Source organism: Curtobacterium herbarum, assembly GCF_016907335.1.
GTDB lineage: Bacteria > Actinomycetota > Actinomycetes > Actinomycetales > Microbacteriaceae > Curtobacterium > Curtobacterium herbarum.
The window spans coordinates 1414313-1471983 of record NZ_JAFBBT010000001.1 but is presented as its reverse complement, the minus strand read 5'-3'; the positions used below and the strand labels follow the sequence as shown (position 1 = coordinate 1471983).

At 71.8% G+C, this 57671-nt stretch carries 48 protein-coding genes and 1 other RNA gene (2 of these 49 running past the window's edge); 20 read left to right on the top strand and 29 right to left on the bottom strand.

What is annotated here, in order from left to right:
- Nucleotides 1–865: the end of a multifunctional oxoglutarate decarboxylase/oxoglutarate dehydrogenase thiamine pyrophosphate-binding subunit/dihydrolipoyllysine-residue succinyltransferase subunit gene (locus JOD51_RS07095; protein ID WP_204607633.1), read on the top strand. The gene continues 2930 nt to the left of window position 1, outside the view; 865 of the gene's 3795 nt are visible here — the last part of the coding sequence; its start codon lies beyond the left edge, outside the window; it ends in the stop codon at nt 863–865.
- A gap of 87 nt (nt 866–952) precedes the next feature.
- Here JOD51_RS07095 and JOD51_RS07090 read toward each other — a convergent pair whose 3' ends face one another.
- The 3 genes from JOD51_RS07090 to JOD51_RS07080 all read right to left on the bottom strand — a co-directional run bounded on the left by JOD51_RS07090 (nt 953) and on the right by JOD51_RS07080 (nt 2509).
- On the bottom strand, nt 953–1390 hold the full coding sequence (locus JOD51_RS07090) for a GNAT family N-acetyltransferase (RefSeq protein ID WP_204607632.1): 438 nt from the start codon (nt 1388–1390) through the stop codon (nt 953–955).
- 79 nt (nt 1391–1469) lie between these two features.
- The gene (locus JOD51_RS07085; protein WP_204607631.1) at nt 1470–1712 is read right to left on the bottom strand and encodes a zf-HC2 domain-containing protein; all 243 of its coding nucleotides are present in this window, start codon (nt 1710–1712) and stop codon (nt 1470–1472) included.
- Nucleotides 1709–2509 (bottom strand): sigma-70 family RNA polymerase sigma factor, encoded by an 801-nt coding sequence (locus JOD51_RS07080; protein WP_204607630.1) that lies wholly within the window; start codon nt 2507–2509, stop codon nt 1709–1711. Before JOD51_RS07080 ends, JOD51_RS07085 begins: the two co-directional genes overlap by 4 nt.
- 152 nt (nt 2510–2661) lie before the next feature.
- Here JOD51_RS07080 and aroA point away from each other — a divergent pair, with 152 nt between their 5' ends.
- From aroA to JOD51_RS17330, 5 genes are all read left to right on the top strand, one after another.
- Entirely contained in the window at nt 2662–4032 is a 1371-nt protein-coding gene (gene aroA / locus JOD51_RS07075) for a 3-phosphoshikimate 1-carboxyvinyltransferase (protein ID WP_204607629.1), read from the top strand.
- Nucleotides 4029–5081, top strand: coding sequence for a ribosome small subunit-dependent GTPase A (gene rsgA, locus JOD51_RS07070; RefSeq protein WP_204607628.1), 1053 nt, complete (start codon nt 4029–4031; stop codon nt 5079–5081). The genes aroA and rsgA overlap by 4 nt, the downstream gene beginning before the upstream one ends.
- 84 nt (nt 5082–5165) lie before the next feature.
- Complete coding sequence (locus JOD51_RS07065; RefSeq protein WP_204607627.1) at nt 5166–6326, top strand: ABC-2 transporter permease; 1161 nt, start codon at nt 5166–5168, stop codon at nt 6324–6326.
- A gap of 62 nt (nt 6327–6388) precedes the next feature.
- Complete coding sequence (locus JOD51_RS07060; RefSeq protein ID WP_204607626.1) at nt 6389–7174, top strand: inositol monophosphatase family protein; 786 nt, start codon at nt 6389–6391, stop codon at nt 7172–7174.
- 623 nt (nt 7175–7797) lie between these two features.
- Nucleotides 7798–10497: a helix-turn-helix transcriptional regulator gene (locus JOD51_RS17330; protein ID WP_204607625.1), complete on the top strand. Its 2700-nt coding sequence runs from the start codon at nt 7798–7800 to the stop codon at nt 10495–10497.
- Nucleotides 10498–10575: 78 nt separating this feature from the next.
- Here the strand turns inward: JOD51_RS17330 and JOD51_RS07050 are convergent, their stop codons facing one another.
- Complete coding sequence (locus JOD51_RS07050) at nt 10576–11880, bottom strand: glycosyltransferase family 2 protein (protein ID WP_204607624.1); 1305 nt, start codon at nt 11878–11880, stop codon at nt 10576–10578.
- A gap of 384 nt (nt 11881–12264) precedes the next feature.
- Here JOD51_RS07050 and JOD51_RS07045 point away from each other — a divergent pair, with 384 nt between their 5' ends.
- The 9 genes from JOD51_RS07045 to JOD51_RS07005 all read left to right on the top strand — a co-directional run bounded on the left by JOD51_RS07045 (nt 12265) and on the right by JOD51_RS07005 (nt 24723).
- On the top strand, nt 12265–13731 hold the full coding sequence (locus tag JOD51_RS07045) for a nucleotide sugar dehydrogenase (RefSeq protein WP_204607623.1): 1467 nt from the start codon (nt 12265–12267) through the stop codon (nt 13729–13731).
- A gap of 11 nt (nt 13732–13742) precedes the next feature.
- Complete coding sequence (locus JOD51_RS07040) at nt 13743–14747, top strand: NAD-dependent epimerase/dehydratase family protein (protein WP_204607622.1); 1005 nt, start codon at nt 13743–13745, stop codon at nt 14745–14747.
- A 2-nt stretch (nt 14748–14749) separates the two neighbouring features.
- The gene (gene glmS, locus JOD51_RS07035) at nt 14750–16579 is read left to right on the top strand and encodes a glutamine--fructose-6-phosphate transaminase (isomerizing) (protein WP_204607621.1); all 1830 of its coding nucleotides are present in this window, start codon (nt 14750–14752) and stop codon (nt 16577–16579) included.
- Nucleotides 16576–18213: a polysaccharide deacetylase family protein gene (locus JOD51_RS07030; RefSeq protein ID WP_204607620.1), complete on the top strand. Its 1638-nt coding sequence runs from the start codon at nt 16576–16578 to the stop codon at nt 18211–18213. Before glmS ends, JOD51_RS07030 begins: the two co-directional genes overlap by 4 nt.
- 1 nt (nt 18214) lies before the next feature.
- Entirely contained in the window at nt 18215–19027 is an 813-nt protein-coding gene (locus JOD51_RS07025; protein WP_204607619.1) for a hypothetical protein, read from the top strand.
- Between the two features lie 31 nt (nt 19028–19058).
- Nucleotides 19059–19778, top strand: coding sequence for a M50 family metallopeptidase (locus JOD51_RS07020; RefSeq protein ID WP_204607618.1), 720 nt, complete (start codon nt 19059–19061; stop codon nt 19776–19778).
- A gap of 172 nt (nt 19779–19950) precedes the next feature.
- Complete coding sequence (locus tag JOD51_RS07015) at nt 19951–21369, top strand: O-acetylhomoserine aminocarboxypropyltransferase/cysteine synthase family protein (RefSeq protein ID WP_239539800.1); 1419 nt, start codon at nt 19951–19953, stop codon at nt 21367–21369.
- Between the two features lie 2 nt (nt 21370–21371).
- On the top strand, nt 21372–22679 hold the full coding sequence (locus JOD51_RS07010) for an LLM class flavin-dependent oxidoreductase (protein WP_204607617.1): 1308 nt from the start codon (nt 21372–21374) through the stop codon (nt 22677–22679).
- A gap of 43 nt (nt 22680–22722) precedes the next feature.
- Nucleotides 22723–24723, top strand: coding sequence for an acyltransferase family protein (locus tag JOD51_RS07005; protein ID WP_204607616.1), 2001 nt, complete (start codon nt 22723–22725; stop codon nt 24721–24723).
- An 81-nt stretch (nt 24724–24804) separates the two neighbouring features.
- Here JOD51_RS07005 and JOD51_RS07000 read toward each other — a convergent pair whose 3' ends face one another.
- The 7 genes from JOD51_RS07000 to JOD51_RS06970 form a co-directional block, all read right to left on the bottom strand.
- Nucleotides 24805–25563 (bottom strand): hypothetical protein, encoded by a 759-nt coding sequence (locus JOD51_RS07000; RefSeq protein WP_204607615.1) that lies wholly within the window; start codon nt 25561–25563, stop codon nt 24805–24807.
- Nucleotides 25564–25765: 202 nt separating this feature from the next.
- Nucleotides 25766–26142: a transfer-messenger RNA gene (gene ssrA / locus JOD51_RS06995) on the bottom strand.
- 125 nt (nt 26143–26267) lie between these two features.
- A complete protein-coding gene (gene smpB / locus JOD51_RS06990; protein ID WP_204607614.1) occupies nt 26268–26744 on the bottom strand; it encodes an SsrA-binding protein SmpB in 477 nt (158 codons plus the stop codon).
- A gap of 153 nt (nt 26745–26897) precedes the next feature.
- Complete coding sequence (gene ftsX, locus JOD51_RS06985) at nt 26898–27812, bottom strand: permease-like cell division protein FtsX (RefSeq protein ID WP_204607613.1); 915 nt, start codon at nt 27810–27812, stop codon at nt 26898–26900.
- The gene (gene ftsE, locus JOD51_RS06980; RefSeq protein WP_204607612.1) at nt 27809–28564 is read right to left on the bottom strand and encodes a cell division ATP-binding protein FtsE; all 756 of its coding nucleotides are present in this window, start codon (nt 28562–28564) and stop codon (nt 27809–27811) included. The genes ftsX and ftsE overlap by 4 nt, the downstream gene beginning before the upstream one ends.
- Before the next feature lie 95 nt (nt 28565–28659).
- Nucleotides 28660–29769, bottom strand: a complete 1110-nt coding sequence (prfB, locus tag JOD51_RS06975; protein ID WP_204607611.1) for a peptide chain release factor 2 — start codon at nt 29767–29769, stop codon at nt 28660–28662.
- Nucleotides 29770–29800: 31 nt separating this feature from the next.
- Complete coding sequence (locus JOD51_RS06970) at nt 29801–30964, bottom strand: cysteine desulfurase family protein (protein WP_204607610.1); 1164 nt, start codon at nt 30962–30964, stop codon at nt 29801–29803.
- A gap of 58 nt (nt 30965–31022) precedes the next feature.
- Between JOD51_RS06970 and JOD51_RS06965 the strand changes: the two genes are divergently transcribed.
- From JOD51_RS06965 to glgB, 3 genes are all read left to right on the top strand, one after another.
- Nucleotides 31023–33074, top strand: a complete 2052-nt coding sequence (locus JOD51_RS06965) for a glycogen debranching protein (protein WP_204607609.1) — start codon at nt 31023–31025, stop codon at nt 33072–33074.
- Between the two features lie 85 nt (nt 33075–33159).
- Nucleotides 33160–35217: a maltotransferase domain-containing protein gene (locus JOD51_RS06960; RefSeq protein WP_204607608.1), complete on the top strand. Its 2058-nt coding sequence runs from the start codon at nt 33160–33162 to the stop codon at nt 35215–35217.
- The gene (gene glgB, locus JOD51_RS06955) at nt 35214–37703 is read left to right on the top strand and encodes a 1,4-alpha-glucan branching protein GlgB (protein ID WP_239539799.1); all 2490 of its coding nucleotides are present in this window, start codon (nt 35214–35216) and stop codon (nt 37701–37703) included. The genes JOD51_RS06960 and glgB overlap by 4 nt, the downstream gene beginning before the upstream one ends.
- Before the next feature lie 181 nt (nt 37704–37884).
- Here glgB and JOD51_RS06950 read toward each other — a convergent pair whose 3' ends face one another.
- The gene (locus tag JOD51_RS06950) at nt 37885–38916 is read right to left on the bottom strand and encodes a tetratricopeptide repeat protein (RefSeq protein WP_204607607.1); all 1032 of its coding nucleotides are present in this window, start codon (nt 38914–38916) and stop codon (nt 37885–37887) included.
- Nucleotides 38913–40655, bottom strand: a complete 1743-nt coding sequence (locus JOD51_RS06945; protein WP_204607606.1) for a DUF8094 domain-containing protein — start codon at nt 40653–40655, stop codon at nt 38913–38915. The genes JOD51_RS06950 and JOD51_RS06945 overlap by 4 nt, the downstream gene beginning before the upstream one ends.
- A gap of 184 nt (nt 40656–40839) precedes the next feature.
- On the opposite strand from JOD51_RS06945, the gene JOD51_RS06940 reads away from it, so the two are divergent.
- Nucleotides 40840–42681, top strand: a complete 1842-nt coding sequence (locus JOD51_RS06940; RefSeq protein ID WP_204607605.1) for a coiled-coil domain-containing protein — start codon at nt 40840–40842, stop codon at nt 42679–42681.
- Between the two features lie 57 nt (nt 42682–42738).
- Here JOD51_RS06940 and JOD51_RS06935 read toward each other — a convergent pair whose 3' ends face one another.
- The 10 genes from JOD51_RS06935 to JOD51_RS06890 all read right to left on the bottom strand — a co-directional run bounded on the left by JOD51_RS06935 (nt 42739) and on the right by JOD51_RS06890 (nt 51500).
- Complete coding sequence (locus tag JOD51_RS06935; protein ID WP_204607604.1) at nt 42739–43509, bottom strand: alpha/beta hydrolase; 771 nt, start codon at nt 43507–43509, stop codon at nt 42739–42741.
- Nucleotides 43506–43811 carry an Rv1322 family protein gene (locus JOD51_RS06930; RefSeq protein ID WP_372377793.1) on the bottom strand — a complete coding sequence of 102 codons (306 nt, stop codon included), beginning with the start codon at nt 43809–43811 and terminating at the stop codon, nt 43506–43508. Before JOD51_RS06930 ends, JOD51_RS06935 begins: the two co-directional genes overlap by 4 nt.
- Before the next feature lie 12 nt (nt 43812–43823).
- Nucleotides 43824–44663, bottom strand: a complete 840-nt coding sequence (locus JOD51_RS06925) for an aggregation-promoting factor C-terminal-like domain-containing protein (RefSeq protein ID WP_239539797.1) — start codon at nt 44661–44663, stop codon at nt 43824–43826.
- Nucleotides 44664–44896: 233 nt separating this feature from the next.
- Nucleotides 44897–45445 (bottom strand): DivIVA domain-containing protein, encoded by a 549-nt coding sequence (locus tag JOD51_RS06920; protein WP_204607603.1) that lies wholly within the window; start codon nt 45443–45445, stop codon nt 44897–44899.
- 70 nt (nt 45446–45515) lie between these two features.
- Nucleotides 45516–46457, bottom strand: a complete 942-nt coding sequence (locus JOD51_RS06915; protein ID WP_204607602.1) for a phosphatidate cytidylyltransferase — start codon at nt 46455–46457, stop codon at nt 45516–45518.
- A 50-nt stretch (nt 46458–46507) separates the two neighbouring features.
- Entirely contained in the window at nt 46508–47062 is a 555-nt protein-coding gene (gene frr / locus JOD51_RS06910; protein ID WP_204607601.1) for a ribosome recycling factor, read from the bottom strand.
- A 54-nt stretch (nt 47063–47116) separates the two neighbouring features.
- Complete coding sequence (gene pyrH, locus JOD51_RS06905; RefSeq protein ID WP_204607600.1) at nt 47117–47836, bottom strand: UMP kinase; 720 nt, start codon at nt 47834–47836, stop codon at nt 47117–47119.
- A 105-nt stretch (nt 47837–47941) separates the two neighbouring features.
- Entirely contained in the window at nt 47942–48769 is an 828-nt protein-coding gene (gene tsf / locus JOD51_RS06900; RefSeq protein ID WP_204607599.1) for a translation elongation factor Ts, read from the bottom strand.
- A 90-nt stretch (nt 48770–48859) separates the two neighbouring features.
- Nucleotides 48860–49786 carry a 30S ribosomal protein S2 gene (gene rpsB / locus JOD51_RS06895; RefSeq protein WP_204607598.1) on the bottom strand — a complete coding sequence of 309 codons (927 nt, stop codon included), beginning with the start codon at nt 49784–49786 and terminating at the stop codon, nt 48860–48862.
- Nucleotides 49787–50057: 271 nt separating this feature from the next.
- Nucleotides 50058–51500 carry a sugar porter family MFS transporter gene (locus tag JOD51_RS06890; RefSeq protein WP_307839415.1) on the bottom strand — a complete coding sequence of 481 codons (1443 nt, stop codon included), beginning with the start codon at nt 51498–51500 and terminating at the stop codon, nt 50058–50060.
- Between the two features lie 522 nt (nt 51501–52022).
- On the opposite strand from JOD51_RS06890, the gene JOD51_RS17540 reads away from it, so the two are divergent.
- Nucleotides 52023–52634, top strand: coding sequence for a murein hydrolase activator EnvC family protein (locus tag JOD51_RS17540; protein ID WP_204607596.1), 612 nt, complete (start codon nt 52023–52025; stop codon nt 52632–52634).
- Here JOD51_RS17540 and JOD51_RS06880 read toward each other — a convergent pair.
- From JOD51_RS06880 to JOD51_RS06855, 6 genes are all read right to left on the bottom strand, one after another.
- Nucleotides 52619–53662 (bottom strand): tyrosine recombinase XerC, encoded by a 1044-nt coding sequence (locus JOD51_RS06880; protein WP_204607595.1) that lies wholly within the window; start codon nt 53660–53662, stop codon nt 52619–52621. The genes JOD51_RS17540 and JOD51_RS06880 overlap by 16 nt on opposite strands.
- Nucleotides 53663–53678: 16 nt before the next feature.
- On the bottom strand, nt 53679–55016 hold the full coding sequence (gene dprA / locus JOD51_RS06875) for a DNA-processing protein DprA (RefSeq protein WP_307839413.1): 1338 nt from the start codon (nt 55014–55016) through the stop codon (nt 53679–53681).
- Complete coding sequence (locus JOD51_RS06870) at nt 55013–56536, bottom strand: YifB family Mg chelatase-like AAA ATPase (RefSeq protein ID WP_204607594.1); 1524 nt, start codon at nt 56534–56536, stop codon at nt 55013–55015. The genes dprA and JOD51_RS06870 overlap by 4 nt, the downstream gene beginning before the upstream one ends.
- The gene (locus JOD51_RS06865) at nt 56533–56937 is read right to left on the bottom strand and encodes a YraN family protein (protein WP_204607593.1); all 405 of its coding nucleotides are present in this window, start codon (nt 56935–56937) and stop codon (nt 56533–56535) included. Before JOD51_RS06865 ends, JOD51_RS06870 begins: the two co-directional genes overlap by 4 nt.
- Before the next feature lie 188 nt (nt 56938–57125).
- A complete protein-coding gene (locus JOD51_RS06860; protein WP_204607592.1) occupies nt 57126–57476 on the bottom strand; it encodes a histone-like nucleoid-structuring protein Lsr2 in 351 nt (116 codons plus the stop codon).
- Between the two features lie 78 nt (nt 57477–57554).
- On the bottom strand, nt 57555–57671 hold the end of the coding sequence (locus JOD51_RS06855) for a DUF2469 family protein (RefSeq protein WP_110826150.1). Its footprint extends 207 nt past the window's final position; the window shows 117 of its 324 coding nt (coding positions 208–324); its start codon lies off the right edge, out of view — the gene reads right to left on this strand; it ends in the stop codon at nt 57555–57557.

Genomic DNA, 57671 nt, shown 5'->3' with positions numbered 1-57671 from the left:
CGAGGACCAGGCCCGGTTCTTCATCTACGACTCCCTGCTCAGCGAGTACGCGGCGATGGCGTTCGAGTACGGGTACTCGGTCGAGCGACCGGAAGCCCTGGTGCTCTGGGAGGCGCAGTTCGGCGACTTCGCCAACGGCGCCCAGACCGTCATCGACGAGTTCATCTCGGCCGCCGAGCAGAAGTGGGGCCAGCGCTCCGGCCTGGTGCTCCTGCTCCCCCACGGCTACGAGGGTCAGGGACCGGACCACTCCTCGGGCCGCATCGAGCGGTACCTGCAGCTCTGCGCGCAGGACAACATGGTCGTCGCCCGACCCTCGACCCCGGCGTCGTACTTCCACCTGCTCCGTCGGCAGGCGTGGGCGAAGCCGCAGAAGCCGCTCATCGTGTTCTCCCCGAAGGCGATGCTCCGCCTGCGCCAGGCGACGAGCGCGGTCGACGACTTCACGACCGGCACCTTCCAGGAGGTCCTGGACGACGACCGTCTGGCAGCTCAGGGCGTCGACAAGGGCGCGGTGCGTCGCGTCGTCCTGCACTCGGGCAAGATCCACCACGACCTGCGGACCGAGGCGGAGAAGCGCGGCATCACCGACGTCGCCCTCGTCCGGCTCGAACAGCTCGCCCCGCTGCCGCTCGACCGGATCCTCGAGGTCCTGGCGAGCTACCCGGAGGCCGAGGTCGTGTTCGCGCAGGAGGAACCGGAGAACCAGGGTGCCTGGCCGTTCGTCTGCATGAACCTCTCGCCGCACCTCGACGGCCGACCGCTGTCCGTCGCGTCCCGCTCGGCGAGCGCGGCCCCGGCGACCGGTTCCTCGAAGCGCAGTGCGCAGGAAGCCGCCGGCGTCATCGACCGGGCGTTGAGCTAGCAGCAAAACACCGGTGTTCGTCGGCCACACCGCACCCTGCGTGTGTGTTTCCGACGAACACCGGTGTTTTTCGTTCCGGGGATGGTCCTAGACCAACCTTGTGTACCGCACGCCGGCCTCGTGGTAGCCGCGGCGCTGGTAGAAGCGGTGGGCGTTGTCGGTCGCCGCGGCACTGACGGCGGACAGCCGGCGCGCGCCCTGCTCGGCCGCCCACGTCTCGAAGGTGCCGAGGAGCGCGGAACCGGTGCCGTGCCTCCTGGCCGTCGGGTCGACGACGAGCAGCAGCAGCTGCGCGGTCGGCTCGTCGCTGGCGTAGGTCCAGGTGACCTGCGCGCCGGCGACGGCGATCGGACGACCGTCGTCGCCGCGGACCACCCAGGTGCGGTGTCCGGCCTCCGGGGTGAGCCGATCGAGTCGGGCCTGCATCGCGGCGGGTTCCACCTGGTGGCCGAGGAGGCGCACCAGGTCGGTCACCGCGGCGACGTCGGGTTCGGTCCAGGTGCTGATCGGCTCGGCGTCGGTCATGTCCGCACCCTACCCGTTCGTGGGGCCGTCACCACTGGTGTGACGACCCGGTCCAGAGCGGTCCGCGGGTGGACTGCGGTCAGTGCGTGGACTGTTCCGCGCGGAGTCGGGCGAGGACCTCGTCCCGGAGCTGCTCCGGGGCGGTCTCGCGGCAGGCGCGCTTGACGGTCTCCATGAGCACCATGCCGACGCGGTGCTCGGTCAGGCAGTCCTCGCAGCCCGCCATGTGCTCGCGGATGTCCGCGGCGTCCTCGTGACGCAGTTCGTCGTGGAGGAACTCCTCGAGTTCCGCCTTCGCCTTCGAGCAGTCGCACCCGCTCATCGTGCGTCCTTCCGGGTCGTGCGGGTGCCGGCCGTCGTGGCCGCCCGCGTGCCTGCACCTCGGCCTCGTCCGCGCATCGTCGCCGTCGACGCTGCGTCCGGGACGACACCGGTCTCGCGTGCGTGGTCGGCCAGCAGTCCACGGAGGAGCCGGCGTCCACGGTGGAGGCGGCTCATGACCGTCCCCACGGGGGTCTTCATGATGTCGGCGATCTCCTGGTAGGAGAACCCTTCGACATCGGCGAAGTAGACGGCCATCCGGAAGTCCTCCGGGATGGCCTGCAGCGCGTCCTTCACGGCGGAGGAAGGCAGGTGGTCGATGGCGTCGGCCTCGGCGGAGCGCGCCGAGATCGACTGGGTCACGCTCTCCGCGCCGCCCAGCTGCCAGTCCTCGAGCTCGTCGATCGTGCCCTGGTAGGGGTTCCGCTGGTTCTTGCGGTACGTGTTGATGAACGTGTTCGTGAGGATCCGGTAGAGCCACGCCTTGAGGTTCGTGCCCTGGCGGAACTGTCGGAAGGCGGCGAACGCCTTCACGAAGGTCTCCTGCACCAGGTCGGAGGCGTCGGCCGGGTTCCGGGTCATCCGCATCGCGGCGCCGTACAGCTGGTCCATGAACGGCAGCGCCTGGTCCTCGAACAGCCGGCGCAGCTCGTGCTCGGACACGGTCTTCGCGTCGACGGGCTCCGGCTCCGGCTCGGCGTCGAGGCCGGCGAGGTCGTCGTCCTCGACGGCGTCGAGCTGCGCCTCGGTCTCGTCGACCAGGTCGTCCGGTGCGTGCTGCGGTTCGTCGGTCGTCATCGCCCGCCAGTCTAGGCGGACGGTGGTGTCCGGGCCCTGTGGCTCGGCGAGCGTCGTGACGGCCCGAGGCAGCAGTGCTGTGTCGGCCGTGCGTGACGGTGCGAGTGCGATCACCGTGCTCCTCCCGATGGGTTCAGTAGTGTGGTGAACCGATGGCAGCCACGACGCATTCCCACCCCTGGACCGCCCCGGTCGCGCGCGGCCCGCTGCAGGGCGACGTCGCCCTGCCGGGCTCGAAGTCGCTGACGAACCGGGAGCTCGTGCTCGCCGCCCTGGCCGACGGCCCGTCGACGATCCACCTGCCGCTGCACTCGCGTGACTCCGCGCTGATGACGGCCGGGCTCCGGCAGCTCGGTGTCGGGGTCGACGAGGTCGAGCCGACGGCCGGGCAGCCGGTGAACCCGTACGGCCCGGACCTCCGCGTGACGCCCGGGCCGATGCGCGGCGGCGTCCGGGTGGACTGCGGTCTCGCCGGCACCGTGATGCGCTTCCTGCCGCCGCTCGCCGCCCTGGCCGAGGGGCCGGTGACGATCGACGGCGACCCGTACGCCCGGAAGCGCCCGATGGCCGCGATCATCCAGGCGCTCGTCGACCTCGGGGTGCAGGTCACGGACGACGGCGGTGGCGCGATGCCGTTCACCGTCGTCGGCACCGGCTCGGTCCGCGGCGGCTCGCTCGACATCGACGCGTCGGCGTCGTCCCAGTTCGTCTCCGGCCTGCTGCTCTCCGCGCCGCGCTTCACCGAGGGGCTGCACCTGCGGCACACCGGGGAACGGCTGCCGAGCCTGCCGCACATCGCGATGACCGTCGAGGTCCTGCGTGCGCGCGGTGTGCAGGTGGACGAGCCGTCGGTCGGCGAGTGGGTCGTGCACCCCGGTCCGATCCGCGCGCGTGACGTGACGATCGAACCGGACCTCTCGAACGCGGCCCCGTTCGCGGTGGCCGCCCTCGTGGCCGGTGGGACGGTCCGGATCCGGACCTGGCCCACCGAGACGACGCAGGTCGGTGCCGACCTCGAGACGCTCCTGCCGCTGTGGGGCGCGACCGTGACCCGCGACGGTGCCGACCTGGTGTTCGACGGCGGCGTCGGGATCCGGGGTGGGGCCTCCGTCCCGGGTGTGGACCTGGACCTGACGCGCGGCGGCGAACTCGCCCCGGCGCTCGTCGCGCTGGCGGCCCTGGCCGACGGCCCGAGCGAGGTGTCCGGCATCGGCCACCTGCGCGGCCACGAGACGGACCGTCTGGCCGCGCTGGCGGCGGACGTCAACGGTCTCGGAGGCGCGGTGACGGAACGCCCCGAGGGGCTCCGGATCGAGCCGGCGCGGCTCCACGGCGGCGACTGGGCCGCGTACGAGGACCACCGGATGGCCACCGCCGGGGCCGTCGTCGGCCTGGTGACGGACGGCGTGGCGGTCGACGACATCGGTTCGACCGCGAAGACGCTGCCGCAGTTCCCGGAGCTGTGGGCGGACCTGCTGGCGACGAGCACGGACGCCGAGACCACCGAGGGAGACCCGGCATGAGCTGGTGGGACGACACCGACGGCGGCGACGAGGACGAGCCGTACGGCCAGTACGACGAGTCCAGCATCCGCGTGCGCCCGAACCCGAAGGGCAACCGGCCGCGCACCAAGACCCGTCCCTCGTACGACGACGCGCCGACCGGCTGGGTGACGAACGTCGACCGCGGTCGGTTCGGCGTCCTCGTGACGGACGAGGACGGCGAGCACGTCGTCACGGCCACGAAGGCTCGGGAGCTCGGCCGGAAGTCCGTCGTCACCGGGGACCACGTGTCGCTCGCGGGGGACGTGTCCGGCGACGAGGGGTCCCTCGCCCGCATCGTCCGGGTGGCCGAGCGCACCTCGCTGCTGCGCCGCAGCGCCGACGACTCCGACGAGGTCGAGCGCGTCATCGTCGCCAACGCCGACCAGATGCTCGTCGTCGTCGCCGCGGCCGACCCGGAACCGCGCACCCGCCTGATCGACCGCTACCTGGTGGCGGCGTTCGACGCGGGTCTCGACCCGATCCTCTGCATCACGAAGACGGACCTCGCCGACCCGGCCCCGTTCCTGGCGCACTTCGCCTGCCTGGACCTGCGCATCGTGACGAGCCGGGCGGACGACGTGCCGTTCGCCGCGCTGCACGAGCTGCTGGACGGCAAGGTCACGGTCACGGTGGGGCACTCCGGCGTCGGCAAGTCGACACTCGTGAACGCCCTGACCGGCTCGACACGGGCGATCGGCGTCGTGAACTCGGTGACCGGGCGGGGGCGGCACACGTCGTCGTCCTCGATCGCCCTGCGGGTGCGGGACGGCGGCTGGGTCATCGACACGCCGGGCGTCCGGTCGTTCGGCCTGGGGCACGTCCAGCCGGAGAACGTGTTCCGCGCGTTCGCCTCGCACGCGGTCACGGTGCAGGACTCCCCCGACGGCATCCCGCTCGACCAGGCGCACGACTGGGAGATCGTGGACCGGGTGCAGAACGGCGAGCTCGGGGCGACCGGCGTCGAGCGGCTGGACTCGTTCCGGGCGCTGCTCACCGGCATGGGCGCCGAGGACCCCGGCACGGCGTAGGCCGCCGCCGGCGCCGACCGGGTCGGGCGGGCCGGGCCGGCGCCCGCTCGACTTCGTGCCCGGGCGGGCGTACGCTGTCCCCTCGTGTCCGAAGTTGCAAAGTACAACTATTCGCCGAGCGCGTCGTCCTCCACAGCCCCCGGCCCCGCCGCCACCCCGGGTGCCACCGTCCACGGCCACGCCGCCCCGCGCCCGCCCCACCGTGCCCCCGGCGTGCTGCGCCCGCAGGGCCTCGCCGGCGTGCTCCGCTCGTTCGGCTCGCACATCCTGGTCCCGCTCTTCCTGGCGGTCGGCATGACGCTCGCCTACCTCGGCGCCTTCCACGCACCGACCCCGCACGACCTGCCGGTCGGCATCGTCGGCACGACCCCGGCGACCCAGGTGTTCGCGCAGACCGTGACCGACCAGTCCGACGGCGCCCTCGTCGCGCACGTCGTCGCCAGCACCCGGCGCGCCGAGCAGCAGGTCCGCGACCGCGAGCTGGCTGCCGTGTACGCCCCGAGCGACTCCGCCGCGACCCTCTACGTCTCGACGGCCGCCAGCGAGACCACCGCCTCGGCCGCGCAGAAGGTCTTCGTGCCGATCGCGTTCGGCCAGCACCTGCCGTTCCACGTCGTCGACGTCGTCCCGACCGGTGACCAGGACACCACCGGCCAGGGGCTCTTCTTCCTGCTGGTCGGCCTGAGCGTCGGCGGGTACTCGTCCGCGATCGCCGTCGCCGCGTTCGCCACGCGCCTCCGCCCGGTGTGGACCGCCGTCGTCGGGCTCGTGACCGCGGCCGTCGTCGCCGGCATCGGCACGGTCGTCGCCGGCCCCGTGTACGGCGTGCTGACCACCCACCAGTGGCAGGTGTTCCTGTTCGCCTGGCTGTACGACGCGGTGATCATCGCGCTCGGCGTCGGCCTGCACCCGCTCATCGGCCGGTGGACGACCCCGGTGCTGACGATGCTGTTCGTGATGCTCAACTTCACGTCGTCGGGCGGGATCTTCCAGCCGGCGTTCCAGCCCGGCTTCTTCGCCGGCCTCAACACGTTCTGGAGCGGTGCCGCCTGGCTGCAGGCAGCGCAGGACCTGCAGTACTTCCCCGGCGCCTCGCTCGGCCGGAGCGGTCTGGTCCTGGCCCTCTGGCTCGTCGCCGCCGTGCTGCTCTGCGTCGTCGTGCACGGGCTCGTCGCCCGCCGCACCCGGATCGCCCGTGAGCGCGCCGTCACCCTGCTCGAGGAGGAAGAGGTCGTGGCGGCCTGACGTCCGCAGCCGGACAGCCGCCACCCCGCGCCAGCGCCCGCGCCCCCGCTACGCTGGCCCCCGTGGACCTCAGCGCCGACCTGGACTTCGCCCGTTCCCTCGCCGACACCGCCGACGCGATCAGCCTCGACCGCTTCCGCGCCGGCGACCTGCACGTGTCGGAGAAGGCCGACCACACCGCGGTCACCGACGCCGACCAGGCCGTCGAGCGGGCGCTCCGCGAGCGACTCACGGCCGAACGACCGGACGACGCGTTCCTCGGCGAGGAGACCACCGCGGACACCGGTGCCGACGCGCTGAGCGAGGGGCACCGCCAGTGGGTCGTCGACCCGATCGACGGCACGGCGAACTACCTCCGCGGCGTGCCGGTGTGGGCGACCCTCATCGCACTGGCGGTCGACGGCCGTCCGGTCCTCGGCGTGGTGAGCGCCCCGGCGCTGGGCAAGCGCTGGTGGGCCGCCGCGGGCCTCGGTGCGCACTCCCTCGAGGGACCGCTGCACGTCTCCGGCGTCAGCACGCTCGAGGACGCCAGCCTCAGCTACAACTCGCTGCAGCAGTGGGACGACGACGACCGGCTCGACACCCTCGTCGCGCTGTCCCGGACGGTCTGGCGCACCCGCGCCTACGGCGACATGTGGTCGTACATGATGGTCGCCGAGGGGGTCCTCGACGTCGCCGGCGAACCGGACCTGAAGCCGTGGGACATCGCCGCCCTCGTGCCGATCGTCGAGGAGGCCGGCGGACGGTTCACCTCGCTCGACGGCGACCCGGGTCCGTGGCACGGCAGCGCCCTCGCGACGAACGGCCTGGTCCACGACGCGGTCGTCGAGGTCGTCCGCCGCGGATGACGGACAGCTCCGCGCGACGGGCAGGAGGCACGCCCGCCACCCCCACGCCGGTCCGGCTCCGCCCTGTCCCCCGAGCCCGCGGAGCCGCTTGTACCCCTGTCCTCGCCACGCCGATGCCCGGGTGACGCGTCACATCCCACTGACCGGAGCAGTGCCCGCCGAGGCAGACCAACGGTTCTGTACCCCGGCGCCTACCACACCGTCCTGGAGGGCGACCCCGTGTCCCCCCGGACTGGGGGCACGCGGATCGCGACCTTTCCCTGACGGACGGCCTGGACCGGTCGAAGAGGGGTTAGCGTTCTCATGACGGAAGGTCATGTGAACGCACCGGGATCCCTAGTCCCAGCGAGCACGGATCCGCCGTCATTCGTCCGAAGACCCTAACCCGAGGGGTGATCAAGACGATGACATCATCGTTCCCGAGCGGAACCGAGCCCACCCAGGCTCGTCGTCCGCGATCTGTCCACACATCGACCCAGCCAGCGAACCGGGCCACCCACCCGTCGTCCGCCGGCACGACCCACCGCGGAGCCACCCACTCCACTGCGGGCTCCCACGTCGTCGGCTTCCCCGCCGGCGCGTCTCGCTCCCCCGTCCCTGGCGCCGGAGGCCGGTGAGTCCTGATGGATCTCACCGGTCGACGCACTGAGGTCGACCGGATCACGACCCTCGCCGTACTCCCTCGGGAGTCCGCGCTGGTCGTCGTCGGCGACCCCGGCTCCGGACGCACGAGCGTCCTCGACGCGGCCAGCAGCCGCGTCTCCCTCCCCGTCGTCCGCATCGGCGTGAACGGCAGCGAGTCCCGCTGGCCGCTCGGTGGTGTGACGACGCTCTTCAGCGCACTCGACGACCCCCGGGCCGCCGCACACGTCTCCCGCATCCTCGGGTCCGTGCGTGACGCGGACCCGGCCCAGGTCATCGTCGTGGCGCACGAACTCCTCGACACGCTGCGCACCCTGCAGACGGCGCCGACCATGGTCCTCATCGACGACCTCGACCGGATGGACGAGGCGAGCCAGACGCTCATCGCGTTTCTCGCCGGCCGACTCGTCGGGACGTCCCTGCGGATCGTCGCCACGGTGACGAGCGTGCCGTCCGACGGCCCGCTCGCGGCCCTGCCGTCGCTGCGCCTGGGAGCCCTCCACCCGGACGAGGCACTGCTGCTCGCCCGCGAGATGGCCTCCGACGACGCCAACGACGGTGTGCTGGCGGTCATCGCGGAGCAGACCGCCGGCAACCCCGGCGTCCTCCGGGAACAGCTCGGCATGCTCCGCCGTGAGCAGCTGCTCGGCACGGAACCCCTCGTGCTGCCGCTCCGCCCCACCCCGACGACGGACCGCGTCGCGGGCCCCGTGGTCGCGTCGGTCCCAGGACGCGATCTGGACGTCCTCACCCGCCTCTCCCTGGTGCCCGTCACCAGGGCCGCCGGGCCGGAGTGGGACCGCGACGTCGTCGAGGACCTCGCGTCCGTCGGGCTCGTCACGGTCCGCGGCCCGTCGATCTCGGTCCGTTCCCCGCTCGTGCGCTCGTACCTGCACTGGCGGATGACGGCTCGCGACCGACGGGCGGCGCACGCCGAACTCGCCGTCTCCGCGACCGCCCACGACCCGCGCGCCGCAGCGTGGCACCGGAGCTTCACCGACGACGTCCCGGACGCCGTCGCCCTCCTGCACGCCGCCCTGGCGTCCGCGACGGACGGCGACGCCGGTGCCGCGGTGACGCTCACCGAGCGCGCCCTGCACGTCGGCACCGGGTCCGAGAGCGAGCACCTGGCGCTCCTCGCGGTCGCCGAGGTCCTGCTCGCGCACCGACTGCTCGGCTACGCGGCGCGCTACCTCGCCGCGATCGCACCGTTCCGGTCCCGCCTCGACGACGTGCGCCGCCTGCGGTTGCACTACTCGGTGCAGTACCTCAGCGGCGAGGCGGTCGAGGCCGACGAACTGCTCGTCCCCGCCGACGCGACCGACGCCGCCGAGACGGAGGCCGTGACGGGTCTCCTGGCCATGGTCGCCGCCTTCCGGGCCGAGGCCTGGGAGCTGGAGCACGCCCGCGACCTGCTGCACCGGGCCGGCCCGTTCGAGCCCGCCCTGCCGGCACACACGGCGCAGATCCTGCAGGCCGCACGGCACATGGTCGCCGCGGTCGACGGACACCTGCCGCCGGACCGGGAACTGCACGACGGACTGACGACGACCAGCCTGCTGGCCCTCGCCGACCCGACGCTGCTGCTCCTGGCCCACGCGCTCAGCCTGTCCGAGCGGTACCGCAGCGCCCGCCGGGTGTTCGCGCTGGTCCTGGCCCGGTCGTCGCACACCGCGCCGGTGTGGGTCGAGGCGGCCCGGTACCTGACCGCGGAGAACGAGGTGCGCTCGGGCAACTTCCGGCTCGCCCTCCGTGCGATCGACGCGTGGGAGACCGGCTCGAGCGTCGTCGAGCGACTGCGGGAGCCCTCGCGGGCCATCGCGATCGCCTGGCGGCACTTCCTCGAGGGACACCCGTCGGCGTGCCTCGAGGTCCTCGACCGGTGCCTGGCCGTCCGCTCCACGAGCGGGCTCTGGGGTGCGACGGCGAAGCTGCACGCGCTGCGTGGGCTGGTCCTGCTGTTCGAGGGCCGCGCCGAGGAGGCCGCGGTCGCGCTCGAGACCGCCGACGCCATCGGGCGCACGGTGCGGAACCCGACGGTGCTCCGGCACCTCGGAGACCTGGTCGAGGCCTACGTCCGGCTGGGACGCACCGACGACGCACGGACGGTGACGGCCCGGCTGGCCGCCGACCACCGGGCACACCCGTCACGCTGGGGTGCCCTCGTCCTGGCCCGGAGCCTGGCGCTCGTCGGTGACGACACCACCCGGGACGCCGCCCGGCACCGAGCGCTCGAGCTGTTCGAGCCCACGGACTCGCAGTTCGAACGAGCCAGGACCCTCGCCGCACTCGCGGCGACGGGCACCGGTGCCGACCGCGCCCGGCTCGGGGCCGCCGCCGCCGCGGCCTACGAGGCCACCGGACTCCGGCGTCCGCTCGTCGCCCCGCAGGGCGTCGCCGCGATGCCGCCGGCCGTCGGCTCGTCGACGCTCCGGCAGCCGCAGGCCGACTCGACGCCGTCGCCGACGACGCCGCGGAGCGCCCCGGAGGGCACGCCGGTGCTCACCCTGCTCACCGCCGAGGAGCAGGCCGTGGTCCAGAAGGTCACGGAGGGCTACCGGAACCGCGAGATCGCCTCGTCGCTGTACATGTCGCAGCGCACGGTGGAGCTCCGGCTCACGCAGATCTACCGGAAGGTGGGGGCGCGCTCACGCTCGCACCTGGTGGCGCTGCTGGGGTAGACGCGACCGCAGACGGACGGGAGGCCCGGTACCAGCTGGTACCGGGCCTCCCGTCCGTCGTGGGGTCGCCGCGGTCGCTCAGACCGTCGCGGCGCGCCGCGTGGGGCTGTGCCAGACCCCGCTGGAGCCGCCGCGGAACGCGAGGAACAGCGCGCGGAGGCACAGGTACGAGTCGAGGACCCGGAGCAGCGGGAACGTCAGCCCGTACAGCACGTACACGCCGCGGCGGGACACCACCGCGACGACGATGGTGAGCAGGTAGTCGGGCAGCAGCACGCCGACGACGATGCCGGTGACCGGGTCGACGGCGAGCACGGCGTCCGGGAACCCGGCGCCCATCCCGACCGCGACGAGGACCGCCGCGGTCCCGGCGAGCGCCACCGCGGGCAGCAGCAGGAGCATCATCAGGCTCGACGTGACGAGCTCGAGGACGAACAGGCCGGTGGCGAGTCCGAAGCGGCGGACGCCGAAGCGGTGTCGCCGGAGGGTCTGCCAGAAGCCGAGGTTCCAGCGGCGGACCTGCTTGGCGTAGTCGCGGAGGGTGTCCGGGTCCTGCGTGTACGCCACGGCGGCGCCGGGGCGGAAGGCGACGCGGCCGAGCTCCTTGGCGTGCACCTCGAACGTCATGTTGAAGTCCTCGATGGCCAGTCCCTCGGCGGTGATGTCGATGTCGCGGAGGATCCGGGTGCGGTACATCGAGGCGAAGCCGGGGACGATGGCGACGACGTTGGCGGCGGGGGCGGCCTGGCCGAACTTCTGCAGGTACTGGACGGCGACGTAGACGCGTTCGCGGTAGGCCACCAGCAGGCGTCCGAGGAAGGTGGGGGCGCGGGGTTCCAGGATCGTGGTGGCGCGGCCGGCGACGGCGACGACGTCCGGGGCGGAGAACTCCGGCAGCCCGGTGGCGAAGTAGTCGGCGGACAGGTGGGTGTCCGCGTCCAGGAGCATCATCACCTCGAAGCGCTCCGGGATCGAGAAGTGCTCGATGGCGGCGGCGATGGCGCCGGCCTTGCCACGGTTCGGGTGCAGGTCGTACACCTGGGCGCCGGCGGCGCGGGCGATCTCGACGGTGCGGTCGGAGGACCCGTCGGAGACGACGAGGATCTGCTCGGGCGGCAGGTGTTCGGCCGCGGAGCGGATGGTCCGTTCGATGACGAGTTCCTCGTCGTGCGCGGCGACGAGGACGGCGACGTCCGCGGTCGTCGGCGGCCGGTAGCCGTGTGGGAGCGGTACGGGCAGCCCGCGGCGGAGCGCCCGACGACCGCGGCCGCCGGCCCGGACGCGGTGGATGCGGGCCGAGACCACCCGGGTCGCGCCGACCGTGGTCCAGAGGATCGTGTTGACGCCGAGGACGAGCACGAGGGCGACGACGAACGTGAGCATGGGGCGACGCTAAGCGGCGGGGCGCGGACACCGCACCGCATTCCCGCACCCGGGGCCGCACGTGGTTGCGGGAGTCCGCACGCGGTCACGCAGTCGCCGCCACGGTGCTGCGGGGCACCGCAAGACCGGTCCGGGGACGTTGCCGACGGCCGGTCCGACCCGTGATGGTGGCAACGCACCGACCGCCGGCCCCGTCATCGGGGCAGGGCCGCGTACCCGAGACCGGTACCCGACCGGCCGCACCCGGACCGCCACCGTCCGTCCCCGCCTGATCCGGGGACGGGCGGTGGCCCGGACACGGCCCACCCGATCCCCCGGCCCACCCGACGGTGGTCGGTGCCTGCCGGGACGTCCCGGTTGTGTCCCGATCCGAGGGGAACCCGCATGTCCATCGCACCTCCGTCGCCCGACAGCCTGTCGGTCCGCACGTCGCCGGCCGTCCCGACGACGCCGACCATCCCGACGTCGCCGGACGTCTCGGCGTCCCTGGACGCATCGGCGTCCCTGGCCGTGTCGTCGTCCCTGGCTGTCTCGTCGTCCCTGGCCCGCAGTGTCGCGGGCCCCGACGGCACCACCGCTCCCGGCGGGACCCGCGGCTTCGAGTTCGACGTCGCGATCGTCGGCCTCGGCTACGTCGGGCTGCCGACCGCCCTGGCGTACCACCACTCGGGCACCTCGGTCATCGGCCTCGACGTGTCGCAGCGGCGCCTGGAGACCATCCGATCCCGCGGCGCCGACCTGCTCGACGACGACCGGGTGCGGCTGGAATCGGCGTTCCTGGCCGACGACTTCGTGCTCACCGACGACCCGTCGATGCTCGCTCGTGCCGCCGCCGTGATCGTGTGCGTGCCGACGCCGGTCGACGAGTACCTGGTGCCGGACCTGGCGATCCTCCGCGGTGCCGCGGCGACGGTCGTCGAGCACGCGGTGCCCGGGCAGCTCCTCATGCTGACGAGCACCACGTACGTCGGCTGCACCGACGACCTGCTCGTGCGGCCCCTGACCGAGCGCGGGCTGCTGCCGGGCACGGACGTGTTCGTGGCGTTCAGCCCGGAGCGCATCGACCCGGGCAACGCCGCGGTCGCCCACGAGGACGTCCCGCGGGTCCTCGGTGCGGCGACGCCCGCGTGCGCGGTGATCGCGGACGAGATGCTCGGCCGCTACGCCCGGGTGCACCGTGTGCCCTCGCTCGCCGCAGCCGAGATGACGAAGCTGCTCGAGAACACGTTCCGCGCCGTGAACATCGCGCTGGCGAACGAGTTCTCGGACATCTGCCGCACGATGGGCATCGACGTGGCCGACGTGGTCGACGCCGCCGCGACGAAGCCGTACGGGTTCATGGCGTTCATGCCGGGCCCGGGCGTCGGCGGTCACTGCATCCCGTGCGACCCGCACTACCTGCTCTGGCAGCTCAAGGCCGAGCGTCAGGCCGCGCCGATGATCACCCAGGCGATGACCGAGATCGCGGCCCGCCCGGGTCGGGTCGTCGACCGCACCCGCGAGGTCCTCTCCGACGCCGGCCGTGGCCTCCGTGGTGCCCGGGTGCTCGTCGTCGGCATCGCCTACAAGCGTGACGTCGCCGACCTCCGCGAGTCCCCCGCGCTCGAGGTCCTGCAGGGCCTGATCGCCGCCGGTGCCGAGGTCGGGTTCGCCGACCACCGCTTCGACTCGGTCCGCCTGCACGACGGCACGGTCCTCGACGACGTCGTCGACGAGGCCGCCTTCGGTGCCGACGTCGTCCTCCTGCACACCCGGCACAGCGACGCCGACCTGTCCTGGATCACCGGCGAGCAGCTCGTGATCGACACCACCTACCGGGCTGCGGACCTCACCGGCCGCATCCTCCTCTGAAAGGGAACACCATGAAGTCCATCGTCACCGGAGGCGCCGGGTTCATCGGCAGCCACCTCGTCGAACGCCTGCTCGCCGACGGCGACGAGGTCGTCGTCCTCGACGACTTCTCCACCGGTCGGGCCGACAACCTGGCCGCCGTCGCCGGGCACGACCGGCTGCGCGTCGTCGAGGGCAGCATCCTCGACCGCGAGCTCGTCACCGAACTGGTCGCCGGCTCGGACCGGGTCTTCCACCTGGCCGCCGCGGTCGGTGTGAAGCTCATCGTCGACCACCCGCTGCAGGGGCTCCGCACGAACATCCACGGCAGCGAGAACGTCCTGGACGCCTGTGTCGCCGCCGGCGCGAAGCTGCTCCTCGTCTCGACCAGTGAGATCTACGGCAAGAACACCGCCGACGCGCTGCACGAGACCGCCGACCGGGTCCTCGGGTCGCCGCTCGTGGCCCGCTGGACGTACGCCGCCGCGAAGGGCATCGACGAGGCCTTCGCGCACGCGTACTTCAAGGAGTACGGCCTGCGGGTCGCCATCGCCCGTCCGTTCAACACCGTCGGTCCGCGGCAGACCGGCCGCTACGGCATGGTCGTCCCGAACCTCGTCGGCCAGGCCGTCCGCGGCGAACCGCTGACCGTCTACGGCGACGGCGTCCAGTCGCGCTGCTTCTCGTTCGTCGGTGACGTCGTCCCCGCGATGGTCGCGCTCATCGAGCACGAGGCGGCCTACGGCGAGGCGTTCAACCTCGGCGGCGAGCGCGAGATCAGCATCGCCGAGCTCGCGGACCTGGTCATCGACATCGTCGGGTCGGACAGCCAGATCACCTACGTCCCCTACGACGAGGCGTACGGCGAGGGCTACGAGGACATGCGCCGCCGTGTGCCGGACAACACCCGCGCGAAGGCCGCCGTCGGGTTCGCCCCGGTGACCCCCCTGGAGGCCGTGGTCCGGTTGGTCGCGGAGGACGTGCGGACCCGCGCGGCCGCCGAGACCGCCCCGACGGGTGCGACGGCGGTGGTCTAGACATGTGCGGCATCATCGCGGCACGGGTGGCGGACGACGCGACCCCGTACCTCCTGGACGGTCTGGAGCGCCTGGAGTACCGCGGCTACGACTCGGCCGGCATCGCCGTCCGGACCAGCACCGGCGGCACCGAGACGATCCGTTCGGTGTCCCGGGTCGGCGACCTGCGCACGCTGGTCGCCGCCCGCTCCGGTGACCCGTTCACCGGCACCGGGATCGGCCACACCCGCTGGGCGACGCACGGCGCCGTCCGCGAGACGAACGCGCACCCGCACGCCGACTGCTCCGGTCGGATCAGCGTCGTGCACAACGGCATCATCGAGAACGCGGACCGCCTCCGCGAGCAGCTGAGCGCCCAGGGACACGTGTTCGCGTCCGAGGTCGACTCGGAGGTCATCACGCACCTGGTCGAGCGCGCCCTGGCGGTCGACCCGGACCTGATGCTCGCGGTGCAGATCGCGACCGCGCAGCTCGAGGGCTCCTGGGCCATCGTGGTCCTCGACGCCCGCGACGGCCGGATGGTCGCCGCCGCCGACCGCTCACCGCTCGTGGTGGCACGCGCCGCCCGCGGTGACTTCGTGGCGAGCGACATCGGTGCGATCGCCACGTGGGCAGAGACCTTCGTCGCGCTCCGCGACGGTGACGTCGTCGAGCTCGGCGAGAGCTGGACCTGGTCCTCCCGCGGCGAGGTCGTGGCGGTGCCGTTCGCGACGCCGTCGCCGTTCGCCGCCGAGGCGCTCGAGCTCGGCGACCACACCGACCACATGGCGAAGGAGATCGAGGAGCAGCCCGGCGTCGTGGCCGAGATCCTCGACCGGATCGCCGATCGCGCGGTGGACGGGCAGCTGTGGCGCGGCCTCGGGCTCGCGCCGTTCGAGCGCGTCGCCGTCGTGGCCTGCGGTACCTCGCTGAACGCCGGGCAGGTCATCGCGACCGCGCTCCGCGGACTCGGCGGCGTCCCCACCGACACCGTCGTCGCCAGCGAGGCCGACCAGGCCGTCCTGACCCCCGGCACCCTGGTCGTCGCGATCAGCCAGTCCGGCGAGACCGCGGACGTCCTCCGTGCCCTCGACCGGTTCGCGGACCGGCACCAGGTGCTCGCGCTGACGAACAACCTGCACTCGTCGCTCGCCCGTCGGGCCGACGCGGTGCTCGACTGCCACGCCGGACCGGAGATCGGGGTCGCCGCGACGAAGACGTTCACGGCCCAGGTCGTCGTCGGCGTCTCGGCGATGATCTCGGCGCTCGTGGCCTCCGGCCGGATCGACCGCTCCCGGGCACTGGCGCTCGTGGGTGACATGCAGCGGCTGCCCGGCCTCCTGGCCGGCGCTGCCGAGGCGTCGCTCGACCGGATCCCGCTGCTCGTCTCGAGCGTGCGCGACGCCTCCGGGTTCCTGTTCCTGGGACGCGGGGCGGGCCTCCCGTTCGCCGCCGAGGGTGCGCTCAAGCTCAAGGAGCTCTCCTACCGGTGGGCCGAGGCCTACCCGGCGGGCGAGCTCAAGCACGGCCCGCTCGCGCTCGTCACCGACGGCACCCCCGTGGTCGTCGTCGACAACGGCGAGCACAAGATCCAGGCGAACGTCGCCGAGGTCCGCGCCCGTGGTGGGTTCGTCATCACCATCGGCGGAGCCGGCGCCGACGTGCCCGCACTCGGTCGCGACGCCGGGCGGCTGCTCTCCTGTCGGACCGACGTCACCGACCAGGGCATGTCGCTCTGGGGGCCGCTCGAGTCCGTCGTCCCCCTCCAGATGCTCGCCCGCGAGCTCGCGCTGCAGCTCGGCTGCGACGTGGACAAGCCCCGCAACCTCGCGAAGTCGGTGACCGTCGAATGACCAGGGACCAGTCCGTCAACCGCCTGACGGTGATCCTCGCCGTCCTGGCCGCCGTGGCGATCATCGTCACCGGGCTCCTCGGAGCCGCGCCGGCGCACGCCGCGACCACCCCGAAGACCGTGACGAAGCCGGTCACGGTCAGCCTGACGTTCGACGACGGCAACGCCGACCAGATGCCCGCGGTGCAGATCCTGCAGCAGAACGGCCTGACCGGCACGTTCTACATCATCACCGGCTACCTCGGCGCCCCCGGGTACATGCAGCAGTCGGACCTGGCGACCCTCGCTGCCGCCGGCGACGAGATCGGTGGACACAGCGTCACCCACCCCGACATGTCGGCGCTGTCCCAGGCCGAGGCCGAGCGGCAGGCCTGCCAGTCGCGTGCCACGCTGTCGTCGTGGGGCTACAGCGTCCGGAGCTTCGCCTACCCGTTCGCGGAATCGACCAAGAAGACGCGTGACGCCGTCCGCGCCTGCGGGTACACCAGCGCTCGCGGCCTCGACGACGTGCAGACCGCCTACGACTGCACCGGCTGTGCCACCGCCGAGACCCTGCCGCCGAAGAACGCCATGCTGACCCGGGCACCGAGCCAGGTCGAGGCGAACTGGACCCTGGCCGGCCTGCAGCAGCAGGTCACCCAGGCGAAGACCGACAAGGGCGGCTGGGTGCAGCTGACCTTCCACCACCTCAGCGACGACGCAGCGCTCGATCCGACGATCTCGCCGGCACTGTTCGCGCAGTTCGCCCAGTGGCTCGCCGCCTACTCCGCGGACCCGGCGAACGCCACCACCGTGAAGACGGTCGGCGACGCGGTGGGCACCCCGGTGCAGCCGGTCGTGCAGTCGCCGGTCCCCGCACCGGCGGCACCCGGCGTCAACGCGGTGCAGAACCCGTCGTTCCAGACGACCTCCACCACGAGCCCGAGCGGCCAGAAGTGCTGGCAGTACGGCGGGTACGGGTCGAACACGGCGGCGTTCAGCACCGTCACCCCGGGCCGCACCGGCACCAGGGCGACGTCGCTCACCGTGAGCAACGCCGTCGACGGCGACGCCAAGTGGTTGCCGACGTTCGACCTCGGCGAGTGCGCGCCGACCGTCGTCGCCGGCCACACGTACTCGCTCCGTGAGTACTACACGGCGGACACGGTGACCCAGTTCACGGTCTACCTGCGCGACGCGGACACCGGCTCGTGGCACTACTGGACCGCGAGCCCCTGGTACGCCTCGGCCGCGACGTGGACCCAGGCGGTGTGGACGACGGACCAGATCCCGGCCGGGTTCGACGGCATCAGCTTCGGCCTGAACCTGTTCACGAACGGCACGCTGACCACCGACGACGTCGCCGCCTACGACACCGTCGGTGCCCCACCGCTCGCGACCAGCACGACGACGAACAGCGCGCCCACGTCGACGACGACGCGCAGCAGCGTCAGCCGGATCGCCCCGGCCGTCGACGCCCTGACCGTCCGGTCCCGCGCGGTCCTCGGGCAGCTCGACACGTCGGGCATGGCGGGCCAGCTCGACGTGCCGTCCACGCCGGCCGGACCGGAGTCGCCGGCCGGACCGGCGTCGCCGGCCAGACCGGCGTCGCCGGCCAGACCGGCGTCGCCGCTCCCCGGCCCGATCGGTCGATGACGTGCGGACGACACCGACGCCCCGGTCCCGAGCGACCCGCACCAGCGGCTCCCGGGGCCGGGGCGCCCGGCTGCGGCCCCCCGCGGCACTCGTCGGCACGCTCGCGCTGACCGCGGTCCTCGCCGGCTGCGGCACCCCCACCAGCGGCGGAGCGGTCGCCCGCACCTACCCGTGGCACACCAGGATCGTCTCCACCACGTTCTGGGTCGGCGAGGTCTTCGACCCGAACGCCGACGACGGCAGCCAGGTGTACTCCACCTACGACGACGACTGGCAGGGCAGCTACGGCGGCTGCGACGGCGTCATCGTCGAGCGCGTCTGTCAGACCGAACGCCGCACGGCCGACAACGGGTACTTCCCGCTGCACATGGGACCGAAGGAGAACCCGTTCTACCTCGACGTCCCCTACGACGACATCAACGACCGCAGGGGCTTCCGCAGACGGGACACGGTCGTGCCCTGGGCCGGTGACCCCGCCTACCGCGGGCACCGGGGTGACGACGGCTTCAGCTACCTCAAGAACCGGTGGGTGCAACTGAGCAAGGACGGGCGCACCTGCTACGGCCAGGTCCAGGACGCCGGACCAGGCACCTACCACGACAGCGCCTACGTCTTCGGCTCCACGAACAAGCGGCCCGCCAACAAGCGGTACAACAACGCCGGCGTCGACGTCTCCCCCGCCCTGAACGGCTGCCTGCACTACGCCGAACTCGACGGCGCGGACGACCGGATCGCCTGGCGGTTCGTCGAGGCCGGTACGGTCCCGACCGGACCGTGGCGCCGCATCGTCACGACCAGCCAGGTCTCCCAGTGAACCGCTGAGGACGGTCTGCGACGATGTCGGCTTGACCTCCCTGCCCGCCTCCGCCGTCCCCGCCGCCCTGCTCATCGGCGCCGTGCTCCCCCTGGTGCCGTTCCTCGGCCGGATCCCCCGCCTGGCCGCGACGATCGTGCACGAGGTCGGCCACTGCGTCGTCGTGGTCCCCTTCGGCGGCCGCATCCGACGCATCGACCTACACCCGGACGGCTCCGGGGAGGCCTGGGTCCAGCTCGGCCGCGTCCCCGGCGTCATCCGGTGGCTGGTCCGACTGCTCAACCTCTTCGCCGGGTACAGCGCACCGATCTGGGCCGGCGTGCTGCTCGTCACCGGGGCGGTCGTCGGCTCACCCTGGCTGCCCGTCGCCGTGCTCGGCGTCGTCGGGCTGCTCGCGCTGCTGTTCGTCCGGAACTGGTTCGGCCTGCTCGTGGTGATCGGGTTCGACGCGCTCGCCGTGTGGGTCGCCGTCCGGCCGTCGGACCTGACGCTGCTCGTCGTCGCGGCCCTCGGTGCCGCGCTCCTCGTGGACGGGCTCCGCTCGCTCCTGCAGGTCGTCCGGTGGCTGTTCACCGGGGCGCGGGTGCAGACCGACTTCCACATCGCGGCCGCCGAGATGCGGCTGCCCGCCGTCGTCTGGTTCGTGCTGTTCCTGGCGGGCAACGGCGTCGCGGTGTGGGCGGCCCGTGCGCCCCTCCTCGCGGTCGGCGACACCGTGGTCACCGGCGTCCGGAGCCTGGTCGGCGTCTGACGGAGCCGCCGACCGCGGACGCACGGCCGGGCGACGCACCGCGACGCCGCCTGCGACCGCACCGCCCGTAACGCGACGCCGCAAACGGCCCACGACCACGCCGAGCCTGCGAGAGTACGGCGCAACGACCGGACGCCCGTGCGACCGGTGGACCCGGCACGGAGGTGGACGCATGACGGACGAACCCGGTTTCGCGACCGAACAGGTGCACGGCGGCTTCCTGCCCGACACCACCCACGGTGCCCGGGTGCCCGCGATCCACATGTCCTCGGGCTTCCTCTTCGACGACTTCGACCAGGCCCGCGACCGCTTCGCCGGCACCGACGACGGCTACACGTACACGCGGCTCGGCAACCCCACGAACGCCGACGTCGAACGCCGGGTGGCCCTGCTCGAGCGCGGCGCGGAGGCGATCCTCGTCAGCAGCGGTCAGGCGGCGGCGACCGTGGCGTTCCTCGGGCTGCTGCAGGCAGGCGACCACGTGGTCAGCGCCAGGAGCATCTACGAGGGCACCCGCGGGCTCCTGACGCAGAACCTCGGGCGACTCGGCATCGAGGTCGACTTCGTCGCCGACGCCCGCGACCTCGACGCGTGGGCCGCCGCCGTCCGCCCGAACACGAAGGCGTTCTTCGCGGAGACCATCCCCAACCCGAAGAACGACGTGCTCGACATCGCTGGCGTCGCGGAGACCGCGCACCCGGCAGGGGTCCCGCTCATCGTCGACAACACCCTGGCGACCCCGTACCTCGTGCGTCCGGTGGAGCACGGCGCGGACATCGTGGTGCACTCGGCGTCCAAGTTCCTCAGCGGGCACGGCTCGGGCCTCGGCGGCGTGGTCGTCGACGGCGGCACGTTCGACTGGTCCGCCTCCCCGGAACGCTGGACGCACCTGACGAGCCCGGAGCGGTCCCTCGGCGGCCAGAGCCACGTCGACCGGTACGGCACCCGCGCGTACGTCGTGTACGCCCGGGACGTCGTCAGCTCCCGGATCGGCCCGACCCCCTCGCCGTTCAACGCCTTCCTGCTCCGCCAAGGTATCGAGACCCTGAGCCTGCGGGTCGAGCGGCACAGCGCGAACGCGCTCGCGATCGCCGAGTGGCTGGACCAGCAGCCGGAGGTGACGAGCGTCGACCACGCGGGTCTGGCCTCCAGTCCGTACCACGACCTGGCCCAGCGGTACCTGCCCCGCGGAGCCGGCTCCGTGTTCGCCTTCACGCTCGCCGGCGGCGAGCCGGCCGCCCGCGCGTTCATCGACGCGGTGCAGCTGTTCAGCCGGATGACCCACCTGGGCGACGTGCGGTCGCTGATCCTGCACCCGGCCACGACGACGCACGCCGGGCGGACGCCCGAGGAACGTGCCGAACAGGGCATCGGCGACGGCCTGATCCGCCTGTCCGTGGGGATCGAGGACGTCGCGGACCTGCTCCGCGACCTGGAGCGCGGGCTCGCCGCCGTCCGCGGCACCGCAGCCGCCGGACGGGAGGCACGGCTCGCCACCGCCACGGACGTCGCCACCCCGGACGTCGCCACCGCGGACCTCGCCCTGGGTCACACGGTCCCGGCACCGCACCTGATCGTCGGGGACCGCTGACGATGGCCGACCTGCAGCACTTCGGGTACTTCTTCTCACGCGGCTTCGGGCCGCAGGCGTGGGGGCGGTCCGACTGGGACTGGGGTCACGACTGGACGAAGCCGGACCTGTACCAGCAGTCCGTGCGCGCGCTGGAGCAGGCGGGGATGGACCTGGTGATCGCGGAGGACGCGATCTCGCTCGGCAACCCCTCGACCCTGGACCTGCGGATCCGCCAGGCGTACGGCGGGCCGAAGCACGACCCGCTCCTGCTCGCGCCGTACCTGTTCGCCGCGACCTCGCACATCGGGATCGCGCCGACCGTGAACGCGGGCATCACGCCGCCGTACCTCGCCGCACGGCAGTTCGCCACGCTCGCACACCTGTCGTCGGAGCGCTTCGGCATCAACGTCGTGACGGACGTCGGCAGCGCCCGGCACGCCGGCCTGCCGCCGCTGCCCCACGACCAGGCGTACGACCGGGCCGAGGAGTGGATCACCCTGGTGCGGCGCCTCTGGCACTCGTGGGGGTCGGACGGGTACGTCGGCGACCGCTCCGACTGGCGGTTCGCCGACGGTGACGCCCTCGACGCGTTCCACCACGAGGGCACGTACTTCACCGCCGACGGCCCGCTCAACGCGCTGCCGCTCGACACCGACCCGGTCGTGGTCTCCCCCGGCGGGTCCGGGCGTGGCCTGGGGTTCGCCGGCACCCACTCGGACGTGCAGCTCGCGCTCGCACCGCTGTCGGCGGCCGCCGTGTCGGACTACCGCGCCCGGGTGCTCGCCGCGGCGGCCGATGCCGGTCGTGCAGCGTCGGACCTGCGCATCCTGTTCGTGCTCAAGCCCGAGATCACCGTCTCGACGGACGAGGCAGACCGGATCGTCGAGGCCTCGACGCACCCCTCCGACGACGACCTGCGCACCGCCGCGATCGCGTGGTCGAGCGACTCGGAGACCGACCTGCTCGCGCTCGACCTCGACGCCCCCGTGCCGGACGGCACGTTCGGTGACCACGTCTCCGCCGGCACGATCCGTGGCCTGCTCGGGGACACGCCGGAGGCACCGCTGCGGGAGCTCCTGACGCGGAAGGCCCGCAAGGGGCGGGTGTCCGAACGCTCCGGCTTCGTCGGCACCGCCGGGGAGTTCGCGGACTTCATCGAGGAGCTCGGCGCGGACGCGGACAACGACGGGATCATCTTCTCCGGCGACCTGCACCCGGCCCAGGTGTACCGGATACTCGGCGACCTGGTGCCGGTGCTGCGGCAGCGGGGCCTGCTCCGGCGCGAGTACGGCTCCGGCGGGCTGCGGGCGAACCTCTTCGACTTCTAACTCGCTCCTCTAGGTGATGCATGACATCTGGTATTCTGGAGTGATGCAGTGGCCGAGGACTCGTCAGGACATCCAGGGGCTCCGAGGACTCGCCGTCGCCTTGGTCGTGATCGAACACGCTGGACTCGGCCTCCCCGGCGGCTTCGTCGGCGTCGACGTCTTCTTCGTCGTGTCCGGCTTCGTCATCACGACCGTGCTGCTCCGCGACCTCGGCACAGGGGTCTTCACGTTCCGCCGGTTCTGGTCCCGTCGCGCGCGGCGTCTCCTGCCGGCCGCGGCCGTCGTCACCGTCGCAACGGCGATCGGCACGGCTGCCCTGCTCTCGCCGTTCGGGACGCAGCAGCAGGGTGCCGGGACGGGCGCAGCCGCTGCGCTGGGGGTCGGCAACATCGCGCTGTACTCGATCTCGGCGGACTACTTCAGCGACCACGTCCAGATGAACCCGTACCTCCACACGTGGTCGCTCGGTGTCGAAGAACAGTTCTACCTCGTCTTCCCGATCCTCGTCGTGCTGGCCTGGCGGTTCGGTCGTGCACGTGTGCGCATCGTCGCCTGCGTGCTCGTCGTCGTGCTGGTGACCTCGTTCACACTGTCGACGATCGTCTCGTCCGCCGCCGTGCTGCCCGGTGTCTCGAGTCCCAGTCAGTTCGCGTTCTACATGACCCCCGTGCGCTCGTGGGAGTTCGCGGTCGGGGCGATCACTGCGGTGCTGTCGAGCCGGACCGTCCACGCCCGCTGGTACCCGCTCGCGGCCACCGGGGGTCTGGTGATGATCGCGGTGTCGGTGGCGACGGTCACGCCCGGGGCGGAGTGGCCGGGCACCCTCGCGGTGGTTCCGGTCGTCGGTGCAGCCCTCGTCCTGTGGGGTGGGTCTCGAACGAACGTCGTCAGCGCTGGGCTCACCGTCCTCCCACTGCGTCAGCTCGGCGACGTCTCCTACTCGCTGTACCTCTGGCACTGGCCGCTGCTTGTCGTCGCACGACGGCTGTGGCCGGACGACGTCGTGGCCGTCATCGTGTCCATCGGTGTCGCGCTGAGCTTCGCCGTCCTCACCACCAGGTACGTCGAGACACCCTTCCGAACCGGTGCTCCCCGAACGCCGTGGCGAGGCCTCGGCGTCCCGGTCGCGTCGATCGCGGCCGGAGTGGTCGCCTGTGCGATCGTCCTGGCGGGCTCCTTCGAGTCCTGGGGGTCAGCGTCGGTCCGGGCCGCCGCGGACCAGCTCCTGGCCCGGCCCGTCGGCTACGACTCGTGCCTCTCCACCGTGCCGGTGCCCGAGCGTGATCTCCGCTCCTGCACGTGGGGCGACCCGGACGGGCGACCGGTCTACCTGCTGGGCGACTCGAACGCCCAGCAGTACACCGAGGCGGTCCGCGACGCGGCGACGGCGGCCGGACGGCGGGTGGTCGTGGCCACCTGGGGCGGCTGTCCGTTCATCGACGTCGGCTTGCACCGGACCGCCGACCCCCACAAGGGCCGAGAGTGCCGGCGCTACGTCGCGGACACGACCGCCTGGCTGGCGACGCAGGAACGCGGGACGGTGGTGCTCGCGGCGTCGAGCGAGATGGTCGTCGCAACCGGCGACGCCTTCACGGCCCCGGACGGCAGCCTGCTCCATCGACCCGGCGCGAAGGCCGCCCTCTGGGGTGACCGCCTGGCGGAGCGCATCTCCGGGCTGCAGTCCGCGCAGTTCGACGTGGTGCTCGCTCGGACGCCGCCACACTTCCCCGGCGGCTCGCGCGACTGGTGGCACCCGGTCCAGTGTCAGAACCAGATCGTCTTCCGCGATCCGGCAGGCTGCGCTGTCTCCCTCCCGCGGTCGGACGTCGAGCACCGCCAACGGCTCATCCGCCAGGCCGAACACCGTGCACTCGAGGCGACCGGAGCAGCACAAGTGGACATCACGGACGACGTGTGCCGGAACGACGTGTGCACGACCTTCCGATCCGGCACGTGGCTGTACCGAGACGGCCTGCACATCGCACCCCGTTACAGCACCGACCTCGCCCGCCGGTTCGACGACGTGCTCGCGCCGAGCCGCTGACCCCTCGCAAAACGCAACCTCGGCGGTAGGACGCAACGCTGTCGCGTGACGTCCTGCCGCCGGGGTTGCGTTTTGCGGAGGCTACTGCTTCTTCTTCGACTTCTTCTTGTCGTCCTTCTTCTCGTCGTCCTTCTTCTTCTTCGACGACTTCTTCTTCTTGTCGTCCTTCTTCTTCGACAACTTCTTCTTCTTCTTGGAGTCCTCGTCGCTCCGCGGCTTCTCCGGCTCGGGCGCGACGGGCTCCGGGACCGGCGCGGACTCGACGACCACCACGGACCCGGTGTCTCCGAGGACGTCGACCGCCTGCTCGGTGACGACCGGGGCGAGGGCGTCCTCGACCCGTTCGACCAGCACCTCGGCACCGGACTCGGCGAGCCGCAGCAGCGCCTGCCCCGCACGGAGCCGCGTCGTCGACCGACGGGCCAGCGCATCGGCACGGGCCCCCTCGAGGAAGGTCCGGAGCGCCCGCTCGGGCACCGACCGCCCGCGGGGCGCGGAACGGTCGAGCCGGTCCAGCTCCCCCGCGATCCCGGCGACGTCGTCCTCGACGTGCTCGTGGCGGACGGACTCGAGGAGCGCTGCGACCGCCGCCGCTGCCCGCTCGACACCGGGGTTCCGCTGGTCCATCACGACGAGCATCTCGAACACGGTGCCGTAGGACATCGTCTCGAGACGCACCGGCTCGGCCCCGCGACCGCGCAGCACCAGCCGGGCGTCGGGTGTCGGCAGCCAGGCGACGACGGCGGCGACCGAGGCGACGGAGCCCACGATGCGCTCGTACTCGGCCAGACCCAGACGGTCCTGCTCCCGTAGACGGACTCGGATCGCGATCTCCTGCACGGTGTACCTCTCGTTCGGGACGGTACCGACGGGGTGCGGCGCCGTGCCCAGCAGCGTAGTCCTCGCAGTCGGAAGGACTGGGGAGCCCCTGGTTCGGACGGGACCGGACCGGGCGCGGGAACGCCGAAGGCCCCGTACCGTCCGGAGACGGTGCGGGGCCTTCGATGGCAACTCGCGTGACAGCGGTCCGACGATCGGCAGGTGGTGGAGATGGGGGGAATCGAACCCCCGTCCATCGCTGCAATTCGACGTCTTCTACGGGCGTATCCGGATGTTCGTTCTGCTCGGCCCCGTCCGTTGCTACCGGCTTCTCGGACGACAGGCCCAGTCTCAGTGCACGTCCCGCACGGCCCTGAGGCGCAACCGTGCAGCAAGTCCTCTGGATGACGCCGGAACTCAGGTTAGAAGACGATCACCTGGCCGACGGACTTCATGTGCTGGGCTGCTTACGCAGCGAGAGCGAAGTCAGTGCGCTTGGAATTGGCACTTGTTGGTTTCCACGGATCGTTCACGAGATGACCGTGGGTCCTCGGCCCGCTTCCCGTCGGCACACAGGCAATGTCGAAACCGATCATCCCCATGCAGGCCGACGTGCGAGCCGCTGTCACGCTGTTGAGTTACCACGCCTGCTCCGGAGTCCGTCCGGGCCAGGCAGCTGTTCAGTCTACCGACTGCACGCGTTCCACACTAGTCGACGCGGCTGGTCACTCGCCGAGACGGTTGCGGGAGCGCATGGCCCGTTCGGCCTCACGCTTGTCGGTCTTCTCACGCAGGGCCTGGCGCTTGTCGAACTCGCGCTTGCCCTTCGCGACCGCGATCTCGACCTTGGCCCGACCGTCGTGGAAGTAGATCTTCATCGGCACGAGCGTGTAGCCGCCCTGCGACGTCTTGTGCGAGATCTTCACGATCTCCTGCTTGTGGAGGAGCAGCTTGCGCTTGCGCCGCGGTGCGTGGTTGTTCCACGTGCCCTCGGTGTACTCCGGGATGTGCACGGCGTCGAGCCACGCTTCACCCGCGTCGACGAAGGCGTACCCGTCGACCAGCGACGCTCGCCCTTCGCGCAGCGACTTCACCTCGGTCCCGTTGAGGACCATGCCGGCCTCGTACGTGTCCTCGATGAGGTAGTCGTGGCGCGCACGACGGTTCGTCGCGACGACCTTCTCCCCGCGTTCCTTCGCCATGACCGGCTCCTCTTCGTTCGGTGTGTGCTCGCCTGCGCGAGCCGCCCAGCATATCGAACGCCGCCAGGCCCGCACACCTTCCCGGGACATCTCCCGTTCTCGGTGTGCGGGCCTGGCGGACGGGACGACCTGCGCCGCGACCTGCGGTCGGGCTCAGACCTTCAGGTACCGCCGGATCGCGATGGAGGCCGACACGGCCGCCAAGACGACACCGATGACGATGACCGCCGGGACGACGATCGCCGCATCGTCCATGCCGATGAACGCGGTGCCGGTGAACCGCTTCGTCAGGTAGTTGCGGACGAAGAACCAGACCACGGCCGTGATCGCACCGCCCGCGAGGACGGCTCCCACCGCGGCGGCGATCACCCCCTCGAGCACGAACGGCGTCTGGATGAACCGGTTCGAGGCGCCCACCAACCGCATGATGCCGAGCTCCCGTCGTCTCGAGAACGCCGACAACCGGATCGTGGTGGCGATGAGCAGCACGGCCGCGACGAGCATCAGCCCCGCGATGCCGATCGCCGTGTAGGACGAGGCGTTGAGCAGGTTGAAGATCGGTTGCAGGTACCCGCGCTGGTCGACGACGCTCTGCACGCCGGCGACCTTCGACAGGCTCTCGACCAGGACGTCGGCCTGCGAGGGGTTCTTCAGGTTCACCCAGAAGGTCTCGTTGAGGTACTCGGGCTTCACGAACTCGGTCGCGGGCGAGTCCTTGAACTGCTGCTTGAACCGGGTGTACGCGTCCTGCTGGTCCTCGAAGTACGCCTTCTCGATGTAGGGCTTCAGCGTGGACGACTCGAGCTGCTGCTTGATCTGGGCGCGCTGGTCGTCGGTCGCCTTCGCCCCGGTGCAGTTGCCCGTGGTGTCGGTGTCGGTGCAGAGGTAGACGGCGACCTGGGCCCGGTCGTACCAGTACCCCTTCATCTGGTTGATCTGCATCTGGAGCAGGATCGCGGTGCCGACGAAGGTCAGCGAGATGAAGGTCACCAGCACGACGGACACGACCATCGACGCGTTGCGCCGGAGGCCGGAACCGACCTCGGCCATGACGAGTCCGAGCCTCATCGGATGAGTCCCGGGATGGTCTGGATGCCGGTGGTGTTGGACACGCCACCGCGCTGGATGGGCAGGGCCTGGGTCTGGTAGCCGCCGGCCTGCTCGTCGCGGAGGACGCGGCCGCCGGAGAGCTCGATGACCCGGCGCTGCATCTGGTTCACGATGCTCGCGTCGTGCGTCGCCATCAGGATCGTCGTGCCTCCTTGGTTGATGCGTTCGAGCAGCGCCATGATGCCCGCCGAGGTCGTCGGGTCGAGGTTGCCGGTCGGTTCGTCGGCCAGCAGGACCGCGGGCTTGTTCACGACCGCGCGGGCGATCGCCACGCGCTGCTGCTCGCCACCGGAGAGCTCGTGCGGCATGCGGGTCGCCTTGCCGGAGAGCCCGACGAGCTTCAGCACGTCGGTGACGGACTCGCTGATGAAGCCCTTGCTCTTGCCGATCACCTGCAGCGAGAACGCGACGTTGTCGAAGACGTTCTTGTTCGGCAGCAGTCGGAAGTCCTGGAAGACGACGCCGAGGTTGCGGCGGAAGTACGGGACCTTGCGGGACGAGAGCGCGCCGAGGCGCTGTCCGAGGACGTGGATCTGCCCGCGGGAGGGCTTCTCCTCCTTGAGGACGAGCCGGAGGAAGCTCGACTTCCCGGAGCCGGACGCACCGACGAGGAAGACGAACTCACCCTTGAGGATCTCGAGGGTGACGTTGTCGAGAGCGGGACTCGGGTTGCCCGAGTACACCTTGGTGACCTGGTCGAATTTGATCATGACCGGATCAGGGTAGGTCGGGAACCGGTGATCCTGCTCCAGGCGCGCGGCTCAGGAACCGGTGGGGTCACACAGATCTGCCCCGGTTCGGGCGCTCAGTCCTCGTCGGGACGCTTGCGCCAGCGGATGCCGGCGTTGATGAAGCCGTCCAGGTCGCCGTCGAAGACCGCCGTCGGGTTGTTGACCTCGTACTCCGTGCGCAGGTCCTTGACCATCTGGTACGGCGCGAGCACGTAGTTGCGGATCTGGTCACCCCAGCTGGCCGTGATGGTGCCGGCCAGTTCCTTCTTCTTCGCGTTCTCCTCTTCCTTCTTCAGGAGCAGGAGGCGCGACTGCAGCACGCGCATCGCGGCGGCACGGTTCTGGATCTGCGACTTCTCGTTCTGCATCGACACGACGGTGCCGGTCGGCAGGTGGGTCAGGCGGACGGCGGAGTCGGTCGTGTTGACGGACTGCCCGCCGGGGCCGGACGAGCGGAAGACGTCGACGCGGATGTCGTTCTCGGGGATGTCGATGACCGCGGTCTCCGGCATCAGCGGGATGACCTCGACCGCGGCGAAGGACGTCTGGCGCTTGCCCGCGGCCCCGAACGGCGACATCCGGACCAGGCGGTGCGTGCCGGCCTCGACCGACAGCGTGCCGAAGGCGTGCGGGCCGTCGACCTCGAACGTCGCGGACTTGATGCCCGCTTCCTCCGCGTAGGAGGTGTCCATCACGGTGACCTTCTGGTCGTGCTGCTCCGCGTAGCGCAGGTACATCCGCATGAGCATCTCGGCGAAGTCGGCGGCGTCGACGCCCCCGGCACCGGCACGGATCGTGATGACGGCCGGACGGTCGTCGTACTCGCCGTCGAGGAGCGTCTGCACCTCGAGCTCGCCCATGGTCTTCGTGATCGCCTTGAGTTCCTCGGCCGCTTCGTCGGCGGACTCCTGGTCCTCGGCCTCGTTCGCCATCTCGACCAGGACCTCGAGGTCGTCGAGGCGCTGCTCGGTCGCGGTCAGCTTCTTCAGCTGGGCCTGGCGGTGCGAGAGCGCGCTGGTGACCTGCTGCGCGTGGTCGGTGTCCTCCCACAGGTCGGGCGCACCGGCCTGTTCGCTGAGTTCGGCGATCTCACGCTCGAGGCGGTCGACGTCGACCACGGAGCGGATGTTCCCGAAGGTCACTCGGAGGGCGTTGACCTGCTCGCTGATGTCCAGTTCGACCATGGTCCCCGATCCTACCGGCCGGGCGTCGGGGTCACCGCCCGAGCGCGGGCTCCCGCCGTGCCATGCCCGCGGCTCCGGCACGGTCGACGGCGACGGGCAGCGCGGCCAGGAAGGCGTCGACGTCCTGCTCGGTCGAGGTGTGCCCCAGGGTGATCCGGAGCGCACCGCGGGCGTCGTCCTCGCTGAGCCCCATCGCAAGCAGGACGTGCGAGGCCTCGGGGACGCCGGCCTGGCACGCCGAGCCGGTGGAGACGGCGACTCCGGCGGCATCGAGCAGGAACAGCAGCGAGTCGCCCTCGCAGCCCGGGAACGTGAAGTGCGCGTTGTTCGGCAGCCGGTCGACCGGGTCGCCCATCAGCACCGCGGACGGCACGGCGGCACGGACCCCGTCGACGAGACGGTCCCGCAGGTGCCGGACGTCGGCGTGCGGTGCGGCCGCGGCGACCCCGAAGGACGCGGCGGCCGGGGCGTCCTGGGTGCCGCTCCGGACCTGACGCTGCTGTCCCCCACCGTGGATGAGCGGTTCGACGACCGCGCGCCGACCGAGCACGAGCGCCCCGACCCCGACCGGACCGCCGATCTTGTGCGCCGAGACGCTGAGTGCGTCGAGGCCGGACGCGGCGAAGTCCACCGGGACCTGGCCGTACGCGGCGACCGCGTCGCTGTGCACCGGGACCCCGGCGGCGTGTGCGAGCGCGACGATCCGCTCGACGGGTTGCATGGTGCCGACCTCGTTGTTCGCCCACAGGAACGTGACCAGGGCGACGTCGTCGGCGGAGGCGAGCAGGGCCTCCAGGACGGCGAGGTCGACGCGACCCTGCGCGTCGAGCGGGACGACGTCGACGACGGCGCCCTCGTGCCGCTCCAACCAGTCGACCGTGTCGACGGTGGCGTGGTGCTCCCCCGCCGGCACCACGATGCGCGGACGCCGGCGGTCACGCTGCCGGGCCCAGAACAGGCCCTTGACCGCGAGGTTGATGCTCTCGGTGCCGCCGGAGGTGAACACCACCTCCACCGGGTCGGCACCGAGCGACGCGGCGACCCGGGCGCGGCCGTCCTCGAGCAGCATCTTGGCGTGCTGGCCGGCGCTGTGGATCGACGACGGGTTGCCGACGGTCGTCAGCGCGTCGGTGAATGCGGCGAGCGCTTCGGGCAGGATCGGCGTCGTCGCGGCGTGGTCGAGGTAGACGGGCACGGGGTACCCCTTTCTGGAGCGTTTTCAGGATACCCGGCTGGCCTCGTACCCTGGTCTCGTGTACCAGACCGCGACCGAGACCACGCCCGGCTTCCGGATCGACGACGGCGACCCCCGGATGACGGTGCGGTCCGCCTCGGCGACCGCGGTGACGGTGGTCGTCGACGGCCGGGGCCCCTTCCCCCTGGCACGCCAGGGTGAGACCGACGAGTGGAGCGCCGCCACGCCCGGCGTCCAGGTCGGGGACACCTACCACCTGCTCGTCGACGGACCGTCGGGGCCGCGGCACGAGTTCGACCCGACGCGCCCGCTCCTCGACCCGTACGCCCGCGGAATCGTCCCCGCGGGCGGGGACCCCGGCACACCGGCGGGCGCCGACGCCCCGCGCTGGACGAGCGTCGTGGTCGACGGCACCTTCGACTGGGGCGGCGTCACGAAGCCCGTCGTCCCCCTGGACCGGGCCGTCGTCTACGAGGCGAACGTCCGGACCCTGACGAGCGCCAACCCGGCCGTCCCCGAGGAGCTCCGCGGCACGTACGCGGGCGTCGCGCACGAGAGCACCATCGCGCACCTGCGGCGCATCGGCGTCACCACACTGGAGCTGCTGCCCGTGCAGGCGTTCGACACCGAGCGCTGGTTGCGGGAGGCCGGGCGCGAGAACGCCTGGGGCTACAACACGCTCGGCTTCTTCGCACCGCACGCCGGGCACGCCTCCGCCGGTGCGCGGGCCGCGGGCGCCGACGGGGTGCTCCGCGAGTTCAAGGGCATGGTCCGGCTGCTGCACGAGGCCGGGATCCAGGTCGTCCTCGACGTCGTCTACAACCACACCGCAGAGGAGGGCATCGGCGGCCCCACCACCTCGCTGCGGGGCGTCGACGGCGCCGGCCGCTACCGCTGGTCCGACACCGACACCTACTTCGACACGACGGGCTGCGGCAACACGCTCGACACCTCGGTGACGGCGACCGCCGACCTCGTCGTCGACAGCCTGCGGTACTGGGCGCGCGAGGTGCAGGTCGACGGGTTCCGGTTCGACCTGATGGCCTCCCTGGCCCGCGACGCCGACCACGTGTTCGACCCGGAGCACCCGCTGCTCGAGCGGATCCGGAACCACCCCGACCTGCAGGACACCCTCGTCATCGCCGAGCCGTGGGACATCGGTCCGGACGGCTGGCGCACCGGGTCGTTCGGCGCCCGCACGCTCGAGTGGAACGACGGGTTCCGGGACACGGTGCGGAAGTTCTGGCTCGAGGACCTCGCCGACGAGCGACGGCGCGGTGCCCCGGAGGCCGGGATCGGGGCGCTCGCCGGAGCGCTCACCGGCTCCCGTCACCTGTTCGGCCCCGAGCGCGGTCCGCTGTCCGGCGTCAACTTCGTCACCGCGCACGACGGCTTCACGCTGCACGACCTGGTGTCCTTCGACGCGAAGCACAACGAGGCGAACGGCGAGGACAACCGCGACGGGTCGAACGACAACCGCTCGTTCAACCACGGCATCGAGGGCGACACGGCCGACCGTGGGGTGCGTGCGGCGCGCGGGCGCTCGATGCGGAACCTGATGGCGACGGTGCTCCTGTCCGCCGGGGTGCCGATGATCACCGCGGGCGACGAGCGCAGCCGCACCCAGCACGGCAACAACAACGCCTACGTCGTCTCCGGTGACCTGACGCCGGTGGACTGGTCGGACGACGAGGACGCCGAGTCGATGACCGAGGCGATGGCGGCCCTGACCCGGCTCCGCGCCGCGCACCCGGCACTCCGGCCGTCGCGCTTCGGGGTCGCCGGCCAGACGACCCCGTCCGCGTCGCGGATGACCTGGTACGGCCCGGACGGTCAGCCGATGACCGCCGAGGGCTGGGACCAGCCGATCCACCGCGCCCTGCAGTACTTCGTCGAGTCGACGCCCGAGCACGAGCCGTACGACCGCGTGCTGGTCGTCGTGCACGGCAGCGGGCGGACCCGTGACCTGACGCTGCCGACCCGCGAGGACGTCTTCGCCTACCGGCTGGCGTGGTCGAGCGAGAAGCACCGTGACCACGACCGGCACCGCCCCGCGGGCACCGTGTTCAGCGCCTACGGCCCCGGCATCCACGTCTTCGACGTCATCTGACCGGTCGCCGACGCGACACACCGGCCGGGAGGCGCGACACGCTTCCCGGGGAACACGGACGGCCCAGCCGGGTAGCGTCTGCTCCGTGGCCTCCGTAGACCGACCCCGGCGTCCGAAGATCGGGCGCATCCCGATCACCGAACTCGCCCCGACGACGCCGAACGGCTTCCCGGGCAAGGGCTTCGACGGGGAGGTGATCACGTTCGGTGCGACCGTCTTCCGGGAGGGGCACGGCATCATCGGCGCGGACCTCGTCCTCGTCCGCCCCGCGGGCCAGCAGCCCGAGACGACCCAGGCCGTCGCCCAGCAGACCCCCGCCCCGGCGGCACTGCAGGCCGACGAGCGCACCCTCCGCGTCCCGCTCACCCTCGTCGCCGCCGGCACCGACCGGTACGAGGCGACCGTGCAGGTCGAGGGCACCGGCGTCTGGGAGTGGCACGTCGAGGCCTACTCCGACGACTGGGCCACCTGGGTGCACGGCGCACGACTGAAGATCGCCGCCGGTGTCGACACCGAGTCGACCCTGCTCGACGGTGCAGCACTGCTCGAGCGCCAGGGCTCCGCCGTGGCTGTCCGTGCCGCGACACGGCTGCGGGACACCGACCTCGACCCGGCCGAGCGCCTCGCCGCGGTGGACGACCCCCGTGTCGTCGCCGAGATCGACGAGACGCCGATCGACTCGCTGCGCACGGCATCCGCCCTGCAGCTGCTCGACGTCGAGCGCACCCGCGCCGGCGTCGGCGCCTGGTACGAGTTCTTCCCCCGCAGCGAGGGCGCCAAGCGCAACCCGGACGGCTCGTGGAAGAGCGGCGACTTCCGCACCGCGGCCCGCCGGCTGCCCGCCGTCGCCCGGATGGGCTTCGAGATCGTCTACCTGCCCCCGATCCACCCGATCGGCCGCACCGCACGCAAGGGCCCGAACAACACGCTCGAGGCCGGCCCGAACGACCCCGGCAGCCCCTGGGCGATCGGCGGCCCGGAGGGTGGCCACGACGCCATCCACCCGGACCTCGGCACCGAGGACGACTTCCGCGCCTTCGTCGAGACGGCGAAGAACACCGGCATGGAGGTCGCCCTCGACTTCGCGCTGCAGTGTTCCCCCGACCACCCCTGGGTCACCGAGCACCCGGAGTGGTTCACGGTCCGCGCCGACGGCTCCATCGCCACCGCCGAGAACCCCCCGAAGCGCTACCAGGACATCTACCCGATCCAGTTCGACACCGACCCCGAGGGCCTGGTCGCCGAGGTGCTCCGGGTCCTGCGCCACTGGATCGCGTTCGGCGTCAAGGTGTTCCGCGTCGACAACCCGCACACCAAGCCGCTGTGGTTCTGGGAGCGCGTGATCCGCGAGGTCCGCGACGAGCACCCCGACGTCGTGTTCCTGGCCGAGGCGTTCACCCGCCCGGCGATGATGCGCGCCCTGGCCGAGACCGGGTTCCAGCAGTCGTACTCGTACTTCACCTGGCGGAACACGAAGGAGGAGATCGAGACGTACTTCGACGAGCTCTCCCACGAGACGAGCGCCTACCTGCGCCCGAACCTCTTCGTGAACACGCCGGACATCCTCACCGAGTTCCTGCAGTACGGCGGCCGCGCCGGCTACAAGGTGCGCGCAGCCCTCGCCGCGACCGGCGCCCCGACGTGGGGCATGTACTCCGGCTACGAGCTCTTCGAGGACGTCGCCCGCCCGGGCTCCGAGGAGAACATCGACAACGAGAAGTACGAGTACAAGCCGCGGGACTTCGCGCTCGCCGAGGCGGAGGGCGCGAGCCTCGCCCCGTACGTGACGATGCTGAACCGCCTCCGCTCGGCGCACCCCGCCCTCCGGCAGCTGCGGAACACCACCGTGCACAGCGCCGAGGACGACGCCGTCGTCGTGTACTCGAAGCACCTGCCCGGCCGGTTCACCCGGTCCGGTCGGGACGACACGGTGATCGTCGTCGCGAACGTCGACCCGCACTCGGCTCGTGAGACCACCGTGCACCTCGACCTCGCCGCCCTCGGGCTCGAGCCCGGCACCGAGTTCGACGTCCGCGACGTCGTGACCGGTGCCCGCTGGACCTGGGGCTCCTCGAACTACGTGCGCCTGGATGCCTTCCAGGAGCCCGTGCACCTGCTCGTCGTGGAAGGACCGCACCGATGACCGATCCCACCAACCCCGGGCAGCACCGCGCACCCCAGCAGGGTGCGCAGCAGCCGCCGCGTGGACCCGGTCTGCCGCCGGTCCCGCCGCCGCCCCCCGCGATCCCGCGCCAGGTGGTCCGCACCGAACCGAACACCTCGGCTCCCGGTGAGGACCTCCCCGGCGCGCCCGCGGCCGCGCCCGAGTCCCCGTCCCGCGACGTGCCGGAGTCGGCCACGCTCGCCGGCGGCCGGACGTCGGAGACGCCGGTCGGGACGGAGGCGACCAGCGCCTCCCGGACGGACGGCACGCCCGCCCCGTCCACGTCCGACAGCACGACCGTCGCCGCCACGGAGCCGGCCCCCGGCCCCGTCGACGAGTGGATCCGCCAGCAGGTCGCGGAGGGCCGCTGGTCCCAGCCGCACGACGTGCTCGGCCCGCACCCCGTCGACGGCGGCACCAGCGTCCGCGTGGTCCGCCACTTGGCGACCGCGGTCCGCATCGTCCGCCCCGACGGCGACGACGTCGAACTCCGTCACGAGGGCGAGGGCGTCTGGGCCGGCGCGACCCGCGGCGAACTCGGCCGGTACCGCGTCGAGGCCGACTACGAGGACGACGAGACCTGGACCACCGACGACGCGTACCGGTTCCCGCCGACGCTCGGCGAACTCGACCTGCACCTGTTCGGTGAGGGCCGCGACGAGCAGCTCTGGCACCACCTCGGTGCGCACGTGCAGACGGTCGACGGCGTCGACGGTGTGGCGTTCGCCGTGTGGGCGCCGCGAGCCACCGCCGTCCGCGTGATCGGTGACTTCGAGGGCTGGGAGGGCCGCACCACCGCGATGCGTCGTCTCGACGACCTCGGCGTGTGGGAGCTGTTCTGGCCGGGCGCCCTCGAGGGCCAGCGGTACAAGTTCCAGATCCTCACCGACAGCGGCTGGGTGGAGCGGGCCGACCCGTTCGCCCGCCGCACCGAGGTCCCGCCGCTCACCGCGTCCGTGATCACGAGCGCGCACCACACCTGGTCCGAGGGCGACGCCCGCTGGATGGCCGAGCGCGCCACCGCGACCACCCACGACGCGCCGATGAGCGTCTACGAGGTGCACCTCGGTTCGTGGCGTCCGGGTCTCAGCTACCGCGAGGTGGCGGACGACCTCATCGGGCACGTGCAGTACACCGGCTTCACCCACGTGCAGTTCCTGCCGCTCGCCGAGCACCCGTTCGGCGGCTCGTGGGGCTACCAGGTCACCGGGTACTACTCGCCGACCGCCCGGTTCGGCTCCCCCGACGACCTGCGGTACCTCATCGACCGGCTGCACTCGGCCGGCATCGGCGTGATCATGGACTGGGTCCCCGGGCACTTCCCGAAGGACGAGTGGGCGCTGGCGAAGTTCGACGGCTACGCACTGTTCGAGCACCCGGACCCCCGCCGCGGCGAGCAGCTCGACTGGGGCACCTACGTGTTCGACTTCGGGCAGCCGCAGGTGCGCAACTTCCTCGTCGCCAACGCGCTGTACTGGCTCGAGGAGTTCCACATCGACGGCCTGCGGGTCGACGCCGTGGCCTCGATGCTGTACCTCGACTACTCCCGCACCGAGTGGCTGCCGAACGTCCACGGCGGCCGCGAGAACCTCGAGGCGATCTCGCTCCTGCAGGAGACGAACGCCACCGCCTACAAGCGCTACCCCGGCATCGTGATGATCGCCGAGGAGTCGACCTCGTGGCCCGGCGTCACGCAGCCGACGAGCGCGGGAGGCCTCGGGTTCGGCCAGAAGTGGAACATGGGCTGGATGCACGACACGCTGCAGTACGTCGAGCGCGACCCCGCCCACCGGTCGTACCACCACGACGAGATCACGTTCTCGTTCGTCTACGCGTTCAGCGAGCAGTTCACGCTGCCGATCAGCCACGACGAGGTCGTGCACGGCAAGGGCTCGCTCTACGGCAAGATGCCCGGCGACGAGTGGCAGAAGCTCGCCAACGTCCGCGCGTACCTGGCCTTCATGTGGGCGCACCCCGGCAAGCAGCTGCTCTTCATGGGCCAGGAGTTCGCGCAGCCCTCCGAGTGGAGCGAGGCGAACGGTCTCGACTGGTGGCTGCTCGACGACCCGGGCCACCGCGGGGTGCAGGACCTGGTCGCGGAGCTGAACCGCGTCTACAAGGAGAACCCGGCGCTCTGGACGTTCGACTCCAGCGCCGAGGGCTTCGAGTGGCTGGAGAGCGGCGACGCACCTCATGCCACGCTCGGGTTCCTCCGCAAGGCGGGCGACGAGAAGCTGGCGGTCTTCGTCAACTTCTCCGGCGTCCCGGTCGAGCACCGCTTCGGGCTGCCCACGGCGGGCACCTGGAACGAGGTGCTCAACACCGACGCGTCGGCCTACGGCGGCTCCGGTGTCGGCAACCTCGGCTCGGTCGAGGCCGAGGACGTCCCCTGGGCCGGCCGGCCCGCTTCCGCGAACCTCGTCGTCCCCCCGCTGGGCGCCGTCTGGCTCCGCCTGGCCGAGTAGGGCCCCGCGGAACGCAACCTCGGCGTCGACTCGCAACGGTGTTCCGTTGCGGGACGGCGCCGACGTTGCGTTTCGGGGGGGGTGGGCTTGACGGACGGGAGGCCCGGTACCAGCTGGTACCGGGCCTCCTGTTCCGAGTCGCGCTGCTCAGGAGAGCGCGCTGCTCAGTAGAGCGCGCTGCTCAGTAGAGCGCGCTGGCGAGTCGCCGCCTGGCGGCGACGACGCGCGGGTCCTCGGCGCCGACCAGCTCGAAGTACTCGACGAGCCGCACGCGGAGCGCTTCGCGGTCGTCCCCGAACACCGTCGGGACGAGGTCCAGGAGCCGTCCGAAGGCGTCCTCGACGTGCCCGCCGCTGATGTCGAGGTCGGCCACGGCGAGCTGCGCCGCGACGTCCGCCGGACCGGCACCGGCGGCCGCCCGGATCTCGTCCGCGGTCTTGCCGGAGAGCCGGTCGAGCAGCGACACCTGGGCCAGACCGGCCACGGCCATCTGGTCGTGCGGGTCCTGCAGGATCGCGGTGCGGTACTCGCTGATCGCGGTGGCGTAGTCGCCGGCCTCGATCGCGTCGTACGCGGCCTGGTGGTGCGGCGGCAGGGGTTCCGGTTCCGGCTCGCCCTGCTCGGCGGTGTCCGGCTCGGGGGTGCCGTCGACCTGGACGCGGCCGGCGATGCCGTTCTGCTCCGCAGCCTGCAGGACCTGTTCGAAGACGTCGCGGACCTCGGCCTCGGGCAGGGCACCGACGAAGAGCCCGAGCGGACGACCACCGATGACGGCGGCGACGGTCGGGATCGACTGCGCCTGGAACGCCTGGACGAGCTGCGGGTTCGTGTCCGCGTCGACCTTGGCCAGGACGATGCGTCCGGCGTACTCCTCGGTCAGCCGCTCGAGGACCGGCGAGAGCTGCTTGCACGGGCCGCACCACTCGGCCCAGATGTCGACGATGACCGGGACGACGGTGGAGAGCTGGACGATGTCCTGGAAGCTCTGGTCCGTGACGTCCATCACCAGGGACGGGACGCTCAGGACGCCGTCGGTGGGAGCAGCGCCGGCCGGGCCGACAGCGCCGGCCGGGCCGCTCGCTCCGGCTCCGTTCGGGGCGCCGTTCGGTGCGCCTGCGCCAGCACCCTGGGGCGGACGCTGCGCCCGGTCGACGAGGGACGAGAGGTCGACCGCTCCACGCAAGCTGGACGGGGTCGGGGGGACGTTGGTCATTGCACCTCACTCGCTGCGATCAGGCCCTGGGTGAACCCGAGGAGTTCTATCTTGTCGTCCGAGCCCACCGGGGGCACGGAGAAGAGCAACTGGACGCCGTACGTGGCCGTCACGCCCTTGGTGCTCGAGTCCACGCCCGACAGCGCCTTCACGGCACCCTCGGTGTTGACCTCGGCGCCGGCAGCCGTCGGCGTGACCTTCTCGACCTCGTTGAGGTCCACGGACACGAGCGCGCCGGCGGTGTTCGTCGCGAGGGCCAGGGCCGTGTCCTCGGGCACCTCGGACGAGTACTCGATCTTCGCGGTGTCCGGCAGGGCCTTGGCCTTCTCGTCCTTGTAGGCCTTGCCGATCCGCGAGCGCAGGTCGTCGCCGTCGCTGGCGAACAGGTCGGCGGACTCGCTCTCGGAGTCCTTCGACAGGACGTCGCCGTAGGCGGCGGCGACGGCGTCCGGTGCCAGCGCCAGGAGCTTCGTGTCCGGCGCGAGCTGCGCGGCACCGACGGAGGTCGGCGCGAGCGACGGCAGCTGCGCGTCGGCCTCGAGGGAGACCGCGTACTCGGCCTTGTAGTCCGAGCGGGGGTCCTGCTGCACGAGGGTCAGCGCCTGCGGAGCGGTCTTCTTGTCGGTGCAGTCCGCGGCGACGACGGCGAACACAGTCCGCGGCCAGGTGTCGGTCTGCTGCGGCAGGGCCACGCACACGTCGTCGGCGGCCACGGCGGGCACGGCCTGCGCCTTGTCGTCGCCGTCACGGATCGTGTAGTTGGCCTTGCGGATCGCGAGCGCGGGACCGGTGAAGCGGGTCGCGGCGAGGTCGGCGTCCTTGTCGGCGTCGGCCTTCGCGGCGACCTCGGCGACGCGCGACACGATGCGGGCGATCTGCTGCTTCGTCGCGGCGGTCGAGGCGTCGGGGACGGCGGCACCGGTCGCCGTCGCGGTCGGCGTCGGGGTCACGTCCGCTCCGCCGCCCGAGGGCCAGTAGTCCGAGGAGCAGCCGCTCAGCACGAGTGCGCCGGCGACGAGCACCGGCACGGCGATCATCGTGCGACGACCGCGTCGGCTGCGCACCGGGACCTGGGCGCCGGCCGCGGCGGCACGACGGGAGGCACGGACTCGCGGCGGGCGACCGCCACCGCTCCGACGACGCGGACCACGGGAGCGGCGCTGGTGCAGGAAGGCCCAGACGAGCAGGACCAGGCCGCCGAGCACGAAGACGCCACCGGCGGTCAGCAGCGGTCCGACGGAGGGCGTCGCGGTGTCGCGCGGCCACGTCACGGAGATGTCCGAGGGGGCGGCGTCCGAGCCGTCGCCCATCACCACGAGCGACACGTCGGCGGGCAGTCGGACCGTGAACTGACGGGCATCGTCGTACTCCTGGTACCAGAGGTCGCTGCCCTTCGGGTCGGGCAGGTCGGATCCCGATCCGGTGGTGCGGGACTTCAGGGAAGCGTCCTCGGCGTCGTAGCGGAGGGTGGTGTGTTCGGCGTCACCGATCCAGGCGTCGACGTCGGAGGTCTTGCCGTAGGCGGCGAAGACCTTGCCGGAACCCGAAACGTTGATGCGCTGGTAGCCGGGGTTCGCGGTGAGCACGCTGCCGGGCAGGACGGTGACGGGGGCGGCGTTCGTCCCGCTCGTCGCCGCGACGATCGAGGTGGGTGGCGCGAACACGGTCCGCTGACCGACTCCCAGGCCGACGAGGAGCACCCCGATGACGAAGCTGACGATCGCCAGGACGAATCGCACGGATCTCTCTCCCTCCGCGCCGGGATGGGTGGATCGGCGCAGGACAACGGCCCAGGGTACCCAGGACAGCTGGGAGGCGCATCTCCCGGGTCCGCCGTCGGCCTCAGGAGCCGTCGCGGACGCACCACTACAATCGGGGTCCGGACTGCACGGGGTGGTCCGGAACGACCACAGGGAGCGACACGTGGCGAACGACGAGGCAGAGTTCGGGACCGAGCTGCGGGGCTACCGCAAGGACGAGGTCGAACGGGCTCTGAACGACCTCCGCCGCGAACTGATCAAGTCGAACACCGACCGCGCCGAGGCCGCGAAGGAGATCCGCCTCCTGCAGTCCCGCGTCTCGGACCTGCAGGGCGAGCTCGACGAGGCCGGCACCCCGACCTACAGCGGCCTCGGCACCCGGCTGGAGTCGACCCTCCGCGTCGCCGAGGAGCAGTCCACCCGACTGATCAGCCAGGCCGACATCGACGCCCAGCGTCTCCGTGCCACCAGCCGCACCGAGGCCGAGCGCACCCTCCGCGAAGCCCGCGACGAAGCCCAGGTGACGCTGGAGGACGCCCGCACCCGCTCGACCAACGAGCTGTCCCGCGCGCGGGCCGAGTCCGCCGACACCATCGAGCGTGCCCGGTCCGAAGCCGGCATCCTCGTCCAGGACGCCCGCAACGAGGCCGCCGCCGTCCGTGGTGCCGCCGTGACCGAGGCCGCCGAGGTCCGCTCGGTCGCCATCCGTGAGACCAACGCCCTGCGCGCCCAGGTCGAGCACGAGGTCGCCGAGCTGCGCGAGGTCGCCCAGCGCGAGTCCGCCGACGCCCGTCGTGCCGCCGCGGACCTCGACCGCGAGACCGAGCACCGTCGCGGTGTGTTCGAGGCAGACCAGGCCCGTCGCCTCGCTGACCTCGACCGCGAGGAGAGCACCCGCCGCGAGCAGCTCGACCGGACGCTGACCGAGGCCCGCACCGCGTGGGAGCGCGAGCACGGCGAAGCCCGTCGTGCCCTGGAACTCGAACTCGAGACCGGCCGGGCGGAGCTCGCAGCCGAGGTCGACCAGCGCCGCGCCGAGCTCGCAGCCGAGATCGACGACCGCCGCAGCGCCCTCGACGAGGAACTGGCCGCCGCCCGCGCCGAGTGGGACCGGGAACTCGCCGTCGCCCGCACCGACCTCGAGCAGGAGATCGCCGCAGCACGCGCTCAGCTCCGCGTCGACACCGAGCAGACCGCGGCCGAGAACGCCCGCCGGGTGCAGGAGACCACCGAGCGGATCGAGCGCGAGACCGCCGAGCACCTCGCGCGGATCGAGCGGGAGCGCGACGCCGCCACCGCCGAGGCCGAGCGCGCCGCCCGCGAGCACGAGAACGAACTCGCCGCCCGCCGGGAGCGCGAACACGCCGAGGTGGACACCGAGATCGCCGACCGTCGCAGCGCCGAACTGGACGACCTGTTCGCCGAACGCACCGCCCTCCGCCAGGAGATCGACACCGCGCGCGCCGGACTGGCCCAGGAGCGCGACGAGGTCCGGGCCGAGATCGCCCGCGAACGAGACGACGCACGCGCCGCCCTCGAGACCGAACTGGCGGCACGACGTGACGACGCCGAGCAGGAGTACCTCGAGCGGCATCGCGCCACGGTCACCGAGACCCAGAAGTACCTCGACGAGGCGAACCTGCAGCTCGCCGAGGCCACCCGCCGCGCCACCACGGCGCGGGAGACCGCGGACCGCCTCGAGCGGGAAGCCGCCGACCTGGCCCGCGAGCAGGAGTCCGCCGCGCAGGACCACGCGGCCGACCTGGTCCGTGACGCGCAGGAGCGTGCCCACCGGCTCGTCGCAGACGCCGAGGAGCGCACGGCCGAACTGCTCGCCGAGGCCGAGGACCGTCTCGGGGCGATCCGGACCGAGCGGGAGGCCGTGGCGGGCTACCTGGAGAACCTCCGGGGCGTCCTGAGCCACGCAGCAGGCGTCATCGACCAGCAGGCACCGGCACCGGGCGACCGCGTGGACGCCGACGAGCCGGACGCGACCGTCCGCTGACGGGCTGACGGGCCGACGGACCGACAGGCTGACGGGCTGACGGGCTACCGACCGGCGCTACGGGCGCTGGTCGGCCGCCGGCCAGTGTGTCGGCAGCGGCGCGCTCCCCGGCACGACGAGGTCGGCGATCGCGTCGAGCACGATCCGCACGTACCGCTCCCCCACCCACAGGTGCTTCGCGCCGTCCACGGGCACGACCCGGACCGTCGGAGCGATCGCGAACCGTCGCGCTGCCTCCTCCGGCTGCAGGAAGTCGTCGTGCTCCGGGACGAGGGCGACGACCGGCACGTCGACCGCGGCCCAGCGTGCGAGTTCCTCGTCCGAGGTGCGGTGCAGCGGCGGCGAGAGCAGGACCACGCCGGCCACGTGCCCGGCCTCGACGTGCTCGAGCGCGTGCTTCAGGACGACCTCCGTGCCGAAGGACCACCCGACCAGCCACGGCGTGGGCAGCGAGCGGTCGACGACGTCCTGCACGGCGGCACGGAGGTCGAAGCCCTCGGACACCCCGCCGCCGAAGACGCCCTCGGAGGTACCGCGCGGTGAGGTCACCGAACGGAAGTTGAAGCGCAGCACCGCGATGTCGGCCAGGGCAGGCAGTCGAGCGGCAGCCTTCTTGAGGACGTGCGAGTCCATGAAGCCCTGCGCCGTCGGGAGGGGGTGCAGCGCGATGACCGTGCCCCGCGCGGGGCGGTCGAGCGGCTCGGCGAGCTCCCCGACGAGGGTGAGGTGGTCGTCGGTGACCAGCTCGATGTCGGTGCGACGAGCCGGCAGCACGGTGCCGGAGCGGATCTCGACGGGGTCCGCGGCGTCGGTGGGTCCGGGTGTCATGCGATGCTCCAGCAGTGGTGGTGCCAGTGGCGACGCGCTGCCAGGTCGGCAGCGTCACCGAGGACGCCGTCCGCACGCCAGACCACGACGTGCGCGACACCGGGCTCGATCGTCAGGCCGCAGCCCGGGCAGACGTACTCCTTCTGCGCGGACGCCGCCGAGATCGGCTGGACCGACCACTCGCGACCACGCCGGTGTTCGGTGCGCCGCCAGCCGTTGAGCATGCGGTCGAAACCGGAGCCCTCCGGCTCGACGTCATGACCACGACCGCGTGGGTTCCGCGATCGGTTGCTCCGCGGCACCCCGATCGCCGATCAGTACCAGTTGTACGAGACGCTGTGCGCCCAGGCGCCGCAGGGGGTGCCGTAGACGCCGGTGATGTAGTTGAGACCCCAGGTGATCTGCGTCGCGGGGTTCGTCTGCCAGTCGGCACCGGCGGACGCCATCTTGCTGCCCGGCAGCGCCTGCGGGATGCCGTACGCACCGCTCGGGTTGGCGGCGTTGATGCGCCAGCCGGACTCCTTGTTCCACAGGGAGACGAGGCAGCTGTACTGGTCGTTGCCCCAGCCGCGTGCGGCGACCATCTGCTGGCCGATGGCCTGGGCGCTGCCCGGGTCCGGCGTGGCGACGGGCGCGATCGGCGTGTTGGCGACCGGCTGCTGTGCTGCCGTCGAGGACGACGCAGCAGCGTCGGAGTCCGGCGCTGCCGTGGGGGCCGGCGTCGCCGTCGGCGTGGGCTTCGGCGCCGGCTTGGTGACGTCGAAACCGTCGCGGGCAGCGTCGAAGTCGCCGTAGGTGCCGTGCGCCGAGAACTGCTGCGGCACTGAGATCGGCGCCGGCGCCAGGACGGGCGCTGCCGAGGCGGCGTCGGTCTGCATCGGGTTGAAGAGCGACCCGCCGACGAAGGCCGACACGGCGAAGAAGGAGAGGACCGGGATCGTCGAGCGCTGTCGGACGAAGCCGCCGAAGGACCGCGGAGCCGTCGGCTTCACCGGGGCGAGCGCACGGGTCCGTGCGACCCGGACGACACGCGGCGACTCCGTCGTCGGCGCGACCGCAGCTCGGGCCACGGCGGCGTCCGAGACGCGGTTCGCGGCGACGGACACCGGCGCGATGACGGGAGCGACGTGCTGCTCCGCATGCGGTGCAGTCACCGGACGGACGACCGGGGCCTCCGTCGTGTCGGTTCGGTTCTTCGCCGCTCGGCGCTCACTGACGATCGCGTGATCGTGCAGTGCGCGGTTTCCGCGGTCGGATCGCTGGTCTGCCGTGTGCCTGCCCATGAGTACGTCCACGATAACGGAACGATCACGGAAAGCGAAGCATCTGGGCCAGGTGAGTCGGATCGGTGCGGACGGGAGGCTCGGATCGGCTCCGGAACGGATCCTCAGCGAACGGCGAGCATGACCTCGACGACGGCGTCGAGGAGGGCGTCGACCTGCGCTTCGCGGTACCCACCGTGCTTCGGGCGGAACACCACCGAACGCACCTCGGTGAGGCTGAGCGGCTTGCCGTCCTTGAAGTAGCCGTGCAGCCGACGGGAGAACGCGTCCACGTCCTTCGGGTGGTACCCCGTCGTCAGGAAGCTGACCCGGTGGAAGCGCTGACCGTCCGGACGACCGAGCCGCGCCACGACGTCCGAGGCCTTGCCACGGGCCTCCGCGTACCAGGCCTTCTGCCCGACGTCGGAGATCTCCCGCTCCCGCTCACGGGCGGCGAAGGCGTCCTCGAGCCGTTCGAGGGCAGCGTCGACGTGCACCGTCGAGTAGCCGCCCTTCTTCATGGAGAAGGCGGTCGCGCGGATCTTGGCCGCCTCGATCCCGGGGGCGCTGTCGTTCGCCGTGTAGGCGCGGCGAGCGTCCTCGAGGAATCGATCGACCTCGTCGGAGTCGTAGCCGAGGACCGAGCGGGGGGCAGTCGGGAACGTCGATGGCACGGCGCCATTGTGCCAGGCTCCGACCGGTGCGCCACCTGGACGCGCTGGCTCCGGGCCCGGCGGCCCGACTTCAGTGGTTGACGACGAGGTACATCAGGTAGGCGATCGCGGCCGACGGCAGGATGCTGTCGATCCGGTCGAGCAGTCCCCCGTGCCCGGGCAGGAACGACGAGATGTCCTTGATGCCGAGGTCGCGTTTGATCATCGACTCGGTGAGGTCGCCGAGCGTCGCCGAGCCGGAGATGAGCACGCCGAGGATGATGCCGGTCCACCAGGGCAGCCCGAGCATCAGCCAGGTGACCAGGATGCCGACGATGATGCTCGCGCCGACCGAACCCCCGAAGCCCTCCCAGGTCTTCTTCGGGCTGATCCGCGGCGCCATCGGGTGCTTGCCGAGGTTGATGCCGGTGGCGTAGGCCCCGGTGTCCACCGCGACGACGACCAGGATGAAGCCGACGACCCACAGCTGCCCCTGCGGCTGTGCCGACAGGAGCACGACGCAGGCGCCGAGCAGGGTCACGTAGGCCTGCACGAACAGCCCGTTCGTCAGGTCTCGCGCCACGCTCGCCGCCGGCGGCTTCGTCCGCGAGAAGGCGACCTCGACGAGACGCCACAGCGAGATGAACACCACGCCGCCGAGCAGCGTGAAGAGCGCCCAGATCTGCCCGCCGAGGAACGCGGCCGGCACCGTCGCGATCGCGACGGCGACGCTCGGGATCCGGGGCACGTCGCGGCCCGCGAAGCGCATCGCACTCGCGAGCTCGTAGACGCCGAGCCCGAGCAGGAACGCCGCCACCACCATGAACGACGGCTTCCAGAGCAGCAGCGAGCCGAGCATGACCACCGCGAACGCCAGGGCGATCGCGATGGCTGCCGGCAGGTTGCGCCCCGTCCGCGCGGTCAGGGCCTCGTTCCGGGCACCGAACTCGGCCCGGCGCTGACGGATCTGCGCCTCGAAGTCGGTCCGGGCTGCCCTGGCCCGCGCATCGAAGTCCTGTCGGAACCCCGACATGCGGCGGTCATCAGATGTGGGGCGGTCGTCGCCCTGGTCGGGACGGCGCATCAGACCTCGAGGAGTTCGGCTTCCTTCTTCTTCAGCGCGTCGTCGATCTGGTCGACGTGCTTCTTCGTCAGCGCGTCGAGCTCCTTGTCGCTGCGGGCGATGTCGTCGTCGGACACCCCGCCCTTCAGCGCGTCGAGGTCGTCCTTCGCCTTGCGACGGATGTTGCGGAGGACGACCTTGTGGTCTTCACCCTTGCTCTTGACGATCTTCACGAACTCCTTGCGGCGCTCGGCCGAGAGCTCGGGGATCGTCACACGGACGATCTCACCGTCGTTGGTCGGGCTGGCACCGAGGTTCGGGAAGGTCGCGATGGCCCGCTCGATCTCCTTGAGCGCCGTCTTGTCGTACGGCGTCACGATGAGGGTGCGGGCTTCCGGCGTCTGCAGGGACGCGAGTTGTGCCAGGGGGGTCGGCGAACCGTAGTACTCGACCGGGATCTTCTGGAAGAGCGCGGCGTTGATGCGGCCGGTGCGGACGGTGCCGAAGTCGTCCTTCGCCACGTCGACGGCCTTCGCCATCTTCTCGGTCGCATCGGTCATGACGTCACTGATCACGGTGGTTCTCCTTCGGTACGGGTCGAGTCTAGTCAGTCGGCGACGGTGCGCCGGTCAGTTGCTGACCACGGTGCCGATGCGTTCGCCCTGGATCGCGGCGCGGACGTTGCCCTCGCCCTCCATGCCGAAGACGTGCATCGGCATGCCGTTGTCCATGCAGAGCGAGAACGCGGTGGCGTCGACCACCTTGAGGCCCTTGAGCAGCGCGTCCTGGTAGGTCACGTGGTGCAGCTTCTCGGCCGTCGGGTCCTTCTTCGGGTCGGCGGAGTACACGCCGTCGACGCCGTTCTTGGCGACGAGCACCTCGTCGGCACCGATCTCGAGTGCACGCTGTGCCGCGACGGTGTCGGTCGAGAAGTACGGCAGCCCCGCGCCGGCGCCGAAGATGACGACGCGGCCCTTCTCGAGGTGACGCTCGGCGCGCCGCGGGATGTAGGGCTCGGCGACCTGGGTCATGCTGATCGCGGACTGCACGCGGGTGGCCGCACCGGCCTGCTCCAGGAAGTCCTGCAGCGCGAGCGCGTTCATCACGGTGCCGAGCATGCCCATGTAGTCGGCGCGCCCCCGGTCCATGCCGCGCTGCGAGAGCTCGGCGCCGCGGAAGAAGTTGCCACCACCGACGACGATCGCGACCTCGACATCGTGGGCGGCGGCGGCGATCTGCTTGGCGATGGTGCCGATGACGTCCGGGTTGACGCCCAGGGAACCGGCGCCGAACGCCTCTCCCGAGAGCTTCAGCAGGACTCGTCGGCGTCCGGTCTTCTCGTCGGTCATGTCGGGACACCCTTCGTCGTGGTCTCGTGGAAATGTACTCGGTGCGCGGGGGCGCACGACAACGGGGCCAGGAACCGGTTGGTTCCTGGCCCCGTCACGGGTTCGTTACGCGCCGACCTTGACGCGGGCGAAGCCCTGGATCGTGATGCCGGCGTTCTCAGCGGCCTTCGCGACGGAGATCTTGTTGTCCTTCGCGTAGTCCTGGTCGAGGAGCGACACCTGCTTGACGTAGGCGTTCACCCGACCCTCGACGATCTTCGGGAGGGCGGCCTCGGGCTTGCCCTCCTCGCGCGTGATCGCCTCGACGGTGGCGCGCTCCTTGGCGATCTCGTCGGCCGGGACCTCGTCGCGCGTCAGGTACGTCGGGTTCGCGAACGCGACGTGCTGCGCGATCGAACGGGCCTCGGCCGCGTTGTCGCCCTCGTAGGCGACGACGACGGCGATCTGCGGCGGCAGGTCCTGGCTCGTCTTGTGCAGGTAGATCTCGAAGGAGGAGCCCTCGACGCGGCGGACCGTGCGGACCTCGAGCTTCTCGCCGAGCGCAGCAGCGTTCTCGTTGACGATGTCGAGCACCGTCTTGCCGTCGAGCGGGGCGGCGTTCGCGGCGGCGACGTCGGTGGCACCGGCAGCGGCGACCGCACCGAGCACCTTGTCGGCCAGGGTCGTGAACTTCTCGTTCTTCGCGACGAAGTCGGTCTCGCTGGCCAGCTCGACGACGGTGGCGGCACCGTTGTCGGCGGTCGCGACGACGACGCCCTCGGAGGTGGCGCGGTCATCGCGCTTGGCGACGGCCTTGGCACCCTTGATGCGGAGCAGCTCGACGGCCTTGTCGTAGTCGCCGTCGGCCTCGACGAGCGCGTTCTTCGCGTCCATCATGCCGGCCCCGAGGTCCTCGCGGAGCTTCTTCACGTCCTGTGCGGTGAAGTTTGCCATTGACAGGCGTCCTTTCTGGACTGTGCGTGTGTGGAGAGTGGGGAGCGAGGCAGGGGCGCCGGACCGGTGTCGGTCCGGCGCCCCTGGTGCTCACTCGGCGGGGGTGGTCTCCGCGGCGGCGACGGCCTCGGCGGTCGGCTCGGCGTTCTTCGCAGCGTCGGGGATCGGCTCGCCGATCTCCTTGTCCGCGACCTGCGCGTCGGCGTTGTTCTCCTGGACCGTGCTGCCCTCGGGGGCGGCGTCGGCGGCCGGGGTCGCGCTGTCGCCACCGAGGAGCTCCTGCTCCCACTCGGCGAGGGGCTCGGTCGGCTCGTCGTCGTTGCCACCGTTGTGGCGGGTCTTCAGGCCCTCGGCCGCGGCGTCCGCGACGATGCGGGTCAGCAGGCCCACGGAGCGGATCGCGTCGTCGTTGCCCGGGATCGGGTACGTGATCTCGTCGGGGTCGCAGTTGGTGTCGAGGATGCCGATGATCGGGATCCCGAGCTTCTGCGCCTCGTCGACGGCGAGGTGCTCCTTCTTGGTGTCGACGATCCAGAGCGCGCTCGGGGTCCGCGTGAGGTTGCGGATACCACCGAGGGTCTTGTGGAGCTTGTCCAGCTCGCGCTTCTTGATGAGGAGCTCCTTCTTGGTGAAGCCCTTCGTCGTGTCGTCGAAGTCGATCTCCTCGAGCTCCTTCATGCGCGCGAGGCGCTTGGAGACCGTCTGGAAGTTCGTGAGCAGACCGCCGAGCCAACGCTGGTTGACGTACGGCTGGCCGACGCGGGTCGCCTGCTCGGCGATGGAGCCCTGGGCCTGCTTCTTGGTGCCCACGAAGAGGATCGTGCCACCGTGCGAGACCGTCTCCTTGACGAAGTCGTACGCGCGGTCGATGAACGCCAGCGACTGCTGCAGGTCGATGATGTGGATGCCCGAGCGCTCGGCGAGGATGAAGCGCTTCACCTTCGGGTTCCACCGGCGGGTCTGGTGTCCGAAGTGGACGCCGCTGTCGAGCAGCTGGCGGATGGTGACGACGGCCATGTGCCGTCCTCCTTCTGTGTTCTCGGCGCACGGCATGACCGTGCACCTGGTGCGGTTGTGTCGACCACGACCGGAGGTCGTGGTCCCTGGTGCCCTGACACACAGCCGCCCGCTCGTGAGAGCGGGACCGATGGCCGCATGTGTTGCGTGGACACGCGAAGTCAGCGCGCTCGGCGCGCTGCTGGAGAAATGCTAACAGACGGGAGGCCCGGACCACGCGAGCCGTTCGGCTGACGTGGTCCGGGCCTCCCGTCCGGTACGGCGGTGGTGACTAGGCCTTGGCGGCGCTCGTCTCCCCCTCGGCGGAGATGCCCATCTCCTCGAGCGAGCGGCCCTTGGTCTCGGGGATCTTCGCGATGACGAAGAAGAACGAGATCAGTGCGAAGAGCGCGTAGATGCCGTACGTGACGGTGAGGTTGAACCCCGACAGGACCGGGAACGTGATCGTGACGATGAAGTTCGCGACCCAGTTGGCGGCCGACCCGATGCCGAGAGCGGTCGCACGGATGCGGTTCGGGAACATCTCGCCGAGGAGGACCCACATGAGCGGACCCCAGGTGGCGCCGAACGAGACCACGAAGAGGTTCGCGAAGATGAGCGCGATGACGCCCCAGGGACCCGGCAGGCTCGGCTCGCCGTTCACGATGTTCGCCTGCGAGAACGCGATCGCGACCATGGCGAGCGAGACGAACATGCCCGCGGAACCCGACACCAGGAGCGGCTTGCGACCGACCTTGTCCACCAGGAAGATCGCGATGAACGTCACCGCGACGTTGACCACCGAGGTGATCGTCGAGATGAGGAAGGACTGGCTCTCCTTGAACCCGACGGCCTGCCAGAGGGTGGTCGAGTAGTAGAAGATCACGTTGATGCCGACGAACTGCTGCAGCACGGCCAGGATGATGCCGACCCAGACGATGGGCTGCAGACCGAAGCGGTTGCCCCGGATCGAGCCCTTCTTCTCGTTGGCTTCCTTGGTGATGCCGTCCTGGATCTCCTCCAGGCTCGTGTTGACCGTGTCACGCGGCACGATCTTCGTCATGACGTCTCGTGCGTCGTCGGTGCGTCCCTTGGTGAGCAGGTACCGCGGCGACTCCGGCAGGGTGATCGCGAGGATGCCGTAGACGATCGACGGGATCACGCCGACCAGGAACATCCAGCGCCAGGCCGGCAGATCGGCGATCTCGGCCGAGGCGCTGCCCGCCGTGACCGCGAAGAACTGGTCGGAGAGCAGGGCGGCGAAGATACCGAGCGTGATCGCGAGCTGCTGGAACGAGGCCAGACGCCCACGGATCGCCTTCGGGGACACCTCGGAGATGTACGCGGGGGCGATGACCGACGCGGTACCGATGCCGAGACCGCCGATGAGGCGCCACAGGACGAAGTCCCACGTGGCGAACGCGAAGCCGGAGCCGATCGAGGAGACGAAGAACAGCACGGCTGCCCAGAACATCACGCGGGTGCGGCCCCAGCGGTCAGCGAGACGGCCGGCGAAGTAGGCGCCGAACGCACACCCGATGAGGGCCGAGGCGACCGCGAAACCGCTGGCGCCCTCGGACAGGTCGAACTCGCCCTTGATGGCCTCGACGGCGCCGTTGATGACGGACGAGTCGAAGCCGAAGAGGAAGCCGCCGACTGCCGCCGCGATGGCGAACAGCGTGACCTTCCCCTTGAACGCACGGTCTTCGCCGTGTCCGGTGGTCGTGTTCGACACGATGCTCCTGGATTCCCGCCGCCGTGCCGGGTGGTGCACGGTGCCCCGGCGGTCGGCTGGATCGCCGTCCGAGCGGCGTTGCGGTGTCCGGAGCGGCCCCGACAGTACCCCTTCTGCGGCTGGTCAGCACATCAGGTGTGGTCCATCCGGTCCCCTCCTGCACCGGACGGGAGGCCCGACGCACCGTCCACAGGTCGGTTCCGCCCCGCCCCGGGGCCGCGTCGGGCACGGGAACGTGGGTCCCGGGAGGTCAGATGTGGGCAGGGTGCGAGGGTCCGGGAGTTCGGCGGCTGGGCCGTCGGTCAGCGGTCGGTCAGCGGCTGGGCCGTCGGTCTGCGGGCGGTCGGCGGCTGGGTGGCGGCCGGGCGCCGACCTTCTGGGGCCGGCCGGGCGGCGGTCTGGGGCCGGCCGGGCGGCGGCGGGTGTCCGGTCCGGCGTGGCACGGCGTGGCGTGGCGTGGCGTGGCGGAGGCGGGTCCGGGCGGGTCCGGTGCTGCCGGGTGCGGTCGCGCTGGGTCCCCCGGTGACGGCGGCGCCCGTCGCCCTGCTGGTGCGCATCCGCCCGGGAGCGCGCGTCGCTCTGCCCGCGATCGTCGCCCTGACCGTGCTCGTCACCCTGACCGTGCTCGCCACCGTGCCCCTGCTGGCCTCGGTGGCCGGTGCCGCGTCGAGTCCGCCGCCACAGACCGCCGCCCAGTCGGCGGCTCGGTCGGCGGCTCGGTGGTCCTGGCCGACAGCGACCCGGGTCGTGGTCCGACCGTGGGAGGCACCCGCGACGGACTACGGGCCGGGACACCGTGGTCTCGACGTCCCGGCGCCACCCGGCACACCGGTGACGGCTCCGGCCGACGGCACGGTCGCGTTCGCCGGGCAGGTCGGCGGTCGCCCGGTCGTGACGATCGACCACGGTGGCGGGCTGGTCAGCACCCTCGATCCGGTCGTGCCGTCCGTGTCGGCCGGCGCGGTCGTCCGTCGTGGCCAGGGCGTCGGGACGGTCGGCAACGGACACTGTCCGGCGACGGCGCCGTGCCTGCACCTGGGCGCTCGGGTGGACGACCGGTACGTGGACCCCCTCCCGCTGCTGCCGAGGCCCGCGTGGCCCGTGCTGCTGCCGGACGGTCAGGCGCGGGGGTGAGCGGTGCGGTAGACCTCGCGGAGTCGGGCTGACGAGACGTGGGTGTAGATCTGCGTCGTGCCGAGGCTCGCGTGTCCGAGGAGCTCCTGCACGGCCCGCAGGTCCGCTCCCCCGTCGAGCAGGTGCGTCGCCGCGGTGTGCCGGAAGGTGTGCGGGCCGCTCGGTCCCTCGCCGGGCAGCGCTTCGAGCAGCCGGGCCACGATGCGGTAGGCGCTCCGGGTCCCGAGTCGTGCGCCGCGGTCACCGAGGAACAGGGCGGTGCCGGCACGGCCCGCGGGTGCGGGTGCGGGTGGCGGTGCGACCGCGCCGTCGGCAGCCCCGGCCGCCGTTGCAGCCGATGCCGCTGCGGCTGCGGCTGCGGCTGCGGCTGCGGCTGCGACGAGCGCGGGGCGTCCGCGGTCGAGCCACGCTCCGAGGGCGTCGTTCGCCGGGACACCGAACGGCACCACCCGCTCCTTGCCGCCCTTGCCGAGCACACGGACGGTCAGCCGGCTGCGGTCCACGTCCCCGAGGTCGAGTCCGACGAGTTCACTCACCCGGATGCCCGCGGCGTAGAGCAGTTCGACCACGGCGCGGTCGCGGAGCGCCGCCGGGTCGTCGTCGACGGCACGGATCGCGAGCTCGTCGAGCATCGCGCGCACCTGGTCCTGCGCCACGACACGGGGCAGGTGCGCGGCGCCCTTCGGTGCCCGGAGGCGCACACCCGGGTCAACGGTCAGCACACCGGTCTCGCTCGCCCACCGGGTGAAGGCCCGGACCGACGCACTGCGGCGGGCGATGGTCGACCGGGCGAGGCCGCGTCCGGTCGCGGCCCAGAGCCAGTCGCGGAGCACCTCGAGCGTGAGGTCGGCTGCCGTGAGGGCCTCCCGTCCGGCGGCGAACGCTACGAGGTCGTCGAGGTCGGCCCGGTAGGCCCGGACGGTCTGCTCGCTGAGACCGCGGCCGTGCCGACAGTGGTCCAGGAACACCCGGACGACGGCCGCGAGCGTCCCGCCCGCGTGCTCCTGGTCGTCGTCGGTGTCCCGCATGAGGCCAGGGTACGGCTCACGTGGTCGTCCATCCCCCGGGGCCCTTCTGCACCAGCCCCTGCAGTTCCGCCAGCGCCAGGGCGTCCGTGGTGTCGGCGAGGGACAGCCCCGACCGCCGGGCGACCTCGTCCAGCGGTGTCGGTCGTCTGGACGCGAGGGCATCGACGACGCGGAGCACCTCCGGGTCGATCCGCGCGCCGGCGATCGGGACCTCGGCCCCGGCGACGATCCGCTCACCCGACCACAGGCGCACTGCCGTCTCGGCCGGGTCGCGGGGCTGCACCAGGATCTCCGCCCGCCGGTCCGCGATCAGCCGGTGACACCCGACCGAGGCCGGCGACGAGTACGGCCCCGGCACGGCGAACACCGTCCGCCCCAGCTGCCCGGCGTGGTTCGCGGTGTTGAGCGCCCCCGAGCGAGCACCGGCCTCGACGATGACGGTCGTCGTGGCGAGGGCCGCGATCAACCGGTTGCGGGCGAGGAACCGCCAGCGCGAGGGTCGGGTCCCCGGCGGGCACTCGGCGAGCAGGGCGCCGTGCTCGGACACCGCACGCAGCATCGCGGTGTTGGCGGCCGGGTAGAGCTGGTCGATCCCGCCGGCGAGCACGGCGACGGTCGGTGCTCCCGCGGCCATCGCGACGCGGTGTGCGACGGCGTCGATGCCGTGCGCGCCCCCGGAGACGACGACACAGCCGGCATCTGCTGCGGCGGAGGTGATCTCGGCCGCGGCCTCGGCACCGAGGACGGTGTTCGCGCGCGACCCGACCACCGCGACCGACGGGCGTCCGGCGGCACTCGGGACGCCCCGTCGCCAGAGGACGAGCGGGGCGTGCGGCCCGAGGTCGTCGATGCCCGCGGGCCAGTCCTGGTCGCCCGGGACGACCAGTGCGCACCCGACCGCGGACGCTGCGGACAGCACCGCGTCGACGTCGAGCCGCTGGAGCCGTGGCCGCCACCGGGCGAGTGCCGGGACGAGCGCCGTCGCGGCCGACTCGACCAGACGCTCCCGGATCTCGTCCTCGTCACAGGCGGTGACCGCGGACCCCGTCGCATTCCGAACAGCCGCGCCCGCACCCGCACCCGCACCCGCACCCGCACCGACCAGCATCTCCGCCAACTCCAGTGGTCCGGCGTCGAGGGCAGCGAGCACGGCGCGGATCGAGCGGCCCGCTCCGAGACGTGCGACGAGCTGCCCGGCGTCGGCGTCCCCCGGCTCGACGACGGTCGACCACGCCAACCGGGCCAGGACCTCCTGACGCTCGTCGCCGTCGGCCGGTCCGACCGCTGAGTCCCGCAGCCGAGCGAGGACGGCATCGCGGTCCTGCTGCGACCGACCGGGCACACCGCCGCTCACAGCGCGGTCCGCAACGCCAGCGCCCGTTCGACGTGCCGCCGTTCCGGTCGGTCGTCCGCGTCGAGGTCGGCCATCGTCCAGGCCAGTCGCATCACCCGGTCCCACCCCCGCATGGTCAGTGTCCCGAGGTCGAGGCCCCGGTCGAGCAGGTCCGTCGCACCGGCGGCAGCACGGCCGTCCTCCCGCAGCCACGACCCGGTGACCTCGGCGTTCCGGGTCCACCCGGTCCCGCGCAGGCGCTCCACCATCCGACTCCGCGCCGCCAGCACGGTCCGTCGCGCGGCGTCCGTCGTCGGCGTCGTGCCCTCGTCGGCTCGGAGCATGCCGGTCGTCACCCGCGGGACCGCGACCCGGATGTCGATCCGGTCGAGCAACGGACCGGAGAGCCGCCCGAGGTACCGCCGGACCGCACTCGGCACGCACGAGCAGGCGGTACCTCCGGTGGACCCGGCGTTGCCGCACGGGCACGGGTTCGCCGCCAGGACGAGCTGGCACCGGGCCGGGAACTCCGCCGATCCCCCGGCACGGTGGACCGTGATGCGCCCGGCTTCGAGGGGTTGTCGGAGCGCGTCGAGCACGGCCCGCGGGAACTCGGTCGCCTCGTCGAGGAACAGCACACCGCGGGTCGCTCGGGACACCGCACCGGGCCGGAGCTGCCCGGTGCCGCCGCCGATCAGGGCAGCGGCGGACGCGGAGTGGTGCGGGGCCTCCCACGGCGGACGCGCCGTCCACGAGCGCTCCCCGTGGCCGGCGACCGAGCGGACGGCCGCGACCTCGAGTGCCGCGTCCGGGTCCAGGTCCGGCAGCAGCGCCGGCAGCCGTTCGGCGAGCATCGTCTTGCCGGCGCCCGGCGGTCCGAGCAGCAGGACGTGGTGTCCACCGGCCGCCGCAGCGATGACCGCGCGCACCCCGATGGCGTTGCCGACGACGTCCGCCAGCTCCAGCGACGGCAGCGCGTCGTCCGGCACGGGTGGTGGCAGGACGGGATCGGCGAACCCAGCGGGCAGGTCGGCGCCCGCGTCGATCGCCGCCGAGCGGAGCGAGTCCACCGCCGTGAGCGCGATGTCCGGCACCGCCCGTGCCTCGGTGAGGTTGCCCACCGGCAGGACGACCCGTTCGATGCCGGCGGCCCGCGCCGCCAGGACCACCGGGATGATGCCCGGCACCGGTCGGACCCGTCCGTCGAGCCCGAGCTCCCCGACGTAGACGACACCGCGGTCGGCCCCGGGCGCGGTGCCGGCAGCGGCCAGGACGGCCATCGCGATCGCCAGGTCGAACCCGGAGCCGCGCTTGGGGACGCTCGCCGGGGTCAGGTTGACCGTGATCCGGCGGGCGGGCAGCGGACAGTCCGCCATGGCCGCCGCGGACCGGACGCGTTCTCGGGCTTCGCCGAGCGAGGTGTCCGGCAGCCCGATGATGCTGAACGCGGGCAGCTGGCTGGTCAGGTGGGCCTCCACCTCGACGAGGCTGCCCTGCACGCCGACCAGCGCCACCGCCGAGGTACGTCCGATGTCGCTCATCCGAGCGCCTCGACGTGCTCGATCGCCACGTGGTCCGCGATCATCGTCACGGCGATGCAGTCGATCCGGATGGCCCGGGCCGTCTGTTCGCGGTGGGCGTGGAACCACGCGGGGACGAGCTGTCGGATGCGTGCGAGTTTCCGGGGCGTCACCGCATCGAGCGGGTGCCCGGTGGTCTGCCCCGTGCGGGTCTTCACCTCGATGAAGACGATCGTGTCGCCGTCCCGCGCGACGATGTCCACTTCGCCGCGGGCACATCGCCAGTTCCGGTCGATGATCGAGAATCCGTGCCGCTCGAGCCATTGGGCAGCTTGGTCTTCTCCGGCGTTTCCCGTCGCCCGGCGCCGATCACGCCCGCGAGGAGCGCCGTCCGGCTCCGGCCGGTCTGGCTGATTCGTCATGGCTCAACGATGAAACGGCGAACGAAACCATCGGGCCGGTACCCGCAATCTGTGGACAACTGAGCAGAACGACCGTCCTGTGCAGGAAGAAAGCGGCGGCAATGGTGCGCCACATGACAAAAGCCGGACAATTCCTCACGGAATGTCCGGCTCATGCCGTGACCAGCGATCGAACGCCGGTCGGATGCTCAGTGTGCGGCTGCGTACGCTTCCTGCACCTGCGTCGAGATACGGCCACGGGAAGAGACCTCGTACCCGTTCTCCTTCGCCCACTCGCGGATCTTCCCGAGTTCCTCGGAGTTCCCACGCTTCGGGGCGGACGGGCTCTTGCCCGCCGAGCCGGTGCGACGACCGGCGGTCTTGCGTGCTGCGGCGATGTAGTCCGAGATCGCGTCCCGGAACTTGTCGACGTTGTCGTTCGACAGGTCGATCTCGTACGACGAACCGTCGAACGCGAACTCGACCGTTCGGCCATCGCCAGCGGCGATCGGCGAATCGTCGAGATCGTCGACGAGCTGGACAGTGACCTTCTGCGCCATTTCTCACTCCTTCAGAGTCGTAATTACGACTCAGAGTATCGCAGCACAATGCCGAACGGTCGAATTCCCCGGCGAGCCCTACTCGTCGAGCGCGAGTTCCTTCGGCAGTTCGAGTTCTCGCGCGGTGAGTTCTTCGACGTTCACGTCCTTGAACGTCAGCACCCGGACCGACTTGACGAAGCGGTCGGAACGGTA

Excerpts from the sequence above, each read along its gene's own strand:
- JOD51_RS06950 (WP_204607607.1), bottom strand. The coding sequence starts at position 38,916 with ATGACCAACGTCCCCCCGACCCCGTCCAGCTTGCGTGGAGCGGTCGAC.
- JOD51_RS07030 (WP_204607620.1), top strand. The coding sequence starts at position 16,576 with ATGACCAGGGACCAGTCCGTCAACCGCCTGACGGTGATCCTCGCCGTC.
- glmS (WP_204607621.1), top strand. The coding sequence starts at position 14,750 with ATGTGCGGCATCATCGCGGCACGGGTGGCGGACGACGCGACCCCGTAC.
- prfB (WP_204607611.1), bottom strand. The coding sequence starts at position 29,769 with ATGGTCGAACTGGACATCAGCGAGCAGGTCAACGCCCTCCGAGTGACC.
- ftsX (WP_204607613.1), bottom strand. The coding sequence starts at position 27,812 with ATGAGGCTCGGACTCGTCATGGCCGAGGTCGGTTCCGGCCTCCGGCGC.
- JOD51_RS07080 (WP_204607630.1), bottom strand. The coding sequence starts at position 2,509 with ATGACGACCGACGAACCGCAGCACGCACCGGACGACCTGGTCGACGAG.
- JOD51_RS07090 (WP_204607632.1), bottom strand. The coding sequence starts at position 1,390 with ATGACCGACGCCGAGCCGATCAGCACCTGGACCGAACCCGACGTCGCC.
- JOD51_RS07040 (WP_204607622.1), top strand. The coding sequence starts at position 13,743 with ATGAAGTCCATCGTCACCGGAGGCGCCGGGTTCATCGGCAGCCACCTC.
- ftsE (WP_204607612.1), bottom strand. The coding sequence starts at position 28,564 with ATGATCAAATTCGACCAGGTCACCAAGGTGTACTCGGGCAACCCGAGT.
- JOD51_RS17330 (WP_204607625.1), top strand. The coding sequence starts at position 7,798 with ATGGATCTCACCGGTCGACGCACTGAGGTCGACCGGATCACGACCCTC.
- JOD51_RS07010 (WP_204607617.1), top strand. The coding sequence starts at position 21,372 with ATGGCCGACCTGCAGCACTTCGGGTACTTCTTCTCACGCGGCTTCGGG.
- JOD51_RS07045 (WP_204607623.1), top strand. The coding sequence starts at position 12,265 with ATGTCCATCGCACCTCCGTCGCCCGACAGCCTGTCGGTCCGCACGTCG.
- rsgA (WP_204607628.1), top strand. The coding sequence starts at position 4,029 with ATGAGCTGGTGGGACGACACCGACGGCGGCGACGAGGACGAGCCGTAC.
- JOD51_RS07015 (WP_239539800.1), top strand. The coding sequence starts at position 19,951 with ATGACGGACGAACCCGGTTTCGCGACCGAACAGGTGCACGGCGGCTTC.
- JOD51_RS06870 (WP_204607594.1), bottom strand. The coding sequence starts at position 56,536 with ATGAGCGACATCGGACGTACCTCGGCGGTGGCGCTGGTCGGCGTGCAG.
- JOD51_RS06915 (WP_204607602.1), bottom strand. The coding sequence starts at position 46,457 with ATGTCGGGGTTCCGACAGGACTTCGATGCGCGGGCCAGGGCAGCCCGG.
- smpB (WP_204607614.1), bottom strand. The coding sequence starts at position 26,744 with ATGGCGAAGGAACGCGGGGAGAAGGTCGTCGCGACGAACCGTCGTGCG.
- glgB (WP_239539799.1), top strand. The coding sequence starts at position 35,214 with ATGACCGATCCCACCAACCCCGGGCAGCACCGCGCACCCCAGCAGGGT.
- JOD51_RS07050 (WP_204607624.1), bottom strand. The coding sequence starts at position 11,880 with ATGCTCACGTTCGTCGTCGCCCTCGTGCTCGTCCTCGGCGTCAACACG.
- aroA (WP_204607629.1), top strand. The coding sequence starts at position 2,662 with ATGGCAGCCACGACGCATTCCCACCCCTGGACCGCCCCGGTCGCGCGC.
- JOD51_RS06935 (WP_204607604.1), bottom strand. The coding sequence starts at position 43,509 with ATGACACCCGGACCCACCGACGCCGCGGACCCCGTCGAGATCCGCTCC.
- JOD51_RS07005 (WP_204607616.1), top strand. The coding sequence starts at position 22,723 with ATGCAGTGGCCGAGGACTCGTCAGGACATCCAGGGGCTCCGAGGACTC.
- rpsB (WP_204607598.1), bottom strand. The coding sequence starts at position 49,786 with ATGGCCGTCGTCACCATCCGCCAGCTGCTCGACAGCGGCGTCCACTTC.
- JOD51_RS06865 (WP_204607593.1), bottom strand. The coding sequence starts at position 56,937 with ATGACGAATCAGCCAGACCGGCCGGAGCCGGACGGCGCTCCTCGCGGG.
- tsf (WP_204607599.1), bottom strand. The coding sequence starts at position 48,769 with ATGGCAAACTTCACCGCACAGGACGTGAAGAAGCTCCGCGAGGACCTC.
- JOD51_RS06880 (WP_204607595.1), bottom strand. The coding sequence starts at position 53,662 with ATGCGGGACACCGACGACGACCAGGAGCACGCGGGCGGGACGCTCGCG.
- pyrH (WP_204607600.1), bottom strand. The coding sequence starts at position 47,836 with ATGACCGACGAGAAGACCGGACGCCGACGAGTCCTGCTGAAGCTCTCG.
- JOD51_RS06860 (WP_204607592.1), bottom strand. The coding sequence starts at position 57,476 with ATGGCGCAGAAGGTCACTGTCCAGCTCGTCGACGATCTCGACGATTCG.
- JOD51_RS07085 (WP_204607631.1), bottom strand. The coding sequence starts at position 1,712 with ATGAGCGGGTGCGACTGCTCGAAGGCGAAGGCGGAACTCGAGGAGTTC.